The sequence below is a fragment of the Pseudomonas sp. G2-4 genome, from assembly GCF_030064125.1.
Classification (GTDB): domain Bacteria; phylum Pseudomonadota; class Gammaproteobacteria; order Pseudomonadales; family Pseudomonadaceae; genus Aquipseudomonas.
On sequence record NZ_CP125957.1, the window covers coordinates 4922175 to 4979845 of the forward strand.

General features: G+C 59.6%; 50 protein-coding genes (2 of these 50 cut by a window edge). 17 read left to right on the forward strand and 33 right to left on the reverse strand.

What is annotated here, in order from left to right:
• Together rlmD and cysM are read right to left on the reverse strand one after the other, a co-directional pair.
• Nucleotides 1–521, reverse strand: partial view of a 23S rRNA (uracil(1939)-C(5))-methyltransferase RlmD gene (gene rlmD, locus QNH97_RS21435; protein WP_283553799.1) — the start only. 850 nt of this gene lie to the left of the window's left edge; 521 of the gene's 1371 nt are visible here — the first part of the coding sequence; the start codon lies at nucleotides 519–521; its stop codon lies beyond the left edge, outside the window.
• Nucleotides 521–1423, reverse strand: a complete 903-nt coding sequence (cysM, locus tag QNH97_RS21440; RefSeq protein WP_283553800.1) for a cysteine synthase CysM — start codon at nucleotides 1421–1423, stop codon at nucleotides 521–523. Before cysM ends, rlmD begins: the two co-directional genes overlap by 1 nt.
• Nucleotides 1424–1732: 309 nt before the next feature.
• Here cysM and QNH97_RS21445 point away from each other — a divergent pair, with 309 nt between their 5' ends.
• The 4 genes from QNH97_RS21445 to QNH97_RS21460 all read left to right on the forward strand — a co-directional run bounded on the left by QNH97_RS21445 (nucleotide 1733) and on the right by QNH97_RS21460 (nucleotide 6574).
• Nucleotides 1733–4483 carry a response regulator gene (locus QNH97_RS21445; protein ID WP_283553801.1) on the forward strand — a complete coding sequence of 917 codons (2751 nt, stop codon included), beginning with the start codon at nucleotides 1733–1735 and terminating at the stop codon, nucleotides 4481–4483.
• Nucleotides 4484–4549: 66 nt separating this feature from the next.
• Nucleotides 4550–5539, forward strand: coding sequence for a 2-hydroxyacid dehydrogenase (locus tag QNH97_RS21450; RefSeq protein ID WP_283553802.1), 990 nt, complete (start codon nucleotides 4550–4552; stop codon nucleotides 5537–5539).
• Nucleotides 5540–5735: 196 nt separating this feature from the next.
• Complete coding sequence (locus tag QNH97_RS21455) at nucleotides 5736–6170, forward strand: hypothetical protein (RefSeq protein WP_283553803.1); 435 nt, start codon at nucleotides 5736–5738, stop codon at nucleotides 6168–6170.
• Nucleotides 6170–6574 carry an META domain-containing protein gene (locus QNH97_RS21460; protein WP_283553804.1) on the forward strand — a complete coding sequence of 135 codons (405 nt, stop codon included), beginning with the start codon at nucleotides 6170–6172 and terminating at the stop codon, nucleotides 6572–6574. The genes QNH97_RS21455 and QNH97_RS21460 overlap by 1 nt, the downstream gene beginning before the upstream one ends.
• A 181-nt stretch (nucleotides 6575–6755) precedes the next feature.
• On the opposite strand, the gene QNH97_RS21465 is transcribed toward QNH97_RS21460, so the two are convergent.
• Complete coding sequence (locus tag QNH97_RS21465) at nucleotides 6756–7223, reverse strand: TlpA disulfide reductase family protein (protein WP_283553805.1); 468 nt, start codon at nucleotides 7221–7223, stop codon at nucleotides 6756–6758.
• Between the two features lie 116 nt (nucleotides 7224–7339).
• Here QNH97_RS21465 and arsC point away from each other — a divergent pair, with 116 nt between their 5' ends.
• The 3 genes from arsC to QNH97_RS21480 are packed head-to-tail and all read left to right on the forward strand — an operon-like array spanning nucleotide 7340 to nucleotide 8713.
• Nucleotides 7340–7693 (forward strand): arsenate reductase (glutaredoxin), encoded by a 354-nt coding sequence (gene arsC, locus QNH97_RS21470; RefSeq protein ID WP_283553806.1) that lies wholly within the window; start codon nucleotides 7340–7342, stop codon nucleotides 7691–7693.
• Nucleotides 7690–8295, forward strand: a complete 606-nt coding sequence (gene wrbA / locus QNH97_RS21475) for an NAD(P)H:quinone oxidoreductase (RefSeq protein WP_283553807.1) — start codon at nucleotides 7690–7692, stop codon at nucleotides 8293–8295. The genes arsC and wrbA overlap by 4 nt, the downstream gene beginning before the upstream one ends.
• A complete protein-coding gene (locus tag QNH97_RS21480) occupies nucleotides 8288–8713 on the forward strand; it encodes a DUF2069 domain-containing protein (protein ID WP_283553808.1) in 426 nt (141 codons plus the stop codon). Before wrbA ends, QNH97_RS21480 begins: the two co-directional genes overlap by 8 nt.
• A gap of 89 nt (nucleotides 8714–8802) precedes the next feature.
• Here the strand turns inward: QNH97_RS21480 and QNH97_RS21485 are convergent, their stop codons facing one another.
• Together QNH97_RS21485 and ttcA are read right to left on the reverse strand one after the other, a co-directional pair.
• Nucleotides 8803–9477: a DNA-3-methyladenine glycosylase I gene (locus QNH97_RS21485; RefSeq protein ID WP_283553809.1), complete on the reverse strand. Its 675-nt coding sequence runs from the start codon at nucleotides 9475–9477 to the stop codon at nucleotides 8803–8805.
• A 67-nt stretch (nucleotides 9478–9544) separates the two neighbouring features.
• Nucleotides 9545–10369 (reverse strand): tRNA 2-thiocytidine(32) synthetase TtcA, encoded by an 825-nt coding sequence (gene ttcA / locus QNH97_RS21490; RefSeq protein WP_283553810.1) that lies wholly within the window; start codon nucleotides 10367–10369, stop codon nucleotides 9545–9547.
• 421 nt (nucleotides 10370–10790) lie between these two features.
• On the opposite strand from ttcA, the gene QNH97_RS21495 reads away from it, so the two are divergent.
• Together QNH97_RS21495 and QNH97_RS21500 are read left to right on the forward strand one after the other, a co-directional pair.
• A complete protein-coding gene (locus QNH97_RS21495) occupies nucleotides 10791–11393 on the forward strand; it encodes a Yip1 family protein (protein WP_283553811.1) in 603 nt (200 codons plus the stop codon).
• 169 nt (nucleotides 11394–11562) lie between these two features.
• Nucleotides 11563–12057: a SprT family zinc-dependent metalloprotease gene (locus QNH97_RS21500; protein ID WP_025215070.1), complete on the forward strand. Its 495-nt coding sequence runs from the start codon at nucleotides 11563–11565 to the stop codon at nucleotides 12055–12057.
• Between the two features lie 117 nt (nucleotides 12058–12174).
• Here the strand turns inward: QNH97_RS21500 and QNH97_RS21505 are convergent, their stop codons facing one another.
• Nucleotides 12175–13356 carry a CaiB/BaiF CoA transferase family protein gene (locus tag QNH97_RS21505; protein WP_283553812.1) on the reverse strand — a complete coding sequence of 394 codons (1182 nt, stop codon included), beginning with the start codon at nucleotides 13354–13356 and terminating at the stop codon, nucleotides 12175–12177.
• Between the two features lie 298 nt (nucleotides 13357–13654).
• Nucleotides 13655–15007, reverse strand: coding sequence for a dicarboxylate/amino acid:cation symporter (locus tag QNH97_RS21510; protein ID WP_283553813.1), 1353 nt, complete (start codon nucleotides 15005–15007; stop codon nucleotides 13655–13657).
• A 332-nt stretch (nucleotides 15008–15339) separates the two neighbouring features.
• On the opposite strand from QNH97_RS21510, the gene QNH97_RS21515 reads away from it, so the two are divergent.
• Nucleotides 15340–16338 (forward strand): AraC family transcriptional regulator, encoded by a 999-nt coding sequence (locus tag QNH97_RS21515; protein ID WP_283553814.1) that lies wholly within the window; start codon nucleotides 15340–15342, stop codon nucleotides 16336–16338.
• A gap of 143 nt (nucleotides 16339–16481) precedes the next feature.
• On the opposite strand, the gene QNH97_RS21520 is transcribed toward QNH97_RS21515, so the two are convergent.
• The 3 genes from QNH97_RS21520 to QNH97_RS21530 form a co-directional block, all read right to left on the reverse strand.
• Complete coding sequence (locus tag QNH97_RS21520) at nucleotides 16482–17828, reverse strand: ATP-binding protein (RefSeq protein WP_283553815.1); 1347 nt, start codon at nucleotides 17826–17828, stop codon at nucleotides 16482–16484.
• Complete coding sequence (locus QNH97_RS21525) at nucleotides 17825–18502, reverse strand: response regulator (protein WP_025215075.1); 678 nt, start codon at nucleotides 18500–18502, stop codon at nucleotides 17825–17827. The genes QNH97_RS21520 and QNH97_RS21525 overlap by 4 nt, the downstream gene beginning before the upstream one ends.
• Nucleotides 18503–18606: 104 nt before the next feature.
• Entirely contained in the window at nucleotides 18607–19206 is a 600-nt protein-coding gene (locus QNH97_RS21530) for a hypothetical protein (RefSeq protein ID WP_283553816.1), read from the reverse strand.
• A gap of 143 nt (nucleotides 19207–19349) precedes the next feature.
• On the opposite strand from QNH97_RS21530, the gene QNH97_RS21535 reads away from it, so the two are divergent.
• Nucleotides 19350–20141 carry a dienelactone hydrolase family protein gene (locus QNH97_RS21535; RefSeq protein ID WP_283553817.1) on the forward strand — a complete coding sequence of 264 codons (792 nt, stop codon included), beginning with the start codon at nucleotides 19350–19352 and terminating at the stop codon, nucleotides 20139–20141.
• Between the two features lie 224 nt (nucleotides 20142–20365).
• On the forward strand, nucleotides 20366–21091 hold the full coding sequence (locus QNH97_RS21540) for a 4'-phosphopantetheinyl transferase family protein (RefSeq protein WP_283553818.1): 726 nt from the start codon (nucleotides 20366–20368) through the stop codon (nucleotides 21089–21091).
• Nucleotides 21092–21204: 113 nt separating this feature from the next.
• Here the strand turns inward: QNH97_RS21540 and QNH97_RS21545 are convergent, their stop codons facing one another.
• Nucleotides 21205–22815 carry an ATP-binding protein gene (locus QNH97_RS21545; RefSeq protein ID WP_283553819.1) on the reverse strand — a complete coding sequence of 537 codons (1611 nt, stop codon included), beginning with the start codon at nucleotides 22813–22815 and terminating at the stop codon, nucleotides 21205–21207.
• Nucleotides 22812–23534 (reverse strand): response regulator, encoded by a 723-nt coding sequence (locus QNH97_RS21550; RefSeq protein WP_283553820.1) that lies wholly within the window; start codon nucleotides 23532–23534, stop codon nucleotides 22812–22814. Before QNH97_RS21550 ends, QNH97_RS21545 begins: the two co-directional genes overlap by 4 nt.
• 845 nt (nucleotides 23535–24379) lie before the next feature.
• Between QNH97_RS21550 and QNH97_RS21555 the strand changes: the two genes are divergently transcribed.
• Nucleotides 24380–27271, forward strand: a complete 2892-nt coding sequence (locus tag QNH97_RS21555; protein WP_283553821.1) for a ribonucleoside-diphosphate reductase subunit alpha — start codon at nucleotides 24380–24382, stop codon at nucleotides 27269–27271.
• 271 nt (nucleotides 27272–27542) lie between these two features.
• Here the strand turns inward: QNH97_RS21555 and flgE are convergent, their stop codons facing one another.
• The 6 genes from flgE to QNH97_RS21585 all read right to left on the reverse strand — a co-directional run bounded on the left by flgE (nucleotide 27543) and on the right by QNH97_RS21585 (nucleotide 32632).
• Nucleotides 27543–28841 carry a flagellar hook protein FlgE gene (flgE, locus tag QNH97_RS21560; RefSeq protein WP_283553822.1) on the reverse strand — a complete coding sequence of 433 codons (1299 nt, stop codon included), beginning with the start codon at nucleotides 28839–28841 and terminating at the stop codon, nucleotides 27543–27545.
• 31 nt (nucleotides 28842–28872) lie between these two features.
• Nucleotides 28873–29595 carry a flagellar hook assembly protein FlgD gene (gene flgD, locus QNH97_RS21565; protein ID WP_283553823.1) on the reverse strand — a complete coding sequence of 241 codons (723 nt, stop codon included), beginning with the start codon at nucleotides 29593–29595 and terminating at the stop codon, nucleotides 28873–28875.
• Between the two features lie 15 nt (nucleotides 29596–29610).
• Complete coding sequence (gene flgC, locus QNH97_RS21570; protein ID WP_283553824.1) at nucleotides 29611–30054, reverse strand: flagellar basal body rod protein FlgC; 444 nt, start codon at nucleotides 30052–30054, stop codon at nucleotides 29611–29613.
• Nucleotides 30055–30057: 3 nt separating this feature from the next.
• Nucleotides 30058–30465 carry a flagellar basal body rod protein FlgB gene (flgB, locus tag QNH97_RS21575; RefSeq protein WP_283553825.1) on the reverse strand — a complete coding sequence of 136 codons (408 nt, stop codon included), beginning with the start codon at nucleotides 30463–30465 and terminating at the stop codon, nucleotides 30058–30060.
• 359 nt (nucleotides 30466–30824) lie between these two features.
• Entirely contained in the window at nucleotides 30825–31652 is an 828-nt protein-coding gene (gene cheR, locus QNH97_RS21580) for a CheR family methyltransferase (RefSeq protein ID WP_214915348.1), read from the reverse strand.
• A 53-nt stretch (nucleotides 31653–31705) separates the two neighbouring features.
• Nucleotides 31706–32632: a chemotaxis protein CheV gene (locus tag QNH97_RS21585; RefSeq protein WP_283553826.1), complete on the reverse strand. Its 927-nt coding sequence runs from the start codon at nucleotides 32630–32632 to the stop codon at nucleotides 31706–31708.
• 78 nt (nucleotides 32633–32710) lie between these two features.
• On the opposite strand from QNH97_RS21585, the gene flgA reads away from it, so the two are divergent.
• The 4 genes from flgA (at nucleotide 32711) to QNH97_RS21605 (ending at nucleotide 35317) form a co-directional block, all read left to right on the forward strand.
• On the forward strand, nucleotides 32711–33475 hold the full coding sequence (flgA, locus tag QNH97_RS21590) for a flagellar basal body P-ring formation chaperone FlgA (RefSeq protein ID WP_283553827.1): 765 nt from the start codon (nucleotides 32711–32713) through the stop codon (nucleotides 33473–33475).
• A 173-nt stretch (nucleotides 33476–33648) separates the two neighbouring features.
• The gene (gene flgM, locus QNH97_RS21595) at nucleotides 33649–33963 is read left to right on the forward strand and encodes a flagellar biosynthesis anti-sigma factor FlgM (protein WP_283553828.1); all 315 of its coding nucleotides are present in this window, start codon (nucleotides 33649–33651) and stop codon (nucleotides 33961–33963) included.
• A gap of 47 nt (nucleotides 33964–34010) precedes the next feature.
• Entirely contained in the window at nucleotides 34011–34478 is a 468-nt protein-coding gene (locus tag QNH97_RS21600) for a flagella synthesis protein FlgN (RefSeq protein ID WP_283553829.1), read from the forward strand.
• Nucleotides 34479–34570: 92 nt separating this feature from the next.
• Nucleotides 34571–35317: a flagellar brake protein gene (locus QNH97_RS21605; protein WP_283553830.1), complete on the forward strand. Its 747-nt coding sequence runs from the start codon at nucleotides 34571–34573 to the stop codon at nucleotides 35315–35317.
• Nucleotides 35318–35381: 64 nt separating this feature from the next.
• On the opposite strand, the gene QNH97_RS21610 is transcribed toward QNH97_RS21605, so the two are convergent.
• From QNH97_RS21610 to QNH97_RS21680, 15 genes are all read right to left on the reverse strand, one after another.
• Complete coding sequence (locus QNH97_RS21610) at nucleotides 35382–36755, reverse strand: MFS transporter (protein ID WP_283553831.1); 1374 nt, start codon at nucleotides 36753–36755, stop codon at nucleotides 35382–35384.
• A gap of 68 nt (nucleotides 36756–36823) precedes the next feature.
• Entirely contained in the window at nucleotides 36824–38065 is a 1242-nt protein-coding gene (locus QNH97_RS21615; RefSeq protein ID WP_283557527.1) for a glutamine synthetase family protein, read from the reverse strand.
• Between the two features lie 343 nt (nucleotides 38066–38408).
• A complete protein-coding gene (locus QNH97_RS21620) occupies nucleotides 38409–39101 on the reverse strand; it encodes a sensor histidine kinase (protein ID WP_283553832.1) in 693 nt (230 codons plus the stop codon).
• Nucleotides 39094–40701 carry a tetratricopeptide repeat-containing response regulator gene (locus QNH97_RS21625; RefSeq protein WP_283553833.1) on the reverse strand — a complete coding sequence of 536 codons (1608 nt, stop codon included), beginning with the start codon at nucleotides 40699–40701 and terminating at the stop codon, nucleotides 39094–39096. Before QNH97_RS21625 ends, QNH97_RS21620 begins: the two co-directional genes overlap by 8 nt.
• 513 nt (nucleotides 40702–41214) lie before the next feature.
• Nucleotides 41215–41556: a DUF6124 family protein gene (locus QNH97_RS21630; protein WP_283553834.1), complete on the reverse strand. Its 342-nt coding sequence runs from the start codon at nucleotides 41554–41556 to the stop codon at nucleotides 41215–41217.
• A gap of 488 nt (nucleotides 41557–42044) precedes the next feature.
• A complete protein-coding gene (locus QNH97_RS21635; RefSeq protein ID WP_283553835.1) occupies nucleotides 42045–42665 on the reverse strand; it encodes a hypothetical protein in 621 nt (206 codons plus the stop codon).
• A gap of 51 nt (nucleotides 42666–42716) precedes the next feature.
• Nucleotides 42717–43073 (reverse strand): hypothetical protein, encoded by a 357-nt coding sequence (locus QNH97_RS21640; RefSeq protein ID WP_283553836.1) that lies wholly within the window; start codon nucleotides 43071–43073, stop codon nucleotides 42717–42719.
• 154 nt (nucleotides 43074–43227) lie between these two features.
• A complete protein-coding gene (locus QNH97_RS21645; RefSeq protein WP_283553837.1) occupies nucleotides 43228–43674 on the reverse strand; it encodes a hypothetical protein in 447 nt (148 codons plus the stop codon).
• A gap of 119 nt (nucleotides 43675–43793) precedes the next feature.
• Complete coding sequence (locus tag QNH97_RS21650; protein ID WP_283553838.1) at nucleotides 43794–44390, reverse strand: imm11 family protein; 597 nt, start codon at nucleotides 44388–44390, stop codon at nucleotides 43794–43796.
• A gap of 51 nt (nucleotides 44391–44441) precedes the next feature.
• Nucleotides 44442–45311: a hypothetical protein gene (locus QNH97_RS21655; protein WP_283553839.1), complete on the reverse strand. Its 870-nt coding sequence runs from the start codon at nucleotides 45309–45311 to the stop codon at nucleotides 44442–44444.
• A gap of 53 nt (nucleotides 45312–45364) precedes the next feature.
• A complete protein-coding gene (locus tag QNH97_RS21660) occupies nucleotides 45365–45979 on the reverse strand; it encodes a GAD-like domain-containing protein (RefSeq protein ID WP_283553840.1) in 615 nt (204 codons plus the stop codon).
• A 123-nt stretch (nucleotides 45980–46102) separates the two neighbouring features.
• Entirely contained in the window at nucleotides 46103–46432 is a 330-nt protein-coding gene (locus QNH97_RS21665) for an antitoxin YezG family protein (RefSeq protein WP_283553841.1), read from the reverse strand.
• 77 nt (nucleotides 46433–46509) lie between these two features.
• Nucleotides 46510–47895, reverse strand: coding sequence for an IS4 family transposase (locus tag QNH97_RS21670; protein WP_283553842.1), 1386 nt, complete (start codon nucleotides 47893–47895; stop codon nucleotides 46510–46512).
• A gap of 411 nt (nucleotides 47896–48306) precedes the next feature.
• Nucleotides 48307–48627, reverse strand: coding sequence for a hypothetical protein (locus tag QNH97_RS21675; protein ID WP_283553843.1), 321 nt, complete (start codon nucleotides 48625–48627; stop codon nucleotides 48307–48309).
• Between the two features lie 3 nt (nucleotides 48628–48630).
• Nucleotides 48631–57671 carry the 3' portion of a two-partner secretion domain-containing protein gene (locus tag QNH97_RS21680; protein ID WP_283553844.1) on the reverse strand. The gene runs 61 nt beyond the window's last position, so only the last 9041 of its 9102 coding nucleotides appear in the window; the start codon falls outside the window, past its right edge; the stop codon is at nucleotides 48631–48633.

Here is a 57671-nt window from a genome sequence, read left to right on the forward strand (position 1 = left end):
ACGATGTCCTGGCTGCCAACGGCGCGGAAACCCACTTCGAGTTTTTTTTCTTTCTGATCCCAGCGCACCGCCACGCGGGCGCGACGCCGATAACCGAACTCAGGCCCGCTCAATGGCGCCGCCCATTCTTGCGGCTCTACCCCGGCCACCCGCGACAACTGCTCGACAAGCATGCGCTGTTTCAGGGCGAGTTGTTCGTCATGGGGCAAATGCTGGACGCTGCAACCGCCACAACGACCGGCATGGATGCACGGTGCCGCACGGCGCAGTTCACTGGGCTGGAACACCCGCTCGGTGCGGGCCTCGACCACTTTGCCATGGGCACCCAGCACCCGCGCCTCGACCTCTTCGCCAGCCAGGGCGCCGATGACAAACCAAGTGCGCCCGTCGACAAAAGCGATGCCCCGGCCATCATTGGCCAGGCGTTCGATGGTCAAGCGCTGCTTTTTACCGGTGGGCACTTGCGGGGCCCGGCTTCCGCCGCTGGGCTGGAAGCGCAGGCCTCTCTCTTGCTTGGCCATCAGTTGGGCGCGTCGAAAATGCCGGTCGACAGGTAACGGTCGCCACGGTCGCAGATGATCGCGACGATCACCGCGTTTTCAACTTCCTTCGACAGGCGCAGCATTCCCGCCACCGCGCCGCCCGAAGACACACCGCAGAAGATGCCCTCTTCGCGAGCCAAGCGACGGGTGATGTCCTCGGCTTCGCTCTGGGCCATGTCGACGATGCGGTCCACGCGCTCGGCTTGGTAGATCTTCGGCAGATACTCCTCGGGCCAGCGACGAATGCCCGGGATGGCCGAGCCCTCCATCGGTTGCAGGCCAATGATCTGCACATTCGGATTCTGTTCTTTCAGATAGCGCGAGGTGCCCATGATGGTGCCGGTGGTGCCCATCGAGCTGACAAAATGGGTGATGGTGCCGTCGGTCTGGCGCCAGATCTCGGGGCCGGTGGTGGTGTAGTGAGCCTCGGGATTGTCACCGTTGGCGAACTGATCCAACACCTTGCCACGCCCTTCGGCCTGCATGCGCTCGGCCAGGTCCCGGGCGCCTTCCATGCCCTGCTCCTGGGTTACCAGGATCAACTCGGCGCCATAGGCAGTCATCGCCGCCTTGCGCTCGGCACTGGAGTTGTCGGGCATGATCAGGATCATCTTGTAGCCCTTGATCGCCGCGGCCATGGCCAGGGCGATGCCGGTGTTGCCGGAGGTCGCTTCGATCAACGTGTCGCCGGGCTGGATCTGCCCGCGCAATTCGCCCCGGGTAATCATCGACAGCGCCGGCCGGTCCTTGACCGAACCCGCCGGGTTATTCCCTTCGAGCTTGAGCAAAAGCGTATTGCTGGTGACGCCAGGCAGGCGCTGCAAACGGACCAGCGGAGTGTTGCCGACGCAATCGGCGATAGTGGGGTACTGCAAAGTCATGGCGTATTCGCAATCCGGACTGCGGGGGCGCCTATCATACCGGCAAACCCGGCGCTGCCATATCACGCAAAGTGTGGTGGTTATGGCTTATGGGAATAAGCAGCGCCCGTAAGGAATAAGCAGGCCCCGTGGCGAGGGAGCTTGCTCCCGCTGGGCTGCACAGCAGCCCCAAAGCCTGAGCAGGCGAAGGTGCCAGGACCGTGACATGATTTTTACAAAGATTGCCCGCCCGCAAATCGCTACACTGCGCAGGTATTGCGTGCAGGATGCGCGCAAAGCTCAATCAGACGCTGGATGCAGGAGACAAGTGTGCTCAAGAAACTGGGAATCAAAGGCCGTGTGCTGTTGCTGACCCTTTTGCCGACCAGCCTGATGGCGCTGGTCCTGGGCGGCTATTTCATCTGGATGCAGCAATCTGACCTGCACGCCCAGTTGTTGCAACGTGGCGAAATGATCGCCGAACAGCTTGCCCCGCTGGTCGCCCCGGCCATGAGCCGCCAGGACACCGAGTTGCTTGAACGTGTCGCCACGCAGTCCCTCGAACAAACGGACGTGCGTGCCGTGACCTTTCTCGCCCCCGATCGCACGTCGCTGGCCCACGCCGGCCCGACCATGCTCAACCGGGCGCCAGAGGGCAACAGTGCCCAATTGCTGCAACGCACCGGCAACGACGCCACGCGCTACCTGTTGCCGGTATTCGGCAAGCACCGCAACCTGGCCGGTGAACTGATTCCCGAAGAAGCCGACCGCCTGCTGGGCTGGGTCGAGCTGGAGTTGTCCCACAGCGGCATGTTGCTGCGCGGTTACCGCAGCCTGTTCGCCAGCCTGTTGCTGATCGCCGCTGGCCTGGGCCTGACTGCATTGCTGGCTTTGCGCATGGGCCGCACGATCAACCGGCCGCTCAGCCAGATCAAGCAAGCCGTGGCGCAACTCAAGGATGGCCACCTGGAAACCCGCCTGCCACCGCTGGGCAGCCAGGAGCTGGATGAGCTGGCCTCGGGCATCAATCGCATGGCCGGCACCTTGCAGAACGCCCAGGAAGAATTGCAGCACAGCATCGACCAGGCCACCGAAGACGTGCGCCAGAATCTGGAAACCATCGAGATCCAGAACATCGAACTGGACCTGGCGCGCAAGGAAGCACTGGAAGCGAGCCGGATCAAGTCCGAGTTCCTGGCGAACATGAGCCATGAAATCCGCACGCCGCTCAACGGCATCCTCGGCTTCACCCACTTGTTGCAGAAAAGCGAACTGACTCCGCGCCAGCTCGATTACCTGGGCACCATCGAAAAATCCGCTGACAGCCTGTTGGGGATCATCAACGAAATCCTCGACTTTTCGAAGATCGAGGCCGGCAAACTGGTGCTCGACAGCATCCCGTTCAACCTGCGCGATCTGTTGCAAGACACCCTGACCATCCTCGCTCCGGCCGCTCACGCCAAACAACTGGAACTGGTGAGCCTGGTCTACCGGGACACGCCCCTGTCCCTGGTCGGCGATCCGCTACGCCTCAAGCAGATCCTCACCAACCTGGTGAGCAACGCCATCAAGTTCACCCGCGAAGGCACCATCGTCGCCCGAGCCATGCTTGAGGACGAACACGAAGACAGCGTGCAGTTGCGCATCAGCATCCAGGACACCGGCATCGGCCTGTCCAACCAGGACGTGCGGGCGCTGTTCCAGGCGTTCAGCCAGGCCGACAACTCGCTGTCCCGGCAACCGGGCGGCACCGGTTTGGGCCTGGTGATTTCCAAGCGCCTGGTGGAGCAAATGGGCGGGGAAATCGGCGTCGACAGTACACCGGGCGAAGGCTCGGAGTTCTGGATCAGCCTGCGCCTGCCCAAGGCCCGCGACGACGCCGAGGACTTGCCCGGTCCACCGTTGCTGGGCCGGCGCGTGGCGGTGCTGGAGAACCATGAGTTGGCCCGCCAGGCCTTGCAGCACCAGCTCGAAGACTGCGGCCTGCAAGTGACGCCATTCAACACCCTGGAAAACCTGACCAACGGCGTCACTGTCGCCCACCAGACCGATCAGGCGATTGACCTGGCCGTGCTGGGCATCACCAGCAACGACATGCCGCCGGAGCGTCTTAATCAGCACATCTGGGACCTCGAGCACCTGGGCTGCAAAGTGCTGGTGCTGTGCCCCACCACCGAACAGACGCTGTACCACCTCTCGGTGCCCAACCCGCACAGCCAGCTACAAGCCAAGCCGGCCTGCACCCGCAAGTTGCGTCGCTCGCTTTCCGACTTGGTCAACCCGCGCCCCACCCGCAGCGAACCCCATGAACCGGTGGCCAGCCGCGCGCCCAAGGTCCTGTGTGTGGACGACAATCCGGCCAACTTGCTGCTGGTGCAAACCCTGCTCGAAGACATGGGCGCCAAGGTGCTGGCCGTTGAAAGCGGTTATGCGGCGGTCAAGGCCGTGCAGAAGGAAACCTTCGACCTGGTCTTGATGGACGTGCAGATGCCCGGCATGGACGGTCGCCAGAGCACCGAGGCGATCCGTCAGTGGGAAAGCGAGCGGCATTGCACGCCACTGCCGATCGTTGCCCTCACTGCCCACGCCATGGCCAACGAAAAGCGCGCCCTGCTGCAAAGTGGCATGGACGACTACCTGACCAAACCCATCAGCGAACGACAACTGGCCCAGGTGGTCCTTAAATGGACCGGCCTAGCCTTGCGCAATCAGTCGCCGGAGCGCAGCGGCGATGCCCATGGCGGCAGCGAACTGCTGGTGCTCGACCACGAAGAAGGCCTGCGCCTGGCCGCCGGCAAGGCCGATTTGGCGGCGGACATGCTGGCGATGCTGCTGGCCTCCCTGGAAGCCGACCGCGAAGCGATCCGCCAGGCCAACGAAGCCAACGATCACAACGCCCTGATCGAACGGGTCCACCGCCTGCATGGCGCCACACGCTACTGCGGTGTTCCACAATTACGCGCCGCCTGCCAGCGCAGCGAAACCCTGCTCAAGCAACAGGACCCGAAAGCCGCCGCAGCCCTGGAAGACCTGGAGCGCGCCATCAACCGCCTGGCCAGCGAGGCACGTATCAGTGCCTGATCCAGGGCAATGGCGACACGGACGATGGCGGTTAAGCTGAGTTCATTCCAGAGCCAGGAGGCCGCCATGCGCGCGATTCTTTTCAGCAGCCAGACCTACGACCGTGACAGTTTCAGCAAAGCCCCCGCGCCCGCCGGCCTTGAATTGCAGTTCCAGCCGGCCCGCCTGGACCTGGACACCGTGGCCCTGGCCGAACGGCATGAAGTGGTCTGTGCGTTCATCAACGATGACCTGAGCGCCCCAGTGCTGGAACGGCTGGCGAACGGTGGCACCCGGCTGATCGCCCTGCGCTCGGCCGGCTACAACCATGTTGACCTATCCGCCGCCAAGCGCCTGGGACTGAGCATCGTCCGAGTGCCGGCCTACTCGCCCCACGCCGTGGCCGAACATGCCGTGGCGTTGATCATGGCGCTCAATCGCTGCCTGCACCGCGCCTACAACCGCACCCGGGACGGCAATTTCAGCCTTCATGGACTGACTGGTTTTGACCTGGTGGGCAAGACCGTCGGCGTGATCGGCACCGGGCAGATCGGCGCCACGTTCGCGCGGATCATGGCCGGTTTCGGCTGCCATTTACTGGCTTACGACCCGTACCCCAACCCTCAGGTCGAAGCCTTGGGGGCTCGCTACTTGCCCCTGGCCGATCTGCTGGGGCAAGCCCAGGTCATCAGCCTGCACTGCCCGCTGAACGAACAAAGCCGCCACCTGATCAACGCCCAATCGCTGGCCACGGTGCAACGCGGCGCCATGCTGATCAATACCGGGCGTGGCGGCCTGGTGGATACACCGGCGTTGATCGACGCGTTGAAAAGCGGCCAGTTAGGCTACTTGGGATTGGACGTGTATGAAGAAGAGGCCCAGCTGTTTTTCAAGGACCGCTCCGACCTGCCCTTGCAGGACGACGTGCTAGCACGGCTGCTGACCTTCCCCAACGTGGTGATCACCGCACACCAGGCCTTCCTGACCCATGAAGCGTTGGCGGCGATTGCCATGACCACCCTGGACAACATCGCTGCCTGGGCGGCCGGCACGCCGCAGAACCTGGTGGACCGCTAAACCTGAGCCAACACACCTCCTGCGGGAGCGAGCTTGCTCGCGATAGCGGTCTGTCAGTCAACATCAATACTGCCTGATTTGCCGCCATCGCGAGCAAGCTCGCTCCCACAGGGGGGTGGAGTTTCGTCGGCAAGATTCGTGGTTGACCATACCACCCATGCCCCGTGCTAGCATGTCGCGCCTATTTGGAGGACCCATGGCCGAACACGATTTCCGCTACACCCTGATGAATCCCCAGCACACCCTGACCGAAGTCCGCGCTCTGGCGCCAGGCCGCTATCAGGTTACTGGCAATGGCGGTTCGATCCAGGCCAACGATGTGCTGCTCGTCACGCTCAAGGGCAGTAAGGATTTGTCCATGCGCCTGACCGTGGACACCGTGCGGCACCTGCTCAAGCCCATGGGCCAATGGACCGCCATGACCACCGGCCCGGTGTTTGGCGAGCTGGCGATCCATACCTGGCAGGTCAACTGCGACGGTTGCGCCAAGGAGCTGAGCTTCGAATTCGCCGTCGACGCCAAGCTCGGCGTCAAGGCCCAGAAACCGGTGGCCAACGCGCGCATCGCCGAGTTGGGCTGGACCACTGTCGGTGAAAAACATCTGTGCCCGAAATGCCAGGAAGCCGCCTGATGAAACGCCTGGCCCTGACCGCGCTGATCAGCGTCGGCCTGATGGGTTGCGCCACCGAGTCGGTGCAACTGCAACATAACCGCAGCTACATCCTGGAGTGGATCGGTGAACGGCCATTGATGGACTACAGCCACCTGACCATTACCCTCGGTGACGACGGCCGGGCGTATGGCAATGGCGGCTGCAACCACTGGTTCGCGCCCTACACCCTTGAAGGCCACCGCTTGAGCTTCGGCAAGATCGGCAGCACGCGCAAGCTTTGTGCCCCGGCGGTGATGGAGCAAGAGACGCGCTTTTTGCAGGCGTTGGAAAAGGTCGAACGCTGGGACATCTCGCCCATCGAGCAAGTGCGCTTCTGGCCGGCCCAGGGCAAACCGTTGCGGTGGTGGTTGGAGGAAGGCTGAGGCTGACGAGCCCAGTGGCAGCTGAAGCCCCCATGTGGCGAGGGAGCTTGCTCCCGCTGGGCTGCGCAGCAGCCCCAAAATGTATCTATCACCGCGGTGTCGGACAGGACGCAGGGGCCTGCTGCGCAGTCCAGCGGGAGCAAGCTCCCTCGCCACATACAAGCCCTCAGCCGCACAGGGATTATTTAAACGCCTGCAACGCCTCAAGCTTCGCCATCACCCCCGCCGCCGTCTGCTCCCCCAGCAATTGCTCACGTACCTTGCCCTGGTTATCGATGATGTAAGTCACCGGCAGTCCTTCGCTGCGAGGCAGGTCGAAGATCTCCGCCGGATCGCGGGCCAGTACCGTGAAACGAATCCCCATCTGGTCGCTGGCGCTCTTGAGTTCCTCACCCTGGACCTGATCGAAGTTGACCCCGAACACGCCGACATTGCGCCCCTTGAGCTGTTCGGCCAAGGCATTGAATTCCGGGATTTCGGTACGGCACGGCGCGCACCACTCGGCCCAGTAGTTGAGCACCAGCCAGTGCTTGTCCAGCCTTTGCGAATCGATGGCCTGGCCGTTCTGGTCCACCCCGTAGTCGTTGCCGCAGCCGGCGAGCAACAGAATGCCGATGAATGTCAGTGTCGCCGTCAATCGCCTTGCCATATGCCGATCCTTGTCTGAATGTAAACGCTGGCGCAGCCCATCGACCTCTCTCAACGTGCCGGGCGCCTCGCAGCACAGTAGAATAGCCGCCACCTTACGCAAGATGCGACCCGCTCATGACCGATCTGACGCTTTATCACAACCCGCGCTGCTCGAAATCCCGCGGTGCGCTGGAACTGTTAGAGGCCCGGGGCCTGGCGCCCACCGTGGTCCGCTACCTGGAAACCCCACTCGACGCCGCTCAGCTGGAACGCCTGTTGGGCAAGCTCGGCATCTCCGCCCGGCAGCTGCTGCGCACCGGCGAAGAGGAATACACCGAGCTGAACCTGGCCGACCAGAGCCTGAGCCAAGCCCAGTTGATCGCAGCCATTGCCGCCCACCCGAAACTCATGGAGCGGCCGATTCTCGAAGCCGGTGACAAGGCCATGATCGGCCGTCCACCGGAGAAAATCCTGGAGATTCTGCCGTGAGCACGCCATACATCCTGGTGTTGTATTACAGCCGTAGCGGCTCCACCAACGAAATGGCCCGGCAGATCGCCCGGGGCATCGAGCAGGCCGGGCTGGAAGCCAGGCTGCGTACGGTGCCGGCGATTTCCTCCGAGTGCGAAGCGGTATCACCGGACATCCCTGAACAAGGCCCGCTGTACGCCACCCTCGATGACCTGAAGAACTGCGCCGGCCTGGCCTTGGGCAGCCCGACCCGTTTCGGCAACATGGCCGCGCCGCTGAAGTACTTTCTCGACGGCACCAGCAATCTCTGGCTGACCGGCGCGTTGGTGGGCAAGCCGGCCGGGGTGTTCACTTCCACCGCGAGCCTGCACGGCGGCCAGGAAACCACGCTATTGTCGATGATGCTGCCGCTGTTGCACCACGGTATGCTGATCACCGGCCTGCCCTACAGCGAATCGGCTTTGATCGATACTGTCGGCGGCGGCACGCCGTACGGCCCGAGTCATCACGCCGGGGCCGACGGTAAAAGCGGCTTGAACGAACATGAAGTCGCGCTGTGCCGGGCCCTGGGTTCACGCCTGGCGAAAACCGCGCAACTGTTGGAGAACGGCCGTGGCTAAGAAGCCGAAAATCCTGCCTTCTACCCAATGGCTGGAACCACGCGTACGCATTGCCCGCGTCATCAGCCTGCTGTGCTTCATCGGCCTGGTGGGGTTGCTCAGCGGGTATTACCTGCTGATCGCCGACCTGCACGGCGCGCGGCCTTGGGTGATTCTGCTGATCGAGCTGGTGCCGCTATTGATACTGGCACCCGGCATGCTCTCCGGCAGCGCCCGCGGACATTCGTGGATGTGTTTCGTGGTGAACCTGTACTTCATCAAGGGCGCGTTGGCGGCCTATGACCCGAACCGACAACTGTTCGGCCTGCTGGAAATGGCCGCGAGCGTGGCGGTGTTCTGCTCGGCCTTGCTCTATGTGCGTTGGCGGTTCCAGTTGAACCGGCGGTTGGCGGGTGAGGGAGATATCTCCGTCGCCTGATAGGCCGCCTTCGCGAGCAGGCTCGCTCCCACATTTGAAATGCACTCCTCTGTGGGAGCGAGCCTGCTCGCGATGGCCGCGACGCGGTCTCAATGATTGACGGTAAAAGCCAGCATCATCGAAATCTGCGACATCGGCCTTCCCCCACTCTCTTCATGCCACTGGTTGAAAGCATTTTGCACCGTCGCCAAGTCCCGCAGGCTGGTGGGGACTTTGTCGACGATGCCTTGGGCATTGAGCGCCGCCACCACGTCATAACTGGGCACGAAGGTGTCCTTGCCCATCATCCGCAGGAAGCGTGGCGCCGACAGGCCGCCCAGTTGGTGGCCGTGTTTTTTCAGGTAGGTCCACAGACCGACAATGTCCGTCACCGGCCAGTCGGCGATCAGCGCACCGAAGCTGCCCTTTTCATGGGCCACGTCGAGAATCAGCTGGGCGTTGCGCGGCACACTCTTGAGCTTGCCCAAGTGCCGGATGATCCGTGCGTCCTGCATCAACCGCTCCAGGTGCTCGGCACTCATCAGCACGACTTTTTCCGGGTCGAACTTGAAAAACACTTCTTCGAACGCCGGCCACTTGGCATCCACCAGGCTGTGCTTGAGCCCGGCACGAAAGACCCGTAGCGCCATGGTCGAAAGGTAGCGGTCGTCGCTGATCTTGCGCAGTTGCGCCGGGGTCTTGGGGACCGGCAGGTGGGCTTCCAGTTCAGCCGCCGAACCGAAGCGGTTCAGACAATACTCGTGCAGCCACTTGTAATCGCGCATGCCCTCTCCTGGGGTCGGAAATGAAAACGGCGCTCGCGAGCGCCGTGAATAGGAGCCTTTGCCCTCGTCAGAGGTTCACCACGTTGACGAACCGTGGCGTGGCGTTTTCGTCGATGCGCAGGTTGGTGAAGTCGAACAGGTTGCGGTCCGCCAGTTGCGATGGAACGACGTTCTGCAAGCCACGGAAAATGCTCTCGGTACGGCCTGGGGTCTTGCGTTCCCACTCCTGGAGCATCTCCTTGACCACCTGGCGCTGCAGGTTCTCCTGGGAACCGCACAGGTTGCAGGGGATGATCGGGAATTGCTTGAAATCCGAATAGGCCTGGATGTCTTTCTCGCTGCAATAGGCCAGCGGACGGATCACCACGTTGCGCCCATCATCGGCCCGCAATTTCGGCGGCATGGCCTTGAGCGAACCGTTGTAGAACATGTTCAGGAAAAACGTCTCGACGATGTCGTCGCGGTGGTGACCCAGGGCCATCTTGGTCGCCCCGATCTCGTCGGCGAAGGTGTAGAGCGTGCCGCGACGCAGGCGTGAACACAGTGAGCAGGTGGTCTTGCCTTCGGGGATCAATTCCTTGACCACCGAATAGGTGTCTTTTTCGACGATGTGGTATTCCACGCCCAGCGATTCGAGGTAGGCCGGCAACACATGCTCGGGAAACCCGGGCTGCTTCTGGTCCATGTTCACCGCGACGATATCGAACTTGATCGGCGCGACCTTCTGCAAATGCATCAGCACATCGAGCAAGGTATAGCTGTCCTTGCCCCCGGACAGGCAGACCATGACCTTGTCGCCATCCTCGATCATGTTGAAATCGGCGACCGCCTCACCGGCCTGGCGGCGCAGGCGCTTTTGCAGTTTGTTCTGGTTGACCGTAAGAGTGCCCATGACGCGAAATCCGTGAGGTGTGACGAAAGGCCGGCATTTTACGCAAAAAACCTCCCGTATGGCACCGTCCCCCTGTGGCGAGGGAGCTTGCTCCCGCTGGGTTGCGCAGCAACCCCAAGATGTATCTGCCACCACAGTGCTTCAGATAAAAGGCAGGGGCCTGCTGCGCAGTCCAGCGGGAGCAAGCTCCCTCGCCACCATGAATCTCTTCGCCTGAGAATTGCGCGCACAGATCAAGCCGCGATTAGCCTGTTCCTTTACAGCGCGATTTGCTCTAAGCCCCCCATCCCCCTGGCGAGAACTCCTTTCTATACTGCGACATAAGGTCGCACACATATTCAGACCTTTACTTACTTGGCCACCTTGGCCCGTGTAGGCGCTCCGTTGGGGGGCGATGGCAATAACAAAGGAGTGACTGACTATGATCCATCATGTCGTGGGGCTCTTTACCCACCCTGATCAAGAATGGAAAGACATCCGTGGCGATCAGGAGGAAAGCATCAGCCACATGTACCTCACCCACACGCTGATCCTGGCGGCCATTCCCGCAGTATCGGCGTTTATCGGCACCACGCAGGTGGGATGGGTCATCGGCAGTCGTCCACCGGTCATGCTGACCCAGGAAAGCGCCCTGTGGATGACCATCATGTCGTACCTGGCCATGCTGGGCGGTGTGGCGGTCATGGGCGCATTCATCCACTGGATGGCCCGTACCTACGACGCTAACCCAAGCCTGGCCCGTTGCATCGCGTTCGCCACCTACACCGCAACACCGCTGTTCATCGGCGGCCTCGCGGCGCTCTACCCGCACATGTGGCTGGGGATGATCGTCGGCACGGCGGCAATCTGCTACACGGTCTACCTGCTGTATGTGGGCCTGCCAACCTTTATGAACATTCCTCAGGACGAAGGCTTTCTATTTTCCAGTTCGGTGCTCGCCGTCGGCCTGGTGGTGCTGGTGGCCATCATGGCGTTTACGGTGATTGTCTGGGGGCTGGGCGTCGGCCCGGTGTATACCAATTGACGATTGAAGCTCCATAGCGCTCCTCCATAAAAAAGCAGGATCTGCCAACACAGGCCGCCGCAAGGCGGCCTTCCTGCGTTTGGAGCAGTCGAAACGACCATTGGGCGCCTGAGCGATTCGCAACGGTCGACGCTTGCGGCATACTCGTGATTCTGGAGACCCGTAAAGCATGCTCGAGCAACTCAATACCCGCGTCGAAGAGTGTTACCAACAAGCCGAATCCTTTTTCAAACGTCCTTTCAAACGCCCGGTGGTCAGCTTCAAATTGCGTGGCCAGAAGGCCGGTGTCGCGCACCTGCATGAAAACCTGCTGCGCTTCAATCCCCAGTTGTACCGGGAAAACGCCGACGATTTTCTCAAGCAGACCGTTGCCCACGAAGTCGCACACCTGATCGCCCATCAACTGTTTGGCGAACGCATCCAGCCCCATGGCGAAGAGTGGCAGTTGATCATGCGTGGGGTGTACGAACTGCCGCCCAACCGCTGCCACACCTACGAAATCAAACGCCGTAGCGTGACCCGCTACATCTACAAATGCCCCTGTGACGGCAGCGACTTCCCGTTCTCGGCCCAGCGCCATAGCCTGGTGCGCCAGGGGCGGCGGTATTTGTGCCGTAGTTGTCGCAATACCTTGGTGTTCAGTGGGGAAACCCGGGTGGAGTAAATTTTCGTAGTATTCGGGCTGGCCCCATCGCGAGCAAGCTCGCTCCCACAGGGGTTTTGTGAACACCATAGATCCAGTGTGGGAGCGAGCTTGCTCGCGATGGCTGCCTGACAGACGCTACAAAACCACCCCGCTGCGACGCAATTCAGCTATCCGTTCAACACTAAACCCCAACTCCCCCAACACCTGATCGGAATGCGCCCCCAGCCCCGCGCCCATATGCCGAGGCTCGGGCAGCCCTTGTGAAAATTTCAACGGACAAGCCATCTGCGCCTGGCTGGAACCATCGCCCCGGGGCACTTGGGTCACCACCTGCCTGGCCTGCAGTTGTGGATGCCTGAGGGCTTCGTCCAGGCTCAGCACTGGCTCGACGCAGGCATCAATCCCGGAAAACAAGCGGCAAAGCTCAGCGAAGTCATGCTTCTCGAACTCGGCTTGCAGAGCCTCCTTGAGCGCGTGTTGCTGCTCGGGTTGGGGCGACAACCCCTGGGCCGCCAGTTCCGGTCGCCCCAACGCCCCGCACAGCGCCTGCATGAAAGCTGGTTCCAGGCTGCCCACCGACATCCAGCGCCCGTCCCGGGTGCGGTAATAGTCATAGAAGCTGCCACCGTTGAGCATCTGGTTTTCCCAACCCGGTTCCACACCGCAGGCCAGGTAACCGGCACCGGCCATGGCGTTCAGGCTGAACACACAGTCAGTCATGCTCACGTCCAGGTGCTGGCCCTGCCCGGTTTGCTGGCGGGCAATCACCGCCGCCAACAGCCCGATCACCCCGTGCAGTGAACCGCCGGCAATGTCCGCTGCCTGGATCCCCAGCGGCACCGGGCCGCTGTCGGCACGGCCGGTGTGGCTGGCCAGTCCCGCCAGGGCCAGATAATTGATGTCGTGACCGGCGCGGTCCTTGTAGGGTCCGGTCTGGCCGTAGCCGGTGATCGACACGTAGATCAGCCGGGGATTGATCGCCCTCAAGGCCTCATACCCCAAACCCAGCCGCGCCATCACACCGGGACGGAACTGTTCCAGCAGAATGTCGTAGTCTCCCAGCAATTGCTCGATCACCTCCAGCGCCGCCGGCTGTTTGAGGTCCAACGCGAGGCTGCGCTTGTTGCGATTGAGGTAGGCATGACTGGCCGAGACACCCTGGTCATGGGGCGGCAAAAACCGCAACAGGTCCGGGCGGCTCGGCGACTCGATGCGCAACACCTCAGCGCCCATGTCCGCCAGTAACAGCGAGGCAAACGGGCCTGGCAGCAGGGTCGAGAAGTCCAGAACCTTGAGCGATGCCAGTGGGCCTTGCATGGGGGATCTCCAGTGACTGATGGCTGAAAGACTAGGCAGGGGTTGGCGACGGGGCAATCACTGGATTTGTCACTTTGCATGACGATTGTGCTCAGCCCCCCGTGGCGAGGGAGCTTGCTCCCGCTGGGTTGCGCAGCAACCCCAAGATGTATCTACCACCACAGTGCTTCAGATAGAAGGCAGGGGTCTGCTGCGCAGCCCAGCGGGAGCAAGCTCCCTCGCCACAGAAGCCGCCTGGACTGAAGGATGCTTTCAATAAAAAACCCGCCGAAGCGGGTTTTTCATTGCAGCTTGAAGATTACTTCACAGCGCCTGGAGCAGAGGTCTCAGCCGCTGCAATCTGCGCCGCCGCGATCTGCTCGTCATCTTCACGAACGTCGGAGATACCACGACCACCGGAAGCCAGTTCGGTTTGCAACTGGTCTTCATCGAGCTCGTTGACCCACTTGGCAACCACGATCGTGGCCACAGCGTTGCCCACCAGGTTGGTCAGGGCGCGGGCTTCGGACATGAAGCGGTCGATACCCAGGATCAGCGCCAGACCGGCCACTGGCAAGGTACCCACGGCCGACAGGGTGGCCGCCAGGACGATGAAGCCGCTACCGGTCACGCCAGCAGCACCTTTGGACGACAGCAGCAGCACCAGCAGCAGGGTGATCTGGTGAGTCAGGTCCATCGGGGTGTCGGTGGCCTGGGCGATGAACACCGCTGCCATGGTCAGGTAGATCGAAGTACCGTCGAGGTTGAACGAATAACCAGTTGGGATCACCAGGCCTACGACAGACTTCTTGGCACCCAGGCGCTCCATCTTGATCAGCATGCGTGGCAGGGCCGATTCCGACGAGGAGGTGCCCAGCACGATCAGCAGTTCTTCACGGATGTAGCGGATCAGCTTGACGACGCTGAAACCGTGGGCGCGGCAGATGGCACCCAACACCACCAGCACGAACACCACGCAGGTGATGTAGAAGCAGATCATCAACTGGCCCAGTTGCACCAGCGAACCGACACCATAGGCGCCGATGGTGAACGCCATGGCACCGAAGGCACCGATGGGCGCCAGCTTCATGATCATGTTGATGATGATGAACATCACGTGGGCGAAGCGATCGATGAAGTCCAGCACCGGCTTGCCGTAGGCACCCAGGCGATGCAGGGCGAAACCGAAGAGCACCGAGAACATCAACACTTGCAGGATGTCGCCGTTGGCGAACGCACCGACAATGGTGTTCGGGATCACGTTGAGCACGAAGGCAATGATGCTCTGGTCTTTACTGGCGCTGATGAAGCCGGCGATCTTGCTGGTGTCCAGAGTCGATACGTCAATGTGCATGCCGGCGCCCGGTTGCACGATGTTGACCACCACCAGACCGATCAGCAGGGCGATGGTGGAGACAATTTCGAAGTAGAGCAGCGCGTAGCCACCGGTCTTGCCGACCGACTTCATGTTCTGCATGCCGCCGATACCGCTGACGACGGTACAGAAGATGATCGGGGCAATGACCATCTTGATCAGTTTGATGAACCCGTCACCGAATGGTTTGAGGGCAACACCGGTCTGCGGGTAGAAGTGGCCGAGCAAAATGCCGATGGCAATGGCTACGATCACCTGGAAATACAGGGATTTGTACAGTGGCTGACGAGTCGTCATGGCAAACCTTCCTCAAGCGTCCCGTGTGACAACATCCACCTGTTGTCTACGGCACCTCATTTTGCGAACCCTCCTGCACTGGAGGGATTTGTTTTTGTCGGCTGCACGCTGCAGACCTGCGTGCTGTATCGCAAGGCGCGTGCCATTTTCCAGAAACCTCCTACAGGCCTTAATGCAGAAGGGCTCTGGCATTACTCATGGTTAAACACGGGCATGGAAGGTGGCGGATTTCCGCCCGTGGCGAGTTTCTCGTTCCGGAATTTGGCGGATATCCGCCTTGTCGAGTCCCCGTGCCCTGCTACCATCGCCCGCTTAACGGACGGACATCTGCCATGCGCCAACGCACGATCGCCAGTCACTTCGCCCGCGCAGCCTTGGGCGGCGCACGTCGGCAAGGATTCGACTATTTTCCTCTGCTGCAACAGCTGGGCATCAGCCCTGAGCTGCTGGATGAACCGCGCGCGCGAATTGCGCCGGAACAGTTCACCCGTCTGTTACAGGCGTTGTGGCAAAACCTGGGCGACGAATACCTGGGGTTCGGCCTGGCCCCGAGCAAACCCGGGACCTTCGCGATGATGTGTCACGCACTGATCCACTGCCCGACCCTGGGCAAGGCGCTTCAACGCGGCCTGTTGTTCTACAGCCTGTTCCCCGACGCCCCAAGCCTGACCCTGGAGGCTGACGGCGAGCGGGTGCGACTGGTGCTGAACGACTCGACGCTACGGGACCCGGATCACTTCCTGAGTGAAAGCCTGCTGGTGGTCTGGCATCGCCTCGCCAGTTGGTTGATCGGCCAGCGGATCGGCCTGGAACAGGCGACCTTCGGTTACGCCAAGCCAGCCCACGGCGCCGAATACGATTTGCTGTTTCCCTGTCCGCTGGTGTTCGAAGCGCCCAGCAGCAGCCTGCTGTTTCACAGCCGCTACCTGAATATGCCGCTGCTGCAGGACGAACGAACCCTCAAGCACTTCCTCGAACGCTCCCCCGCCGACCTGCTGTCGCGACCCGACGATGGCCACAGCCTGAGCAGTCAGCTGCGCCGCCTGCTCAGCCGCGACACCGCACGCTGGCCCGACCTGGAAGCCGCGGCCGCCCACCTGCACATCAGTCCCCAGACGTTGCGCCGGCATTTGCGCGAGGAAGACACCAGCTTCCAGGAACTCAAGGATCAGCTGCGGCGGGATATCGCCATCTATCATCTGGGGCGCGCGGATTTGTCGTTGCAGCAGATTGCCGAGCAGTTGGGGTTCTCGGAGCCGTCGGCGTTTCACCGGGCGTTCAAGAAGTGGACGGGGGTGACGCCGGGGGCTTACAGGGAGTTGGAGAACTGATTTCTTGATTGGTTTTTTGTGCTGTGCTGACGGGCCTCATCGCGAGCAAGCTCGCTCCCACAGGGATTTGTGAGCGCCGAAAATCCAATGTGGGAGCGAGCTTGCTCGCGATGAGACCCGCAAACACACCGAGAACATCCCAGTCACACCACCGGAAAATGAATCCGAAACGCCGCCCCACCCAGCTCTGAATCCCCCAGGGTCAACCGCGCGCCATAGCTCTCGATGATGTCCTTGACCACCGCCAGGCCAATGCCCTGCCCTGGATGCTGGCGATCGAGCCGCTCGCCCCGCTGGAGAATCCGCGCACGTTGGTCCGGTGGCACGCCCGGCCCGTCGTCCTCAATGCACAACTCCGTGCCGCCAAGGGTCTGATGCACGCTGACGCGCACCTCCCCCAGGCAAAGCCGATAAGCATTTTCCAGCAGGTTGCCGAGCATTTCCAGCAAGGCGCCCTGTTCGATCGGCACCTGGCAGTGCTCCGGCAGATCGAAACCGACATTCACCCGTTTGTCGCGATAGACCTTGTCCAGGGTGTCACACAGGCTTTGCAGCACCGGGCGCAAGGGCACCTGATGACGCACCAGCCCGCTTTTGCGCAGGCTGGCGCGCTGCAGCTGGTAGCCGATCTGCTGGCTCATGCGTTCGATCTGGGTTTGCAGCACCCAGGCCTGTCCACGGTCCTCGTGACGCCTGGCCATGTCCTCGCTGACTCCCTGCAACACCGCCAGGGGGGTTTTCAGACTGTGGGCCAGGTCATCCAAGGAGTCGCGGTAACGGCTGCGCTGCTCACGTTCGCTGTACAGCAAGCGGTTGAGGGAACCGGTCAAACGCAACAGTTCGCGGGGATGCTCGGTACTGAGGCTTTCCCGGGTCCCGCTTTCGATTTCGTCCAACTCCTGGCTCAACCGTCGCAGCGCCCGCAGGCCCCAGGTCAGGCCGATCCACAACAGGGCCAGCAACACCGCCAAGGCGGCGCCAAAGCCCAGGTAGAGATTGTCCCGCAGGCCCTGCAGGGTCACCTCGTAGTCGCGAACCGGTTGCAGGGTGACGATGCTGAACGCCGCGCTCTGGCCGCCGAGCAACTTGATCTCGACGTCATAGACAAAAAACTCCTGGCCATTGTTTTCGCGGATACGCGCGAACTGATTGCCCTGACCGTCATAGCGCGGCGTGTAATTGATGTTCTCTTCCTGGGTGGCCTTCGACCGCCAGACCAACCGGCCTTCGCGATCATAGATGTACCCCAGCAAGCGGGCATCGGCGAGGTTGAAGCGCTCATCGGGCAACTGCGCGGGCATCTTCAGTCGGTTGTTTTCCACCCGGGCAGCGGAAATCAGCGTGGTCACGTCCGAAGCCAGGCGTTGCTCGATGGATTCCTGCAAAGCCAGGCTGAACGCGCCTTGCATGGCCGGCAACAGCGCTAGCATGAACAACACCGCCAGGGTCATGGCGGCCAGCATCAACCGCAGCCGTAGCGAACGAATCACTGGCAGCGCTCATTGAACAGGTAGCCCAGGCCCCGCACGGTGTCGATCGGTTTGAAGCCCGCCGGGGCTTCCAGTTTGCGGCGCAGGCGCCCTACCAACACTTCGATGACATTGGGATCTCGCTCGTCGTCATCGGGGTAAAGCTGCTCCATCAAGCGATCCTTGGCCACCACTTGCTGGTGATGGCGCATCAGGTATTCGAGGATGCGGTATTCGTAGGCGGTCAACGCCAGGGGCTCGTCACCCAGGGAGGCCTGCTTGCGGTTGAGATCGAGCAACAACGGACCGGCCACGATGGTCGACTGGGTGAAGCCGCTGGAGCGACGCAACAAGGCGTTCAGCCGGGCCTCCAGCTCTTCGAACTGAAACGGCTTGACCACGTAGTCATCGGCCCCGGCGGCCAAGCCTTCGACCTTGTCCTGCCAGTTGCCACGGGCGGTCAGAATCAGGATCGGAAACGTCTTGTCCTGCGAGCGCAACCGGCGGATCAGTTCCAGCCCGCTGATGCCCGGCAAACCCAGGTCGATCACCGCCAGGTCATGGTTGAATTCCCGGACCTGGTACAAGGCCTCCTCGGCATTGGCCACGGCCTGTACCACATGCCCGCTGTCGGTGAGACGGGTTTGCAGGTGATGACGCAACAACGCTTCGTCTTCGACGACCAGTAATTTCATGGAGCCTTTCTCCAGGCAATCAAACAATCCAGTGCGGCGCGCCCCAACGAAAGACGCCGGATCGTCTTGGTCCGATCCGGCTGGACGCCCTCATCCTTGGCCGCTTAGAACGTGTAGTTGGCGGACAGGTAAGTCTGGGCGCTGCTGGTCAGGTCCAACGAGCCGACCTTGGCGCCACCGGGTGGGCTCATCTCGGTGCTGGCGTTGCTGCGCAGGTAACGGTAACCCAGTTCCACCGAGGTGTTTTGCGAAATTTGTTGCAGGACACCGCCCTGCAAGCCCACCGCATAGCCGATGTCGCTGTCGCGGCTGAAGCCAGGGGAATCCTGGGTCAGCTTGGTCAGGCCCGCCGTGCCACCACCGAACAGTTTGGTGCTGCTGGTGACCGGAAGGAACACATCGTAGCTGCCCAGCAGGTTTTCCTGGCGCAACTTGATGCCGTTGTGGGTCCCTGAGACGTTGTCGTAGGTGGCGTAGTAGCGGCCCTGGTCGTTTTGCTTGCCCAGTCGCACGCCATACGTGGTGTCCTTGCCGATGATGCCGTCGGCGTTCGGGTGGTTCAGGTTATCGTTCAGGGCATCGGATTTCTTGACCTTGTCGCTGGTCTGGCCAAGGGTCAGGCTGGCGAAGTTGTCGTCGGCGTGGGCCATGGCGGTGGCGCCCAACACGGTGAATGCCAACAGCAGTTTTTTCATGGTAGTCATGATCAAGTTCCTTTGAAGCGTGGATGATGTGTGAAGTCGAAGCCACGTTAACCAGCGGTCCCTGAACACCCCTTGAACGTTCTCTGAACCTGCGCTGAATGAATCGGCTAATCTGAGCGGACCACTTTTTAAGGAGATCCGTCATGCGCAGGTTGCTTGCTGTTTTTCTTCTGGCGCTCAGCGGTGCGAGCCACGCCGCCATCCAGACCCAGGAAATCCCCTACACCACTGCCGACGGCACCAAGCTGATCGGCTACTACGCCTACGATGACGCCGTCAAAGGCCCGCGACCGGGCGTGGTGGTGGTGCATGAGTGGTGGGGGCTGAACGACTATGCCAAGCGCCGCGCCCGTGACCTCGCCGGCCTGGGCTACAGCGCCCTGGCCATCGATATGTATGGCGACGGCAAGAACACCGAGCACCCCAAGGACGCCATGGCGTTCATGCAGGCAGCGCTCAAGGACGGCAAGGCGGCCAGCGCACGTTTCCAGGCCGGGCTCGACTTGCTGAGGAAACAACCCCAGACCGACCCCGACAAAATCGCCGCCATCGGTTACTGCTTCGGCGGCAAGGTAGTGCTCGACGCGGCGCGCCAGGGTGTACCGCTGGCCGGCGTGGTGAGTTTCCACGGCGCACTGGTAACCAACACCCCGGCCACGCCCGGCAGCGTCAAGGCCAAGATTCTCGTGGAGCACGGAGCGCTGGACAGTATGGTCACCGAGGACAACGTCACTGCGTTCAAAAGTGAAATGGACAAGGCCGGTGCCGACTACAAGTTCGTCAGCCTGAAAGACGCCAAGCACGGCTTCAGCAACCCGGACGCCGACCGCCTGAGCCACGGTGAACATGGCGGGCCGGATATTGGCTACAACAAAAAAGCCGATGAAAAGTCTTGGGCGGATATGCAGAAGTTCTTCAAGAAAATCTTTGGCTGACTTTCAGCCGGAACATTCCCTGTGGCGAGGGAGCTTGCTCCCGCTGGGCTGCGCAGCAGCCCCAACAGCAGCGACGCGTTCAACCTGAGACACCGAGCTGTCAGGTTCAGGACTGCTTCGCAGCCCAGCGGGAGCAAGCTCCCTCGCCACAAAAGCCCTCTCCCGTCTATCCATGAAGCGCGCCCCACTACCCAGCCTCAAGCCAACCCGGCAAAATGCCGGGCATGAACGCACTCCCCGACCTCCCCGCCTGCTGCACGCCTCTGGATGATCGATGGCTGTTGCCCGAAGCCCTGTCCGATACAGTGCTGCTGAGCACCTGCTTTGATCCACTGCTGCTGACCGGCAATGACTTCCCCCACAGCGCTATCGAGCCCCCGGCGAGCATCCAGCGGTCGGTGGCCAAGCGTCAGGCTGAATTCCTCGCCGGGCGGATCTGCGCCCGGGCGGCACTGCGCCAGTTGGATGGCCAGACCTGCGTGCCGGCCATCGGCGAGGATCGCGCCCCGGTGTGGCCGGCCCATGTCAGCGGCTCGATCACCCACAGCACCGGCCGGGCAGCGGCCATCGTCGCCCACAAAGACCACTGGCGCGGGCTGGGCATGGACCTGGAAAACCTGCTCGACGCCGAACGCGCCGAGCGCCTGGCCGGTGAAATCCTCACGCCGCCGGAGCTGCTGCGCATGGCAACGCTTGCGCATGACGACCGGGCCTTGCTGGTCACCCTGACCTTTTCAGTGAAGGAAAGCCTGTTCAAGGCCCTGTACCCAATCGTTGGCCAACGCTTTTATTTCGAGCATGCCGAAGTGCTGGAATGGACACACGGCGGACAGGTGCGGCTGCGGCTGCTGACGGACTTGTCGGCCGAGTGGCGTCATGGCAGCGAACTGCAGGCGCAGTTTGGGGTGAAGGATGGGCAGTTATTGAGTTTGGTGGGGATCAAGGCCTGAGGCGGGCGGCGTTTGTGAGGCCTTCATCGCGAGCTCGCTCCCACATTTGGAATGCATTCCACCCTGTGGGAGCGAGCTTGCTCGCGATGGCGGCGATAAAGGCACGACACCTCTCAAGACCTATCCTGATGCCTCGGCCAACTCAAGCTGAAACAAGCCCCACCCAGGCTTTTGCTCTTGCCGACCAGCGCCCGGCCGTCATGCCAGTGGATGATCCGCCGCACGATCGATAGCCCCAAGCCATGACCGCCCGAAGCACGGGCGCGACTGTCGTCCAGGCGCAGAAAAGGCTTGAACACCCGCTCCCACGCCGCCTCCGGCACGCCGGGCCCGTCGTCTTCCACGTCCACCCGACAACGCAACTGGCCCACCTGGTAGCTGACCGTCACCCGGGAGCTGGCGTGACGCATGGCATTGCCCACCAGATTCTGCAGGGCACGGTGCAGAAATCGCGGCTCGGCCTCGACCCAGGCGCCATCACAGTCGGCGGCCGACAGGCATAGACCGCGCTCGACCGTGATTCCGGCTCGCAACGGTCCCAGCTCATCGATCACCTGATTGACCAGCGCATCCAGATCCACCCGCTGGAAATTCAACGCCGGAGAACCCTGTTCCAGCCGCGCGTAGGTCAGCATCTCGTCCACCAGCCGGTCCAGGTCCTCGATGTCATGGTCCATGCCCGCCAGGTATTTGTCCCGGGCCTGGGCTGTGGTGGCGCTGCCGAGCATTTCCAGGCCGAAACGCAGGCGCGCCACAGGGGTACGCAATTCGTGGGACACCGCCCGCACCAGCTCACGCTGGATCGCCAACAGTTGCTGCAAATGCTCGGCCATGCCGTTGAACGCGGCGGCCAGTCGCCCCACCGAGTCGGCTCCCCGGGCCGGTACCCGGGTTTCCAGGCTCCCCTGGGCGATTTGCGTAGCGGCTGATTCCAGGCCACGCAAACGCCGCTCCAACTGGCGCACCAACAGGTAGACGATCAAGCCGATCAGGCTCAGCCCCAGCGCCGCGATCAGCACCAACCATTGCGGCGGATAGGGGTTCATTTGATACAGCGGGCCGATCTCCAGCACCCACGGCGTGCCGACCATGCCGGCGAACACCCGGATCGAATCGCCGCCCTTGCCCAGCGCCATCACCGTGTCGCCCTCGGATACCCGGCGGCGCTGGTCTTCGTCCATGTCCGCCTGGACCACGGGCATCAGTTGCAGGTCAAACCCGAAGCCTTTCTCCTGCTTGAGTTGTGCCAGCCGTTCGGGCTGTTCGCCCACCGGGTAACGCACCAACTCGTCGACCAGCAGATAAATGGTCGCCCGGGCCAGTTGTTCACTGATCTGCTGGACCTCTCCCACCAGCATCAACTGTTCGCCATCGCTGACCAGCCGATAGACCTTCGCCGCATGGGGCCCGGTCTGTTCCACCAGCGCCTGGCCGCGCAGCACGCGCGTGCGTTGGCCGAGGTCCAGGTCGGTCTGGGAGAACGTCTGCAAGACCAGGGGAATGCCCAGCAGACGCTCCCACACGGCCAATGCCCGCCGACGCTCGGTGTCGTTCATCGGACGCAGGTTGTCGGCCATCAAGGAAAAGGTGCCGTGGGCCAGGCGTTCGCGATATTGGTCGCTACGGGTCTGGTTGAGCAGATGCAGGGCCAACACGCCGAGCACCGCCACCAGCACCAGGGCCGCACACATGCCGCCATAAATGCGCAGGAAGATCGAGTTCACGGCGCGGTATCTACACAAGCTTCGGGAACGAACAGGTAGCCTTTGCTGCGGATGGTCTTGATCAGCCGTGGATGGTCCGGGTCGTCGCCGATCTTGGGGCGAATGCGTGAGATGCGCACATCGATGGAGCGGTCCTGGCCGTCATAGCCGATGCCGCGCAAGGCGGTGAAGATTTCTTCCCGGGACAGGATGCGTCCGGCATTGGCCACCAGCAGCCACAGCAAGTCGAATTCGGCGCTGGTCAGCTCGATGCCGTTGCCCTGCAGCCAGGCTTCGCGCAAGGCGTTGTCCACCACCAACGGGCCGAACTCCAGGCGCCGCTGCTTTTGCGGCGCGGACGGTTCGGGCTCGCTGCGCCGCAGCAGGGCCTGGATGCGCGCCAGGAGCAAACGCGGGCGAACCGGTTTGCACACGTAATCGTCGGCGCCCAGATCCAGGCCCTGGATCTGATCGGTGTCGTCGGTGCGGGCGGTGAGCATCAGGATCGGTCCGTCGAAATGCTCGCGCACTTTGCGGCAGATGCTCAGGCCGTCTTCGCCGGGCAGCATCAGGTCGAGGATCACCAGGTCCGGCTGCTCGGCAATGATCCGCGCCGCCGCCACGGCGCCGTTGCCTTCGATGGCGACGCGCAGCCCGTTGCTTTCGAGGTATTCCCGGGTCAGCTCGGCCAGACGCTGGTCATCTTCGACGATCAATACCTGCCAGGCTTCTTGCTCCATGGGGGCCTCGTTTTGTTGTGAATATAAAGGACCGGATGGCCACAACCCTTGCAGAAGGATCACTACCCCGTGGCGAGGGAGCTTGCTCCCGCTGGGCTGCGAAGCAGCCCCTGCTTTTTGCGATTGCTGCGCAATCGAGCGGGAGCAAGCTCCCTCGCCACAACAGTGTTCACTCCAGAGATTCGAATACAGCCCCCCTCTTTTTGTCATATCAAAGGAGGATAAACATGCCCATGCACCGGCCGATTGTATAAACGTCGCCCCCATAGAAAACAAGCGGACAAATGCGTTCGGTCGGGTGGATTTTGTGTGGTAACGTCCGCGCCCGCAAAAACCACCAGGCTATTTTCAGATCGTCGAAAACGGTGAAAAAAGGTTCGCTCCAGCTAGGTCGCGGCCTACAGCGCCGTTCCATGTTTCGCACACAAATTACGCACAGGCTTATCCACAGGTAGTACGTTGCAATCATCCCCCAAAACGCATTATCTTGTAGCCCGCCGCGTAAAAAACCCTACATGTAGGGTTTTCGGCCAAAAACCAAACACAAGTTGGACAGAGAATTCAAGCGTTTTTCGTGCTTCTGTTCACCTGAAACACCGCATTTCCCCAAGCCCAGACCGCCCTAGCGGATGGCAGCTGTTTCAAGGTCGAAAACGACCAAAACGGTACGGGTGTTGCAGTCCATTGCCTGCCACCCCAGAACTTCGGATGGAAGCGGTATTAAACGCCTGCTTCCTACTGTCCCGAAGTTGTTATGCCCGGCGCCAGCCGGTTGTAGTGCTTCAGGACGGAACGGTGGGCACCGTAATGGCGCCCAAACAAACATAGAGAACGTGGAGACACCCATGCACACCGACACAACTCGCGAGAACCCGCAGGGCACCGCGCCGCTGGCCGCCGATTCGAACCCGGATCTGTCCGCCACCGCGCCGGGCCAACTGCGTGTGATCAAGCGTAACGGCACTGTCGTTCCTTACACCGATGACAAGATCACCGTCGCCATCACCAAAGCGTTTCTCGCAGTTGAAGGCGGCACCGCTGCCGCTTCGTCGCGAATCCACGACACCGTCGCCCGCCTGACCGAACAGGTCACCGCGACCTTCAAGCGTCGCATGCCATCGGGCGGCACCATCCACATCGAAGAAATCCAGGACCAGGTCGAACTGGCCCTGATGCGTGCCGGCGAGCAGAAAGTGGCCCGCGACTACGTGATCTACCGTGACTCCCGGGCCAAGGAACGCGCCATCCGCACCCCGGCCGACGCACCGGTCCAGGCTCACCCGTCGATCCGCATTGCCCGCGCCGACGGCAGCCTCGCGCCGCTGGACATGGGCCGCCTGAACACCATCGTCACCGAGGCCTGCGAAGGCCTGGAAGAAGTCGACGGCGACTTGATCCAGCGCGAAACCCTGAAGAACCTCTATGACGGCGTCGCCCTCAAGGACGTCAACACCGCGCTGGTGATGACCGCGCGGACCCTGGTGGAACGCGAGCCAAACTACTCCTTCGTGACCGCCCGCCTGCTGATGGACACCCTGCGTGCCGAAGGCCTGAGCTTCCTGGAAGTCGCCGAAAGCGCGACCCACCACGAAATGGTCGACCTGTACGCCAAGGCGTTGCCGGCCTACATCGCCAAGGGTATCGAATACGAATTGCTGAACCCGGTCCTGGCCTCCTTCGACCTGGAAAAACTCGGCAAGGCGATCAACCACGAGCGCGACCAGCAGTTCACCTACCTGGGCCTGCAAACCCTGTACGACCGTTACTTCATCCACAAGGACGGTATCCGCTTCGAACTGCCGCAGATCTTCTTCATGCGCGTGGCCATGGGCCTGGCGATCGAAGAGAAGCAACGCGAAGACCGCGCCATCGAGTTCTACAACCTGTTGTCGTCCTTCGACTACATGGCCTCGACCCCGACTCTGTTCAACGCCGGCACCCTGCGTCCACAGCTGTCGAGCTGCTACCTGACCACCGTGCCGGACGACCTGTCGGGCATCTACGGCGCGATCCACGACAACGCCATGCTGTCGAAATTCGCCGGCGGCCTGGGTAACGACTGGACACCGGTTCGCGCGCTGGGCTCGTACATCAAGGGCACCAACGGCAAATCCCAGGGCGTCGTGCCATTCCTCAAAGTGGTCAACGACACCGCGGTCGCGGTCAACCAGGGCGGCAAGCGCAAAGGCGCGGTCTGTGCGTACCTGGAAACCTGGCACATGGACATCGAAGAGTTCATCGAGCTGCGCAAGAACACCGGTGATGACCGTCGTCGCACCCACGACATGAACACCGCCAACTGGATCCCTGACCTGTTCATGAAGCGTGTCTTCGACGACGGCAAGTGGACCCTGTTCTCGCCGTCCGAAGTGCCAGACCTGCACGACCTGACCGGCAAGGCTTTCGAAGAGCGCTACGAGTACTACGAAGCCCTGACCGAGTACAACAAGATCAAGCTGTTCAAAGTCGTCCAGGCCAAAGACCTGTGGCGCAAGATGCTGTCGATGCTGTTCGAGACCGGCCACCCATGGCTGACCTTCAAGGACCCATGCAACCTGCGCAGCCCGCAGCAGCACGTGGGCGTAGTCCACAGCTCGAACCTGTGCACCGAGATCACCTTGAACACCAACAAGGACGAGATCGCCGTTTGCAACCTGGGCTCGATCAACCTGCCGAACCACATCAAGGACGGCAAGCTCGACACCGCCAAGCTGCAACGCACCGTGAACACCGCCGTGCGCATGCTCGACAACGTGATCGACATCAACTACTACTCGGTACCACAGGCGAAGAACTCCAACTTCAAGCACCGTCCGGTCGGCCTGGGCATCATGGGCTTCCAGGACGCGCTGTACCTGCAGCACATCCCGTACGGTTCCGATGCTGCGGTCGAGTTCGCCGACAAGTCCATGGAAGCGGTCAGCTACTACGCGATCCAGGCGTCCTGCGACCTGGCCGACGAGCGCGGCGCCTACGAGACGTTCCAGGGTTCGCTGTGGTCCAAAGGCGTCCTGCCGCTGGATTCGCAACAGATCCTGATCGCCCAGCGCGGCCAGAAGTACATTGACGTTGACCTGAACGAATCCCTGGACTGGGCACCGGTTCGCGCCCGTGTGCAGAAAGGCATCCGTAACTCCAACATCATGGCCATCGCACCGACCGCCACCATCGCCAACATCACGGGCGTGTCGCAGTCGATCGAACCGACCTACCAGAACCTGTATGTGAAATCGAACCTGTCGGGCGAATTCACCGTGATCAACCCGTACCTGGTTCGCGACCTCAAGGCTCGCGGCCTGTGGGACTCGGTCATGATCAACGACCTGAAGTACTACGACGGTTCGGTGCAGCAGATCGAGCGCATCCCGCAAGAACTCAAGGAGCTCTACGCCACCGCGTTCGAAGTGGACACCAAGTGGATCGTCGACGCCGCCAGCCGTCGCCAGAAGTGGATCGACCAGGCTCAGTCGCTGAACCTGTACATCGCCGGCGCCTCGGGCAAGAAGCTGGACGTGACCTACCGCATGGCCTGGTACCGTGGCCTGAAAACCACCTACTACCTCCGTGCCCTGGCCGCCACCAGCACCGAGAAGTCGACCATCAACACCGGCAAGCTGAACGCTGTTTCCAGCGGCGGCAACCACGGTGACGATTCGGTCCTGGCGGCTCCAGCGGGTCCGGCGCCAGTGCCAAAAGCCTGCGCGATTGACGAGCCGGATTGCGAAGCTTGCCAATAAGCTGAGTGGGTGGGCGTGTAAAGACGCCTGCTGAAGAAGCCCCCGATAGACCGCTGGTTTATCGGGGGTTTTCTTTTGCCTGTAATAAACGTAGCGCTTTGCTTGGCCTCATCGCGAGCAGGCTCGCTCCCACCTTTTGAGCTGCGTATACAGGATCCTGTGGGAGCGAGCTTGCTCGCGACGAGGCCGGAACAGGCACGACAAAACCTTCGCCCATGAAAAAGCCCCTCTTGCGAGGGGCTCCTTGTGCAGCGTCAAGCAACCGTCGACATCAAGCCATCTGAATGATGGTCTGCATGATGGTGCTCTGGGTGGAGATGGTCTTGGCGTTCGCCTGGTAGTTGCTCTGGGCCTTGATCAGCTCGACCAGTTCGTTGGTCAGGTTGACGTTGGACTCTTCCAGGGAGTTGGAGACGATCGAACCCAGGGTGCCGGTTTCCGGGGCATCGTAGCCCGGGATGCCCGAGGCGAAGGTTTCCTTCCAGCTGGTGCCGCCTATCGGCTGCAGGCCTTGCTCGTTGGTGAAGCTGGCGAGCGCAAGCTGGCCGATCGGCTTGGTCTGGTTGTTGCTGAAGTTGGCCAGCAAGACACCGCTGCCGTCGATGGTCAGGTTGGTGATCTGGCCGGTGGCGTAACCGTTCTGGGCGGGAATCGACCGCGCGGTGTCGGCGTTGAATTGGGTGGTATTGCCCATCGAGATCGTGATGGTTGGCGCGCTCGCGGCGCCGTTGGCGGCCCATACGCCGTTGGTTACGGTGCCTGGCACCCAGCCGGTCAGTACCAAATCGCTGCTGGTGGACGCCGGAGGGGTGGTGACCGAGGCTAACTTGCCGCTCGAATCGAAGTTCATGGTCGAAGGAATCGGCGCAGTCGCGCCTGTCGTAGTCGGCAAACTACCGTCCAGGTTACGACCATCGATCAAGGTGTAGACATTCCAGGTATTACCGGCAGTCTTGACCATGTACTGGTCCATGGAATGCTGGTTGCCCTGGGTGTCGTAGACCGGGGTGGTGAACTGCTTGGTAAAGGTGGCCGTATCAGTCGGGTTGAACGCTGCTGTGATCGCCGTCGCCGTCGAGTTCAGGTTGATCGTCGACGAAATCAGGCTGGTCGCACTCGGCGGCAGGTTGGAGGTGTCGATGCGCAGGTCGGTCAGGATCCCGTTCTGGATCTTGCCGTTGGCATCCACGCCATAGCCCTGCAGACGCGCAGTACCATCACTGTTGGTGACGTAACCTTCCTTGTCAGTCTTGAAGGTACCGGCACGGGTGTAGCTCAAGGAACCGTCGTTGCTCAGGACAAAGAAGCCGGAGCCCTGGATACCCATGTCCAGCACGTTGCCGGTGTTGTTGACGTCACCCTGGCTGAACTGCTGGGAAACGTTGGCCAGGCGTACGCCGTTACCAACGGTCTTGCTGCCCGAACCCAGCTTGGTGGCCGAGTAGACGTCTTCGAATTCCGCGCGGGACGATTTGAAACCGGTGGTCGCCACGTTGGCGATGTTGTTGCCGGTCACGTCCAGCTGTTTGTTGGCTGCATAGAGACCGCTAAGGCCGATATTGAAAGACATATTGCACTCCTTTTTGCCGGGTTAGTCGGCTCTACATACCAATAGTTTGTACTTTGGACAGGGCAATGCTGCCCAGCCCGGCGAGGTTGAGCATCAGCTCGCCCCCTGTCTGACTGATCGTCACACTGCTGACGGTGGCCGGCAGGTTGGTGATCAGCGATGTCGCCTTGCCGTCAATCGTGGTCGAGGCAGCGAATGTGTAAGTGCCCGACTCGACCGTCGTGCCCGCGTCGTTCTTGCCGTCCCAGATGAAAGCGGAATTGCCGGCGTTCTGGCTGCCCAAGTCGATGGTGCGAACGGTCTTGCCGTCCTTGTCCACGATCTTGACCGCTACGGAGGACACTGATGTCGGTACGATGACCGTGCCGTTGAGGCTCTTGGAGGTATCGACCACGGCTTTGTCGCCTGGGGCGATGACCGAGCGACCTACCAGTGACGAGGCCTGCAAGGCCTGGGACGAGTTGTAGTTGCCGGCGATACCGCTCACGGTCTCGTTGAGGGTGGTGATGCCTTCCAGGCTGCTGAACTGCGCCAGCTGGGCCACGAACTCGCCGTTATCCTGCGGCTCCAGCGGGTTCTGGTTTTTCAGCTGGGTAACGAGCAATTGCAAGAACGCATCCTTGCCCAGCTCCTTTTTTCCGCTCGCCGCCCCCGTCACCGTGGCCAGGCTGTCGGAGGTGGTGTTGGTCTTGACCGAGGAGTTGGCCAGAACCTCGTTGAGGCTCAAACCGCTGGTAGTGTTGGTAACGCTCATGTGACTCGCCCCTTATCACTGACCGAGGGTCAGGACCTTCTGCATCATGGTTTTGGCGGTGTTCATCATCTCGACGTTGGTCTGGAACGAACGACTGGCGGAAATCATGTCGGCCATTTCTTCGACGACGTTGACGTTCGGGTAGTAGACGTAGCCCTTGGCGTCAGCGGCCGGATGGTTCGGCTCGTAACGTGCGTCGAGGTTGCTCTGGTCTTCGACCACGCCGAGTACCTGTACACCCTGGCCAGCGGCGTCCTGGTCCTGGAACAACGAGTCGCTGCCACCGGTCTGCCCGCCCTGGTACATGGTGGCAAACACCGGGTGGCGGGCACGGTAGGTCTGGTCGATGCTCGACGAAACGGTCTCGGCGTTGGCGATGTTACTGGCGACGGTGTTCAGGCGAGTGGTCTGGGCACTCATGGCACTGCCGGCAATGTTGAATACGCTCGCGATCGACATGGCTTACTCTCCGCGCAGGGCCGATACCAGCCCTTTGAACTTGCTGTTGAGCAGGGTGAAGCTGGCCTGGAAGTTCACGGAGTTTTCCGCGTAGTTGGACTGTTCCAGTTGAGCGTCCACAGTGTTCTGGTCGATCGAGGGCTGCATCGGCGTGCGATACATCAGCGATTCGTCGCCACTGCCCAGGCCTTCGGCTTCGATATGACGGCTGTTGGTCATGTTCAGGGCGAAGTGGCCGTTCTTGGTCTTCTCGCTTTGCTCGGCGAGCACTTTGGAGAAGTCCAGGTCCCGAGCCTTGTAGTTCGGGGTATCGGCGTTGGCGATGTTGTTGGCCAGGACTTCGGCACGCTGGGCGCGGAAGCTCAGGGCCTGTTCGTGGATACCGAGCGCTTTATCGAAGCTGATGCTCATGTCGGAAACCTTTGGGTGACCAGAATTTACGTACGATGAACTTAGCAAGCGGCGTGCCACTTTGAAAAACCCCGTAAACCGGGGCTTTGCGGGCATCGGCAACGCGGCAATGCCAGAAAAGCGGCAATCGGCTTCCGCTGGCTGCCGCTTTTCTGCCGCTTGTGTGGGACAAATGCCACTCCACTGTGGGAGCGAGCTTGCTCGCGATGGCGGTGTGTCAGCTTGCATTGATGTTGCAGGTGCCTGCGCTATCGCGAGCAAGCTCGCTCCCACATTTGATTGGGGGAATCTGGATAAAAAGCACGCCAAAAAAAAACGGGAGCCCCTGAGGACTCCCGTTTTTTGACAACCTCTGCGAATCACTTCGCCTGATAGATGATCCCCGGACTGCACTGGACCATCTGGTAATGATCCGGCAAACCGTTCAACGCCTCGGAGGCACCAAGGAACAGGTAGCCGCCAGGCTTGAGGGTGCTGTGGATACGCAGCAGGATGTCTTTCTTCACCTCGGCGGAAAAGTAGATCAGCACGTTGCGGCAGAAGACGATGTCGAACTTGCCCAGGCTGGCATAGCTGTCCAGCAGGTTGAACGAGCGGAATTCCACACGGCTCTTGATCGGTGCCTTGACCACCCAGCGTCCCGGCCCTTTCGGATCGAAGTAACGTTGCAGACGATCAGGCGACAAGCCGCGGCCGATGGCCAGGCTGTCGTACTCGCCGGTCTTGCAGTTATTGAGCATGGTTCCGGACAGGTCGGTGGCGACGATTTGCACGCCGCCTTTCAACTGGCCGATGTTGGTCCGCTCGAACTCGTCGATGCTCATCGACAGCGAATAGGGTTCCTGCCCCGAGGAACAGGCCGCCGACCAGATCCGCAGGCGTTGACCCGGGCTAGCCTTGATGGCCGCCGGCAACACTCTGTTCTTCAACACCTCGAACGGATAGGTGTCACGAAACCACAAGGTTTCGTTGGTGGTCATGGCGTCCACCACCATCTCGCGCAGACCGCTGCGCGGCTGGGTCTGGATACGCTGCACCAGTTCGCCCAACGATTTAAGGCCCTGTTGCTCCATCAATTTATTGAGACGGCTCGACACCAGGTATTGCTTGTTTTCACCAAGCAAAATGCCACAGGCTTTTTCCAGGAAGACCCGGAACTGTTCGAAATCCAAATTACCCGTAGACAAAATACCGCCTCTTTCATTGTGTTGACTTGCCGGGCGCACAGCGCGCCCGACCTTTATTCTGCTGCCTTGATCCGGTCGACGACCCGGGAAGCCAAGTCATCGGGCCGGAACTTGGCCAGGAAATCATCGGCACCGACCTTCTTGACCATCGCCTGGTTGAAAACCCCCGACAATGAAGTGTGCAAGATGATATGCAATTTCTGCATACGCGGGTCGCTGCGGATTTCCGAGGTCAGGGTATACCCGTCCATCTCCGGCATCTCGATGTCGGAGATCATCATCAGGAACTCCTCTTCCGGCTTCTTGCCTTCATCGGCCATCGCGCGCAGGTAATCCAGCGCCTGCCGTCCATCGTTCAGTGCAACCACTTCGACGCCGATCGTCTGTAGACACCGGGTGACCTGCTTACGTGCCACCGAAGAATCATCGACGGTCAGTACCCGCAGCGAAATCGCCTTGTGCTGGGTTTCAGCATCCACCACCCCCACGGAAATCGTCTCCGTGGTCGGCGCCACTTCGGCGAGGATTTTCTCCACGTCGATGATTTCCACCAACTGGTTATCGACCCGGGTCACCGCCGTCAGGTAGTGATCGCGACCAGTGCCCTTGGGAGGTGGATGGATCTCTTCCCAGTTCATGTTGACGATCCGCTCCACCGAGCGAACCAGGAAACCCTGGGTCTTGGTGTTGTACTCGGTGATGATCACGAACGGATTGCTCTGGTCCAGCAGTCGACCGGAACCGGTCGCCATGGCCAGGTCGAGGATCGGGATAGTCGCCCCCCGGATATTCGCTACGCCGCACACGACGGGATTGGACTTGGGCATCAGGGTCAGCTTAGGACATTGCAGCACCTCGCGGACCTTGAATACGTTAATTCCATACAATTGCTGCCCATCGAGACGGAACAGCAACAGCTCCAGGCGATTCTGACCGACCAGCTGTGTACGCTGGTTTACCGAGTCCATTACTCCCGCCATGCCCTGACTCCTACCTAACGCTAATGTGTCCGACGCGCATTCATCACTAAACGGCACGGGGCTTGCTATTCAACCGGCATGAACGCACAAACGACATTTTCTCGACGCCTGAACACTCACTGCCGCCATTGGCTCGGTGCACTGTTGGCTGTCTGCCTGTTCACTTCGGGCGGTCCTGCCCTTGCGGCTGTTCCGGTTACCTTGCCTGATCTCCTTATCGGCGTCACTCAGGGCTTTCTTGAATTCACCGTAGAAGACTATCTGGCTACCAGTCAAACCGAAGGTCGCTACGAAATCGAAGTCAATCAACTCGACCCGCGCCTGCGCATGCCAATGTGCGACAAGGAATTGACTGCGTCGCTGGAGAGCCCGGCCAGGCCCCTGGGCCGAGTCACAGTGAAGGTTCGTTGCGACAGCGCCGCGCCCTGGACGGTGTTCGTGCCCGCTCAAGTGCGCCTGTTCCGCGAAATTGTCACTACCACCCGTCCGCTCAAGCGAGCCGGGATTGTCGAGCCTCAGGACGTAATGCTGCGGGAACGGGACATCAGCCAGATCACCCAGGGCTTCCTGACCTCCGTCGATCAGGCTATCGGACAGAAACTTGTCCGACCAATGGTCGCCGATCAGATCGTTACCCTGGTGCACCTGGAACAGGCCGAAGTGATCCGCAAGGGCGACCAAGTGGTCATCACCGCCCGCAGCGGGACCTTGGCCGTGCGGATGCCGGGCGAAGCCCTGTCCAAAGGCGGCATGCATGAACAGATCCGGGTAAAAAACCTCAATTCCCAACGCGTTATCAAAGCGCAGGTAATAGCCCCTGGCCAGGTGGAAGTGGCTATGTAGCGATCGGGTAGAAATGGGCAGAGAGCTGGCGCTTGACCCGGGTGTTCCCTAGACTGTGCCTTACACAAAGGCAAGCGCAGACGTGCGCACGTTCATTGAATAAATGAGCCTAAAGTTTTTTTGGGGATGGCCGAAAACATGGCAAGCGTCCAAATACCCAGAGGTTTTTTACCATGGTCATCGATTTCAATCGTCTAAACAGCTCTTCACCATTGACAGGCACTACGCGTCCCAAGGCCAGCCAGGAAACTGCCGAAGCCGACAAGTCCGTACCGGTCGAAAAGGCCAGCACTGTCAACAACGGGGAGTCGGTACACCTCAGCAATGAGGCTCAGCAGTTGCAGAAGGTCACTGACAAGCTGCGCGATCAACCTGTCGTCGACAACGCCCGCGTGGCCGAGTTGAAAGCAGCAATCGCCGATGGCAGCTATACAGTCGATAGCAACCGCGTAGCCAGCAAACTGCTCAACTTCGAAGCCCAGCGCTAGGCCAACGCCAGCGCCAGGCTTTTGGACGCTAAGACCCAAGGCCAGCCATGCACGACACTAATTTATTGCAACTGATTACCGACGACTTCGCTCCTGCGCAACAATTGCTGGAGTTGTTGCGGGCCGAATCACTGGCACTGCACGGTCGCGACATGCCCCTGCTGGAAACTATTCTGGCGCAGAAACAGGCATTGATCATTTTGCTCGATCAGCATGGCCGCAAGCGCAGCGAGATCCTCGCCAGCCTCAACCTGCCCGCCAATAACAGCGGCCTTGAACAACTGGCCAGCCAGTCATCGGTTGGCGACCAACTGTTGTCCCAGAGCCAGGTGCTTAATGACCTGCTCGCCCAGTGCCAGGCCGCCAACGCGCGCAATGGCCAGTCGATCCAGACCCAGCAGGCCGCCACAGCCAACCAGTTGCGCATCCTCAATGGCGGCGAAATCCCGACGCTGTATGACGCCCGCGGCTCGACCGCCAGGATGGTAAAGCATCGCCCGCTCAGCCAGGCATGAAACGAACAGTGCCTGCGCCCTATCAACGCGCGCCACATGCTGGCAAAATGCTGGCTATTTGTAGTCGTATTTTGCCTGGAGATTGACCCACCGTGTTCAATGACTCAAACGCGGATGATGCTCCGCAGCCACCCATGGTCCTCACCACGCCCCTGGAAATCGCCGGCAACCTGCGGATGCTGCAAGATAGCCACGACCCGCTGATCATTACCTTCCACGAACGCACCCAGCGCTTCCAGAGCTACCTGGTAAACGTCGATCGTGAGAGCAACACCATCTCCCTGGACGAAATGATCCCCCGGGACGGTGAACGCTTCCTGCTGGCGGGCGAACCGTTTCGTGTAGAAGGTTTTCATGACGGTGTACGTATCGCGTGGGAAAGCAACGGCCCCTTGACCATTGCCGAGTCCAGTGACGGTCGCTGCTACCGCGGTGCCATGCCCGATGAAGTGGTTTATCACCAACGCCGCAACGCCTTCCGTGCTGCCCTGAAACTGGCGCAACTGGTGGACGTCGAACTGGGCGGCGACAAGCTCAAGTCACCTGTAAACGGCAAGCTGCTGGATATTTCCGCCACCGGCTGCAAGTTGCGCTTTGAAGGCGACATTACGGCGCGCCTGCAATTGGGCCAAGTCTATGAGCGTTTCATCGCAGCCCTGCCCTTTGGCAACATGATTGCGCCGGTTGAACTGCGTTACCTGCACTTCGAGGAAAGGATCAACACCACCTTCGCCGGAGTGCGCTTCCACAATATCAGTGGCCTGGTGCAGCGCCAGGTCGAGCGTTTCGTCTACCAGTTGCAGCGCGAAGCCCGGCGTTTCGATAAAGACGACCTCTGATCTGCTTCGCCCCCTAAAAAACGGGCAGTCCCTTGCGGCGACTGCCCGTTTTTTTATGGCTGACTCAAGGCCTAGCCTGAGTGAAATCGGGGCTCGTCGGCTCGTCGCTTGCCTCTTCAGCGGCAGCTTCCGCCATGACCGGCTCTTCGTCGACCGGCTCTTCCGTCGGCACAGGATCGACGTGCATCTGCTCCTGCACCACTTGTTCGTCCACCCGGGGATCGAGGCACGCCACCAGAGGCGAACTGGACATGCTGTCCGGCATCGCCACGTGATGCAGCGGTGCGTCGTCGACCTGGTGCAGGTTGGTCACCGCCTTCGGCCGGATTCGCCACACCAGCACCAAGGCGAAGAAGGCAAAAAAGGCATAGAGCATCTGGCTGCCGAACATTTTCATCAGCACCCCTGCTACCAGCGGTCCGATACTGGCGCCAACCCCATAGGTCACCAGCAGCATCGCGGTCAGGGATACCCTTCGATCAGCTTCGACGTGGTCATTGGAAAACGCCACCGCCAGCGGATACAGGCAGAACTGCACCAGCGAACAGAAGAACCCCGCGACGAACAGCACCTCCAACGGCACCGTCGGCAGGATCGCCAGCGGCAGCGCACAGACCGTCAGGACCAGCGCAAAGCAGCGGATCAGCAGCGCCCGGTCATATCGATCGGACAGCCAGCCCAGGGGCCACTGAACCAGCAACCCAGCAAAGATGCAGCTACCCATGAACAGACCCACCTGCTCGGTCGACAGCCCCTGCTGAGAGGCATACAAAGGCGCCAGGCCATAGAACGAGCCGACGATCAGTCCCGAGCCCAGCACCGTACTCAATGACTGCGGCACGCGCTTGATGAAAAAGCGCGGCTCCATGGGCGCCGGATGCAGCGCCGCCGGGTGAATTCGCCGGGTCAATGTCACCGGCACCAGACACAAGGCAAAGCACAGCGCCACCAGCATCAACAGCTCCAAGCCTAGGGCCGGGTGCATGACCAGGATCAGTTGACCGAGCACCAGCCCCAGGTACGAAGCGATCATGTAGCCGCTGAATACCGCCCCGCGCTGTTTGGCATCGGCCTGCTCGTTGAGCCAGCTCTCGATGACCATGTACTGGCACATCATGCCGAGACCGACAATCATCCGCAGCACAATCCAGGCTGGCAGCCAGTTCACCAGGCCATGGCCCAGCACCGCCGCACCGACGATCCCGGCGCAGGCTGAATAGGCACGGATATGCCCGACCCGGGCAATCAACCGATGGCCGATCTTGCCGCCCAGCACCAAGCCGAAATAGTTGGCGGCCATCAGCGCACCGACCCACAAACTGTCTACGTGGTCGGCGGCCAGACGCAAGGCCAGGTAAGTACTCAAGAGGCCGGAGCCGATCAACATCATCAGCGAGGCGAAATAAAGCGCTCGAAAAGGTTTCCAGATTTGGCGCATCGGCGTTCCGAGCGGCTCCTTGAGGTAAGTAGGGCTATCGTTGACGATAGCCCGAATGCGACGGTTCGTTATGCCTGGGCCGCTAGTACACGCCGTTCCCAGGGCGTGATTTCATCAAAGAAACTGGTCAGTTCCAGGGTCTTCGAAGCGATGTAGCCTTCGATGAACTCCGCCCCGAACAGTTCCTTCGCCAAATGACTACGCTTCAGACGCTCCAGGGCAGCGTGCAAGGTACATGGCAGCGACAGATTATCTGGCACTTCGAATTCACCCTGGATCGCCGCACTCGGTTCCAGGCGATTTTCAATGCCGTGGAGCCCGGCGGCCAGGCTGGCGGCAATCGCCAGGTAGGGGTTGGCATCCGCCCCGGGTAAACGGTTCTCGACCCGACGGGCCGCCGGCGAACTGGCGGGGATGCGCAAGCCGGCCGAACGATTGTCATGGGACCAACAGGCATTGTTCGGTGACGCAAACGGATGACACAGGCGCTGGTAGGAATTCACGTTCGGCGCGAACAGCGCCGTGAAATCCGCCATGCCAGCCTGCTGCCCGCCGATGAAATGCCTGAAGGCCGCAGTCGGTTCGCCCGCGGCGTCGCTGAACACGTTGCGACCGCTGTCCAGCTCGACAACGCTCTGGTGGATATGCATCGAACTGCACGGTGTATGGGCCAAGGGCTTGGCCATGCAAACCACGGTCAGGCCATGCTTGAGCGCCACTTCCTTGAGCAGGTGCTTGAACAGGAATGTCTGGTCGGCCAACAACAGAGGGTCGCCGTGAAGCAGATTGATCTCGAACTGGCTCACGCCCATTTCATGCATGAACGTGTCGCGGGGCAAACCCAGCGCCGCCATGCATTCGTAAACCTCACTGAAAAACGGTCGCAGGCCGTTGTTGGAGCTGATGCTGAACGCCGAGTGGCCGTCCTCGCGCCGTCCATCCAGGCCTACCGGCGGTAGGAATGGCTGGGTCGGGTCCGGGTTGGGCGCGAACACGAAGAACTCCAGCTCGGTGGCCACGACCGGCGCCAGGCCAAGGGCTGCATAGCGAGCGATAACGGTCTTGAGTTGGCCGCGAGTGGAAAGTCGTGAGCTTTCGCCGGTCAGTTCATCGGCATCGCAAATCGCCAGGGCACGCGGCTGTTGGCTCCAAGGCAGGCGGTGAATCTGTTTCGGATCGGCCACCATCGCCAGGTCGCCGTCGTCACTGCCATAAAAACGCGACGGCGGATAACCGCCCATGATGCATTGCAGCAGCACCCCTCGCGCCATCTGCAACCGCCGACCTTCGAGGAAACCCTCGGCCGTCATCACCTTGCCGCGCGGCACACCATTCAAATCCGGCGTAACACATTCAATCTCATCAATGCCCGTCAGTCGCTGCGCGAGTGAACGCTGGCCATCGGTCGTCATGACGCAATCCTTGTTATGTGCGAGCCGCGAACGGCAACCCGTACAAAATAGGCTTCGGCTGTTCGGAATATCAAGCACCCCAAGACAATAAAACCTTCAGGGAAGTACATGCACCTGTGGGAGCGAGCTTGCTCGCGATAGCGTCAGGTCGGCCAATATTGAATTGACTGATGCACCGTTATCGCGAGCAAGCTCGCTCCCACAAGGTTTAGTGTTGATGGAACTTTGGCGCAGCGCAGGTTCAGGGCAGATAAAGCCGGAACACCCCACCGCCGAGCACGCCGCCATTGGCAATCTCGGTACGCCCGCATAAACCGCCACGCTGATGCAGCCCGGCAATCCGAGCTGCAAAGTACAAGCCCAGCCCCGTGCTGCCACTGCTGTGGTTGATGCCCTGCACATACTCGGCCTGACGTTCGATCATCTCAGGCGGATAACCTTCGCCGTCATCATTGATGGTCAGCACCAGTTGCCCAGCCTCATCGCTCGCACTGATCAGCAACGTTTGGCGCGCATGGCGAATCGCATTGTTGATGCTGTTATCGAGCACCGAAGCGATCAGCTCGCGGTCGAAAAAGCCCAAGGGACTGAGCGGATCGACTTCGTAGGTGGCCATGATCCCGCGGCTACGAAACACCTCCTGATGGCCAGCCAGTTGCGCCTCGATGAAGTCATCCAGCTCATGGTAGGCCGGATGCAACGGCAACTGGTTGACCCCCAGCTTGTACAACCCCAGCAATTGCACCAGCAAACCGTTGAGGTGGGCGAACTCGAACTCCATGACGCCCTGCTCCGAGCCCTGCCGCTCGGGGTCGGGCAATCGCTCGAGCCATTGCGTATGCGCCTGCATGAGCAAGGTCAGGGAGTTCTTCATGTCGTGCACGGTAGACGCGATCACCGTGGAGAAATCGAGTGCCTGTTCGCTATCATTCATCGCCAAATGCCTTGCTTCGCAGTTTCTGATAACGCGCAAAACGCGCATCGGTATCGGGCATCATGCCCACCAGTTTCAGGCAGGCGCGGCATTCCTGCAGCAGCTCCGATTCCACGCTGGTATCGGTGCCATGCAGCAGTGACTGCGCCATGTTCAGGGCAATACTGATGTTCTTCGGTTGCATCTTCAGGGCACGGCGGAACAGCTCCCGCGCTTCCGGCAAGGCGCCAGTCTTGTAGACGCGCACGCCTTCGCGATTCAGTTCGGCGGCGGCATTGCCTTGATTGAGGATGTTCGGATCATCGGTCAGCTTGGCGATGCCTTGCATCACCGTCGGGTCGTCGCCGTAGATTTCCGCGCAGTTCTTGAGCATCGATTCGCCGGCACTGGCCTGACCGAGCATTTGCAGCTGCTTGGCCACCAGCAACGCGGCTTCGGCACTCATGAACTGCTCCATGCCGTCGAGGCGCTGCATGGCTTGTTCGGTGAGCTTTTCGGCGGTTTCGGCGTCATTGAGCAGCAGGCTCGTGGCCTTCATCAGCCGCGCCCGCACCTGCAGTCCCGGATCGTTGAGGTTTTCTTTCGCCACGGCGCTGAGGGTCGTATTGATCTCCAGCCGGGTGCGGGTATCCAGGCCTTTCTCGCTACCCTTGCTGATCAGCGCATGGGCCAGCCCGAGGTTGCTTTCCGGATCCTTGAAGCGCGACTGCGCGCCCTGCCCGACCGCCTGGCGATAGGCCTTGGACGCTGTTTCGTAATCCTCGTTGGTCATCGCCAGCTTGCCCAACAGCGATTGCCGACGCACCGCCAGTGGCGACAGGCGCACGGCTTCTTCCAACACGTGCTGCGCTTGTTTCGTGTCGCCTTCGGCCACCAGTACTTCGGCCATGCCGTCGTACAACGCGGGCATCATCGGAAATACTTTCAAGGCCTTTTCAAAAACGGCCTTGGCTTGCCCCACCTGCCCGCGCTTGAACATCAATTTGCCCAGGCCGACATAGGCCCACGGCAACGGTCGATCGGCCAGGATGGTGTTGTACAGGCGCTCCAGGGCTTCGTTCTGATTCAGGTCGCGCAGCGCATCGGCCCGGTAACGCAGACACAACGGCCCGTAGCGCGGATCCTGCTTGCACAGTGCGATGCAGGCGTTGAGCACTTCCATCGGCTTGCCCCGATCGAGGGCTTGCAGGATCGGCTTGAGCAAAGTCTTGCGCTGCTCGAGTCGCTCCAGCCGCTGAGCCAGGCCGGAGCGATTGAACGGTTTGGTCAGGTACGCATCGGGTTCGTGTTCAAGGGCACTGAGCACCATCGCCTGGCTGCTTTCAGCCGTCACCATGAGAAACACACTTTCATGGCTGATCAGCTTCTCGACCATCAGGTCTTCCAGCACCTGCTGGCCGTTCTTGCGGCCATCACCCAGGTGATAATCCTGCAAAATAAAGTCATAGCGCTTCTGCGAGCACATGCGCAGCGCCACTTCACCGGTGTCAGCGGTGTCCACATCCTTGACGCCCAGCTCACGCAACATGGACCGAACGGAGCTGCGGAAATCCGAAAAATCATCGACGATCAGAAAACTTTTTTGGTGGTACGCCAGCATCGAGGATGTCCAGGCAAGTAAGAAGATAACCCAATGGCAAAACAACGAAACGCCGTGTCACAGCCCGGTGTGGCGCGCAGATGATAGCCACCAGCTACTCACGAGCAAGGGTTTTCCAAACCTCTTGCTCTGGCTGTGTCGTGGCGCACATTGCGAGCCGTTTCCGCGCGCCGAAACGCTGGAGAAACCAGGGCTCATCAGGGTATCGGCAGGAAATGGCGTTCCGTTAAGAGATTGTGCGGACAGGTTCCGGGACCTATCGGCTACCTGTCGGGCATAGAACAGTTGGACCGGGGACATGGTTAACCTGTGCCTGGTCGTGAACTTGAACAGGATGGTTGGGCGGTTCAGCTTTTAATAAAGAGCTGTCGAGCGAAGCGAGGCTGCGATCCTTTGATCTTCGCCTGAAATTCAACTTTCAGGAGAAAGACCGCAGCCTGGCTTCGCTCGACCGCTCCTACCCAAAAGCGGATTTGATCGGTCAACATTGATCAAATCCGCTTTTCTCAGCACCTATCTGGGGTCTACGACATCCAGCGCCCGGTTTGCCAACATCTGCCCCAGTTCAATCAGCTGTTGCAGCCCCAAGGCGAAATGCCATCGAGAGCCTTCCAGTTCGAACGCCAAGTCATTGGCCATGACATTGGCAGAAGCCAGGGTCTCGCTGAGGTTGGCCAGCAGGCTCTCAGCATCAATGCCCTCCACGACAGTGAATAGCTGGTCGGGGGATGGCTTCTTGTCAGGCTGGGCGGGTTTTGGGTTCAGATAGGAATCGATGACACGTTCGGCGTTGGCGTCGGCCGCGATGTCCAGATGCAGCGGGGGAACGGGTGGGTCTGGTATGAGCTTGTCCATGGAATACCCCTAACGTATGTGGGAGCCGCCACGTTCGCTGCTAAACGAATGGGTGGCAGCCATGCGCAGGTTAGCAGACCGGTACGTTAGGAAACCGGCGCACCCGAAGATGCCCTGCGCACAGCAGCCATAAAACCTCGAGCAATAAAATGCCCGCACTGAATGGCAGTTACCATGCGCCTAACGTGATTCCGAGCTGCTAAACCCGACCGCTGGATTGGCAGCGGCGAACAAAGACTAGGCACCGGAATCGGCAGGCGCAAGGGGTTGGGATTTTCTAGGAAATGTCCTGCAAGTCAATGGGAAACGTCCCAATACAAGATATTTCGTTCTATCGAAACCGTCGGGTGCGTATCCTAACCAGTGCTGGACAAGGTGGTGTTTCGCTCGTAAAAAAGAAAGAAAGGAAACATGAAAGCAAGGGGTACATCTTATTTAAGAACAGAGCAATTAAATAAATCCGTCCCTTTACCTCAATCATGCTAGCTCTAGTTAGTTACAAAGAACCCACTCTCGGTGAGAGCACACCTTCCTCCAGCCCGCCAGAATCTAAAATAGGGTTCCAAATCAATATCGAACTTAAACAACGGCCACCCAATATACCAAGCAAGATAATAATCCGCAGCCAATCCATAAAGCGCCTCAAACAGCGCATAAATTTTCTCAGTATCAGAAACCCGGCTTCCTCTGGTCGCATCCCCGACCTCATCAAAAACCCAATAATGAGGAATATCTTGCTGAAGCCAGTGATCCATATCGTGACCATTAACAAAAAGCACTCTGGCATCTTCACAAATACTGAGGATTTCGGAGTCACCGAGAACCCCACATACTCTTTCTTGCTCCTTGAGCCACTCCCGACCTAGCTGAATTAACTCATCACTTCCAACTTTAAGTCTTGGCAAGAGATACAGAGACGTTTCCACATCTCCAGAGACAAGAACGCGCTCAATTCTATCAACCAACTCTTCCGAGGACGGAAAATAACTAAATACACGTTGAATCTCCTCGGAGCCACTGTGCGCTTTCAATAATCCCGAAAAGTGAGATTTATCGAAAACTGCCCTATCTTCACAGAAGGCACACCAGTCCGACAACAAAGAATTCATGTTTAGTTCTCGCCAGTTTTTGGTGAAGGCGGCAATAAATCCTCGCAACCATTACTCTTCGTCCCAGAATTCCCCTGGTGGTGCATATTCACCGTCCCTCAAGATAGCGCACCAACCAAAACTCCTATAAAACATCTCAAGATCAATTATTTCATAAACCCCATCCCCAATGTCCTTCAGAGTAATCAGGCCAGAGGCATGATGCGTATACTGACCACCCGCCCCTGCAACAGCTCTTAACTCCAATTCTTTCCGATCCCATCCCAACACCACTCCAGACGATTCAGGAATAGTTTCCGCAAAAAAAATCTTAAACTCGCTGGCTATCTTGCATACACAGGGAATGCGCTTCTGCCGAAGCAACTCATCCGTAACCAAATTCTTGGGAAATTCAATTTTCAACTTCATTGCAAAGCACTCCGAGGCGCAACAAACTCACCTGTAGAATTTTTCTCAAAGAAGAAAACAGGAAAAGACCACGTTTTCTCTTTAAAAAACTATACAGAAACGTGGGCTGTCCCCGGCTCCCCTCGCAAAAAGGAGACAGCTTTAACAATTAACATTAAGATTCTGACAAAACCGAAGATACGGATTTAAAAATATACATCCTATCATCAACAGCTGATGATGCCTCATATATCGCTTCGGTCGCTGTCATAAGCGAATTTTCTCCACCGGCCAAGGACAGCGCCGATACAACACGCGCCTGGCTAAACAACCGAAGGACTTTTACATCTAAGTTTTGCCCATCATCCAGGCTATCTTGCAAGTCAAAATACTGTTCATCTAACTGCGCAACCAAAATATCTAGCCCAGAAGCCTGCTCAGCCGTGAGCTTATTACCAAGACATAGTTGCCTAAGGGATTCGGTAACAATAGGCACTTCTACCGGACAGGCCTGAAAAGCAAGCTCACAGGCTACTTTTACCGCACTTCGTCGCTGCTCTTCGCTGGAGATTTTTAGTTTTTCGACGAGGTTCTTCTCAACCATCTCTAAACGCATAATCATTGCTTAACCTTTGGCGGTAGAAAAGCCGAAAAGAAGCCGAAAAAGGACACCCTTTAGCCGAGCGAGTGAGCTTGCTCCCTCGCCACAAAGGATGATGTCAGGCTTCATCCCTCAAACAATCAGCAAATAACTTCACCCTCACCATTCACCCCCTCCAATAGCATCCCTCTGAGACAAGCACGCTCCAGCCGAAGCTTCACATCCTCGCTAACGATCAATGTCCCCAAGTGTTTCTTGATACGAAAAATATGTTTTCCCTGGACCTTGGCAGGATCAATGACGAGATTCAGAAAAACGCTGTATTCGCCAGCTCGATCAGGTCGTACGGGATCATTGACCTCATATTTTTTGAAAGCCGACCGTGATTCGTCTACGCAATCCAATTGGGTCTCGACAATCATCACATAGTAACGATCATGAGCTTGCTCGCCTGCAACCGCCACAGGCTCGAGCACGACATTCATATACGGTTCATCAACGTCGGGAACGCCCAACAATGCATCCCTGGCTTTTTCACTCAAGACCGGCACAGAGGCATACCCAGCCAAGGAAAAATCCAGACTCACACCTTCCTCACGAACCTCAAGGGCGTAGGTACACGGTTCCATGTACTCAGAAGGGGGGTCGATGAAGAGCCAGTTGTTGCAGTGCTTTATATCTCCCAAATACCAGCGTTCAGGAAACTGCACATCTTCCCGCCACAAGTAATACTTCATGTCAGCTCACCGCGTGTCGTTGCTTCACTGAAAAAAGGGTCACGCCTACGTCTAAAACCCGAAGAAACGCTCGTAGACCGTCGCCACCCGGACCGCAAGCTGATCAGAAATGATGACCAGGTTTTCCTGCGCAGCCGTCTCTGTGGACAACAAAGGACTCGACACCGCTGGAGCTGTCAAACCTAGTTGCTGTCGGACCTGGAAAATCGCGTGGATCTCCAAAGGCAACAAATCGAAAGGCGCATATTTGAATTCAGGGTCCCAGACCCCACCAGTGTCTTCCGCGTGGGTGAGGTGATATTGACATAGCTCTTCCAGAGCATGAGCAAGCCCTTGCTCATCTGTCCATTCGTCTATCACGTTTTGATAAATCCCCAGATCCATCGACTTGATCTCTGGAAGCGTCTCTCCTTGCGAATAGACTGAATAAAGCCAGAGCATGAAAGGTTCGAATCGACGCTGTTCAAGATAGCTGGAATCCACGGCGCCATTGATAGTCAGCATTCCGGCCAGCACATCGGCTACGGACGCGGCCAGATCTCGACGATCAGCCACTATCAATCCGGCCAGCAAGCATCCTGCAATGCTCAATTGGTTAGTCAAATTGGGGACGGTTTTGATGCCTTGAAGAAAACTCGTTTTTGAGAAAGTCTTGGCGTTGAGCATCAACGCCCAATAACGGTACATCATCGAGCGCGAGACGTCTTCCCAACCAGAAGCCTCTCCATCACTGACCGCGACTTCGCCCCGAATACCGTAATATGTCGCCAGCACCCCCAACGAGTCAGTCACATTGTTCAATCCGCTTAATGAGTCGCTGGCAAGATCCTCATCAATATAGCCAAGCTCTTGAGCCGTCAGGCCTACCGACTGGGAAAGCCAACGACGGTGCTGATCAAGCCGGACGTTGATTTCATCCATTCCGATACACTCCTTTTACACCAGTACGACGTCCTTCCGCTTACCGTGCTCACTCAGGACCGCATCTGTCGAAGGATCGTTAAGTGAACCTCTAAATTGCACTTAACCAACTGATCCAGCGAAGCCGTCCCTCCAAAAAACAATGCAGGCTCAAAGCCATAGATCTCACGCTCATCAAGCGCACCCAACTTCTCGAGCGCCCGTTCAAATAGAAACTCACCTTGCCTATCCTCCAGATCATAACGTTCCTTATCAGACATAGCGAAAAATGCCTGAAGGGCTAGATCCGGATCTTTATTAGGTGTTTTCAGCTTACTCATCAACGCGACGATAGATCCTGTCGGACACGAAACAACAATCTTCTGATTGTATTTCTCCCCCCAAGCGTAAAGTGTCCCAAACGCGCTTCTTGCAATAACGTGGTAATTATCTATCTGTGGAAATTCAGTACCCGCGAGCCACATATCGAGCAGATATTTATACTCATCCGGGTTCACTGTCCAGAAAAGGCCATTGGCATATCCACACCAACCTTCCTCTTGCCAATAGTCAAGCAATACGTCAGGCAGCACCTCACGATATTTCGCAATTTGGGAGTCAGACACCTGTCGATGAGATGTGGCCTCCCCCATCACGCTGATGAAACACTGGAAATCTTCATCCCTCAACTTGCCGGCGCTCCTCTGAGTAGTTCTGAAAAGAAAGGGACAGATCTATCTAAGAGCAATTAGATAATACCTGCCCCCTTTCCTATCAAAGCAATATCCTCGGTCCCTACCTCCACAAAAAACCTAATCATCATAATTGTAGTCAATACTAATTTTCATCCTCTCTACATCCAACGTAACTGCACACGAGGACCAAGCCTTTCCATTTTGGCACAATCCATTTTCAACATAATAGCGCCGAAGCTCAACCAACAACTCTGTCAAATCTCCCACAGCCCTGCTGTCTGGATCAAACCAGCTTGAGCGGTTTGTCTTATCGAAATAATCAAACTCATAACTTCCTCCATCGCCCTCGGCAAAAAGTCTAGCTCTAACAACTATTTTCTGAGCCTCCGAGGGACCAGCATCCAATAAAAGCTGGCCAATTTTTTGATACAGCCCCTGCTCACTCATCAGTTTCCACCTTTACAGAAAAGGGAAAGATCTATTTAAAACCAGGAGTGATCAAATAAATCTGTTCCGAATGGCACTTACTTAACATGTTTTGGGTGTCCATTTTTTCTGACATCTGCCCTTGCTGAACGACGCGGTTTGGTCAGCAAAGGGTAGGCTTGAGGTCTTCGTTTTATCGCTCGCGGCTCGATACGACCAGGCCGATTCCCGACGCGCCTCTGAGCAATCAGCATCAATAAATTCGACAGGCTTACCTCGTCATCGGGGCTGCCATATTGTCGTAGCGCCAGCCATAGTTGAAGGCTGTGTTTGAAGCTCAGTTCGCGAGGCAAGCAGTCCGCTAACAGAGCCGATTGCGCCATGAGCATTCGGATCAGATTGTGCGCCAACAGATAGACCCATAACTCCTTGACTGCCATGCCTGGGGTTTTGCAGCTCAACTTTCCAAATCCTAGCGTAGCTTTGAGATTTCGCAGATCCAGTTCGACATGCCATCGACCCTTGTACAGCGATTTGAGGGCTGTTTTGGGTGTCTGCTTTGGGCAATGCAACGTGGTTACCAAAGTCTTGCCACCCGCCTTCAACTCTCGCACGGTCAGTCTTTCAGGCGCCTGTTCGTAATCGGTTTGACTCATCCACGGCGGTCTTCTTACAGGCTTTTTCAATTCGATCAGGTGATCTTCCGAACCGAGACTCTGACCTAGGCGAAAGTCCGTACTGCGCCGTCGAGCACCGTATTGTTCGAACACGCCATCGATACCTCTTCGTTGCAACTCGCACAGCAAGAAGTATGTAGCGTAGTAAGCGTCGCCCAATAAAATATCGCCTGTTTTCAGCGTGTCGAGCATTGATCTGAGCAGCGTTTGCTCATCGCCTCCCTTGCCTCGGAAACGCCCAAGGGCAGCATCTAAAACGGCGCCGCTGGAGAGGCAAACGATGCCCACCACGCGACACAACGGAAAACCAAGACCGACTTTTTGGCCGCGAGATTGCGGATAGGCGCCCTGATTGGCAGCAGTGTCGGGCATGCTGACCGTCGTACCGTCCACCAGGCGTACAGGCCGTCCCATCCAGCGCCACGACGAGGGTGCGTTATCACTTATTGAAGCACCGGTGTGCCTGACCAGCGTGGAAACCATTTCCACAGGCAGGCGTTTTCTGGCTTTGCAGTAAGCGCCCGTGCGAGTGCTGTTGGGCCTCATGCCGCCACATGATCGTTTAATCGACAAGTCGTTGACGGCGTTCTGGCAGGAACGGTCGGCGCTCATTGCCTGAGCAAGAAACATAGACAACGTTTCAGTCGGCGGAAACAGGCGTTCCCGATGTTCTGGCAGTGCAGACTCGACGCGTTGCAAGAGCTCGGGAGACGTGAGGAGATTAAAAAACGCATAGGCATCACAGTCCGAAGCGTGTCGATGAAAACGTTGCAGTTGATGCTGAAGAATTTCACGTCTACGATCCATTTGGGGCTGTGTCCTTGGTTTGTCGGGGTGTGTTCGCAACTATCACCGTAGACCAAGACCAGCCCTTCTTCATTTTTTGCTTTCAGCTCAAGTGGTTAGCGGTTAAGTAAGTGCCATTCAAATCCGTCCCCTTTTCCCTCCCATGTTGGATCTCTTCCATCGGCACTCCCCATTTTTTGAAGTCAGGAGTTCGACACACCATACACCACTCATGCAATCCTCCTGGTTGCCTTATCCTTGCTTCTATCGCGTCACGGGCTGCCTTGTTTTGCCACAAAACGTCCAACTCTGCCGAAGATAATCCATCGAACCAACGATTGAATTCCCCTCCTCGGACGCTCGGAACCTTGCCATCAGGCAGTAACTGCTCCAAAGCACGAACGGGCTTATCTACTGTTGCTTTTGCTCCAACTAATTCGCCCTAAACGGATCAAACAAAACATTTTTTCTTAAAGACTTCGCTTTAAGTATAAATTTCACCATTAATTTTACCAGCTCAAAAATTGGCGGATTTAAGCTGGCGGCAGCTAACAACTCACCCACAAGTGAGTCAATCTGCGAATCAGAAAACATGTCGTAGTCATCAAAGCTTAAGTTAGAAAGAATTGGAAACTGCTCGACATCCAGCTTAAAGAAAAAATTTGCTACATCTAAAGGAATTCCAACCTTATCAAGACACCCATCCTGCCCAACGGATGCTAAATCTTTATCCCACATAACTAAGTAATACATGCTTTAGAAAGTCCTTCCAGGAAATGTGTTCACCAAATTGCCTTTTGAGTCAGTAATCACGGTCATGAAATTAGTAGACTGCCCTCCTGCTTTAGCATCAACACCTATAGGCCGGCCCATATCAACTGTTCGAATAAAATTACCAGACGTTGGTGATTGGTACGCAGGTGTCTTGACGACCTGTGGAGTTTGCAGAACAACCTTCAATTCATCCTTGGAAATCGTAAATGCCGATTTATTCTCACCCCAAGCGCCACCATGCTTTTTCCACGCGTACTCAAGTCCACTACCTGTGGCGTTAGCAGAGCCCGTTCGGACATTTACTCGCGAGGCAACAACTCCTTTCGCAGCACTGAGGGTGTTATTAGCTTCTGCTGCTGGCACGCCCCCTTTTGCACCAACACGGTACTCCCCAGGATTCTCGACAACCTTCCCATTAAAAGTGGTCGTCCCAGAGCCATACCCCCCCTCAAGCTTTCCGCTATACGCCCCCTCTACACTGGTCCAGTTCATCGGCTTACCAGCCGACGCTTCAGCTTTGGCAATTTTGGCCATATCGGCCATCTTTTCAAGCCCTTCCGCCCCCACCTTGATCCCGGCTTTCGCCAAGGTCAAGCCGCCCTTGGCCGCCGTCCCCACGCCCGTGGCGATGGTGCCGACTTGCCAGACCAGTTCGCCAATATCCTGGCCCAGTTGCACGGCACGGTCGTCGCCGCCGTGTTCCAGGGCGTCTTGAATGCGCACGATTTTGGCGTTGGCGTCATTGACCAGGGCGTCGCCCAGTTTCTGGCGCGCCTCGGGATCGTCGATCAAGGCTTTGATACCTTTGATCCCTTCAACCGGATTGAGGAGGAACTGCGCCAAGCCTTCGACATCGCTCCAACCCGCCTGCGCCAAGCCTTTGCCAATGCCGAATCGGGTCAGTACTTCTTGTTTTTGGTAAATGTACGCCCACTTGGCAACCACCTTAGTTTTGCCCAGCAGGTCAGCCTCGCTGTACTCCTTCTCCGCCTGAACCAATTGCTGAGTCGCCAGCCAGTTGTTGTCCACCGCAGCGCCAGCCGCGCTGTTGGCGGTGGCCGGGTCCAGCGAAGAGCTGGTGGTGGCCAGCCCAGTGACGATGCTGACAATCAGGTTGCGCTTGGCTTCGCGCTGGGCTTCGCTTTCATCGGGGCTGGCTTCGGAGAACAGGCCGGTGAGCAGACTCGACGCCGCCGCGCCTGCCGCCCCACTGCCACAGCTCTGGCTGCTGGCGGCGGCACCCGCGCAGGCGACGATGCCGTGCAGCGCGGCGTGCAGTGGCGAGCCTTCGGTGAGTTTGCCGTCCGCCACCAGGTCGCCGATGTAGCCGGCGCCCTGCTGTTGCACGTAATTGACCACCAGCCCTTGGACGAACGCACCGTTGCCGCCACTGATATTGCCGCTGGCCGCGCCCACCAGGGCGGTGGTGATCTGCCGGTAGGTACCACCCGCGCCCCACTTGTCGGCGATGCCGCTGGCTTCGGCATTGAGGCGCTGAGCACTGCCGAGCAGCGCCAGGCGTTCGGTGTCGGTGAGCTGGGCGTTGGGGTCCAGGGCCGCTGCCTGAGCCTCCTTGGCCTGTTTGCGCTTGTCGTCGACTTCCTTGGCCTTGTTGGCGAGCAAGGTGCTGGCTTCGTTGGCGAACGCCCCGACGATCTCGAAACCGGCACGGATTTCGTCTTCGTCGAAGATCGGCTTGAGCGTGTTGGTGGTGTCGCGGTCACTGGAGACATCGCGGTTGAGGCTGGCGACGGTTTGCTCGCCATTCTTGCCGGTGCGCTTCTGTTGCTCGGCGTCGTTGCTGATGACGATGGTGCCGCCGCTGATGCCGCTGCGGGTGACGCTGCTGGCGTCGTCGCTGGCACTGATGGCAATCGGCATGGTGGCGCTGAGGTCGTTATCGTTCTTCGGCAGGTCGGTGCCAGGGGTTTTCGTGCCGCCGCTGGTGGCGTTGCCCTGCTGGTCCTTGCCGACTTCGCGATAGCCACCCCCGACGCTGACGGTGCTGGCGTCGTACTCGGCCTTGTTCTTGATGTCGCGGCTGGTGAGGCTGGCGGTGACCAGGCGATTCTTGCCGTCCTGCACCGCCTTGTCGCTGCTGGCGATGACGCCGCCAACCAAGTCGGTGTTGCCACCCACGCGAATGTCAAAGCCACCGTCCCCGGCCTTGATACCCGATTGCTCGGTCACGCTGGCGTAGTTGGAATCGATATCCGTGGCACCGAAGCTGCCGCTGGCGCCGCTGACCGTACTCATGCCGTAGCAGAACGGCGGAATGCACAGGCTGATGCCAACGCCCAGGCTCTTCTCATCGACCACGTAGGTGTTGGTGTCTTGCAGGCTTTCGATGTTCAGGTCGCCGCCGATATCGGCCAAGACTTGTTTGCCGCTGGCCACCGCGCCTTTGAGGTTGGTGTCGCCGCCGGAGGCCAGCAGCAGCTGGTTGCCCGCCTGGACGTGGGTATTGGTGTGGGTGAGTCCATCGCCATCCGCCTGGCCGCGACTGCCGGATGCCCCCAGGTCTAGAGTGAAACCGTTGCGGGTGCCGCCCAGGGAAAAGCCGATGCCGATGCTCGCGCTGCTGCCTTTGCTGTCGGTGTCCTGCTTGTCGGTATTGCGAGCAGCGAGCAGATTGATGTCACCGTCCGCCAGCAAGCTGGCGTTGCGTCCGGCCTTGATATCGCTGCCTTGCACGGTGATGTTGCTGGCGGCCCCCGCGCCCGTGGCGCGCAGGCGGATGTCATCGCCGGCGGTCATGGTCGAGCCGGCCGCGCTGTCGCTGGTGTAGGTGGTGGTGCTTTCGTTTTTCTTGGTCCCCAGCGACAGGCTGATGTTGATCCCGCCCGCCGAACCCGGGTCCATCGCCACGGCGGTCGCCGCGTTGTTGGCTGCCAGCACGGCGGTGGCGGCGGCCAGGGCCTTCATGCGCCCGTCGTCGGTTTTCTCCGACGCCTGTTTCATTTGCTGGGACGTCTGGATCGCGCTGATCACCGGGTTGGTCACGGTGAGGGTGAACCCGGTCTGTTTGAACAGGGTTTCACGCTCGCGCTCGCGGGTGTTGCGCGCCTCGACGACGTCGATGGTCTGCGCCGTGACGTCGATGCTGCCTTGCGGGGCCGACACCTGGCTGCCCACCTGGCGGTAGCCCTTGCCCGCTTCGATCAGCACATCGCCGGTGGTCGAACCAACGGTGCTCGCCACTGCCGTGTGCTCGGTGGTGAGGTCCTTGACGCTCTGTTGCTGGGTCCCCAGGGTGACGGCGATGCCACCGCCGCTGAACAGGCCGCTTTTCTTCACGGACTTGTCGTGACGCTCGCTGCTGCTGGCAGTGCCCGCTTCGATGTTGACGTTGTTGTCCGCCACCAGAACAGTCTGGGTGGTGGACACCACGTTGCTGCCCCTCAGGTTGATATCGCGACCGGCCTGCACATAGGTCTGCTCGCCGCTCAGAGTGGAACCTTCGGCGGAGGTCTGGCTGATCGTGTCGCGAGTGGTGGTGGTCTTGCTGGAGAACATCCCGTTGCTGCCTTTGACCTTGTGCGCTTCATCGGCGAACTGGTAGTTCTGGCCGGCGGTCAGGTTGACGTCGCGCTTGGCGTCGGCGAATACCGCGCCTTGCTCGCTGGTGACATGGGCGGCGCGGGCGTTGAGGTCCTGGCCCGCGCTCAAGCGCACGTCGCCCTGCCCTTGGACCTGGGAGCCGACTTCGGTCTGGCTGGCGTCCTTGCGCCAGTTGCTGCTGTTCCAGGTCAGCGCTTGCTCGTGCGCTTCGCCGACGGTGGCCAGGTTGATGTTCTTGCCCGCCTCCAGCAACGTACTGCCGCCCTTGCCGGCATTGACCACCTGGGCCCCGGTGAGGTTGAGGTCGTTGCCGGCGCTCACGCCCATCGTGCCCTGGGCGCCGCTGACGAACAGCCCGGCGACCCGCGACAGGTTGGTGCGGGTGCCTTGATCACTGCTGCTGTCCCGGGTGCTGGAGACGACGTTGATGTCTTGCCCGGCCTTGAGCGACAGGCTGTCCACGGCGCCGATCAGGCCGCCGAGGTTGTTGAGGTTCTCCCGCGCGGTGAGCGAGGCCTTGTCGGCCTGGATCCGGCCGCCGAGGTTTTCGATGTTCTGCGCCGTGATCGCCATGACGCTGCGCCCGGCCAGGCTGCCGCTGTTGATCAGGTCGCCGGCAATGTTCAGGTTCAGTTGTTGCCCGGCGATCAGGGCGCCGGAGCCATTGAGGTCGCCTTCCTGAACCCGTACGTACACTTGCGGCACCAGCACGTTGCGGGTTTCACCGTTGGCGAGGGTGACCTGCTTTTGCACCAGCCAGACGATGTCGCTGGTCAACTGGGCCATCTGCTCGGAGGTCAGGGCCACGCCAGGCACCAATTGCCATTGACTGGCGATGGTAACGGCGTTGTCGATCAGCGCGCGGTACTGCATTTCGTCATTGGCGTAGCCATCGAGAAAGCGGCGACCGGTGAGTTGCGCGACCTGTTCACGAATCAGCTTCTGCTCGTAGAACCCGTCACCCAGGCGTTGCTGGGTCAGTGCCGGGTCGACTTGCAAGCGTTGCAGCATGTAGTCCGAAGACAACCAGGTGCGGTAGCTGGCAAAGCGCGGGTCGGTTTCGATCAGGTAGCCGTTGGTGTTCTGAGGCGTGGTGCTGAACAGGCTGTTGTTCGGCAATTCAAGGGACGGCCCACCGCTGCGAATCTGCTCGGCGACGCCTTTGGTGTTCAGTGTGGTTTGCGCGGCCACCTGAACGATGGGCGCCACTTGATGGGTTCTGCCGACCGGGGCGCTGACCGCCCCCGTGCGAGTGATTTGATCACTGACACTCTGAGTGGCGCGAGCGCTGATCTGGGTGCCGGTACCGTTGCCGGCGGCATTCTGGACAAACACGGTGGGTTGCAGGGAGATGTCCTGAATCAAAGGTGCAGGCGTGTAGGCCGTGACGGCTGTTCCTTGACGATCGCGCCCTTTGCGCTGGATACGATAGAAGTGGCTGGCGGTGCCGCTGTCTGTGGTGGTGCGCTGGCCGGTCAGCTCGGTGTTGGTCAGACTGGCAATGTCGGCCTGCAACAACCCTCCGGCTATGATGCGGCTCTTGTCGTTGAGGACATCACCGGCGCTGATCTGCATCGTGCCGCCGGAAAGAATCTGCGCCGGTGCCGAGGTGGCAATCTGGGTTTCCTGCACCACGCGGGTGTAGTCGTAACGGTTCCAGTTGTCTTGCTGGCCCTCAGGAGTGGTCAGATAAAGGACCTCGTCGTTGTGCAGGGAAATCTGGTCGCCCTGATAGCGGTTCGACGAACCGGTGAGCTGAAACTCCTGCAAGGCAGTGCGGCTGACTTCCACCTGTTGGGTGCTGAAGTGCTCGTTGGTGTTGCGCACGCTCTGCACGTTCAGCGACAGGTCGCCGAGGGCCTCGATGGTCGCACTGGCGTTGGTCAGCAACTGGGCGCGATTCTGGGCTTTGTCGTTGGCGTCCAGCGCTCCGCCGATGGCCAGGTTGCCGGCGCTGAAGATCAGCGCCTGTTCACGGTTGTCCAGGGTACCGGCGCCGATATCCAGCGACTCCCGGGCGGCGATGGTCGCGGCAGTGCCGTTTTCATCACGGTTGGTCAGCGCCGAGGTGGCAATCGCCAGTCGGTCACCGTAAAGGCGTCCGGTGCCCAGATTGCTGAGCGAGAGAGACTGAATACGCACTTGCTGACCATCGATCAGACCTCGGTTGGCCAGGCTGTCATTGACCGTCAGGCGAACCTGGCCGGCGCTGATTTCTGCGCTGGCGGCGTTGTCCAGTGTCTGCGAGCGCACCCGCAGGAGATTGCCTGCCAACAGTTTTCCGCTGTTGTTGAAAGCCCCCTCGGTGCTCAGGTCAACCGTGTTGTTGGCCTGAATCTGCCCGCTCAGCGCCAGGCCGCCTTGCAGCCTGAAAGTCAGGTCGCCCAGACTCAGGGCCCGACCGGAACCGCTGTAATAGGCCGCGTTGAGGGATAACAGACTGCCAGCAAGCAAGGTACCGTCGAGGTTCTGCACCGACTGGCGACGCTGCGCCGGGTCGCGGTCAGTGATGGTCAGGCCGGCCCCTGACGAGATCAGTCCGCCTTGGTTGTCCAGCGTCTGGCTGACCCCAATGGACAGGCCTTCGTCGGCGCGTACAGCACCGGCCTGGTTGCCGAAGGTGTCAACTGCCAGGCTGATGGCACGACCTTCAAGACCCTGATTGACGCCCTGGGTGGCACTGTTGTCGAGCACGCTGGCACTCACATCCAGTGTTCCCGCGCTGCGGAGCAAGCCGCCCTGATTGTTGAGCGCATCACCCAGTATCAGGTCGACATCGCCGAGACCTTGTAGCTGGCCGCCACGGTTATCCAGCCGGGCGCCTTCAACGCTTACGGTTTTCTCACCAATGATCTGGCCGCCGCTGCCGTTGCCCAGCTCGGTGGTCTTTAGAACCAGAGCGCCCTTGGCCCCAAGGAAGCCGCTACTGTTGTTGAAGTTGGCACTGTGGATCTGCACGTCAGCCTGCCCGCTGATGCCTTGGGTGGTGCCCGATTGAATGTTGTTCAGCGCCTGACTGCCGGTGTCGATGAACAGCTTGCCTTTGGCCTGGATCAAGCCCGCCGCGTTGCGCAGTTCACCACTGCGCAGGTCGAGTGTCGCACCGGCATTGAGCGTGCCCTGGCTGTTGTCCATCAGCAGGCCGTGGCTGTTCAGGTCCAGGGCCCGGCCACTGATCACGCCACTCTGGTTATTCAGGCCCTGGGCCGACAGCTCGATATCGCCCAGCGCTTCAAGGCGCCCGCCGCTGTTATTCAGCGCATCCGCCGAGACGCTGACCAGCAGCCCGGACTGCACCGAACCCAGCACACCGTTGGTGTTGTTCAACTGCCCAGCGATGATCTCCATGCGCTGGGTAGCAGCGAGCGTGCCGCCGATATTGTTCAACTGGTCGAACGTCGCATGCAGCTCACCGCCGGCACTCACCGTGCCTTGGGTGTTATCCAGCACCTCGCCGCTGACCTTTGTCGTACCGCTGCCGGCCAGCGTCCCTCCGCCGTTATTGACCTCTTTGTCGGCCGTGACGGTCAACGCACCGTTATCGGTGGCGAGGACTTTGCCGCCCTGGTTGTTCAACGTACCGACCTTCAGGACCACCGCCCCGGGATTGCTGACTTGCCCGGCCTGATTGTCGAAGCGTTCACGGGCAGTGACCTGCAACGGTTGCGCACCGGTCTGGAGAATGCGTCCACGCTGGTTGGACAGGATCGTGGTGTCGAGCGTGATCTGTTGGCCTTGGGTCAGGCCGTCATCGATCACCACGTCGCTGGCCTTGACGCTCAACGTGCCATTGCTCGCCAGGGTGCCTTTGCTGCCGGCCAACTGGTTGGCCTGGATGTCCAGGGTGCCTTTACCCGCGTGTTCGACCTTGCCTTTGCTGTTGTCGAGGCGACTGGCGCCAAGCTTCAGGTTGTCGGCGTTGGAGGCGATGCGCCCGCCGCTGTTGTCGAGTGTGGCGCTGGCTTTGATCGACGAGTCTGCGGTGCCGGTCTGCACCAGTTCACCGCCGACATTGGAAAGATCGCGGGCACTCAATTGCAGGTTGCCGGCGGTGACCTTGGCCGCATCGGTACGCAAGGTCTTGGCCGCCGTGGCGGCCAGCACCTGGGTCGCATCGAGTTGACTGCCACTGAGGTTGGCGTCGCCGGTGCTGGCCGTCACGGTGACGTTGTGCCCCTGGGTCTGGCTGCTGCTCAGGTCCAGCTCATCGGCCTCGACGCTGACATCGCCATCGGCGAGGTTCTGGCCCTGCGCCGTGACCGCCGTGGCCCGCAGCGCGAGGTTGCCACTGTTGCCCAACTTGCCGTCCGCACCGACACCCGCCGCCAGGCTCGAGGCCGTGGTGCTGCGAATGGTTTTGGCGGTCAGTGTCGTGTGGCTCTGGCTGGCAACGGTGCCGCTGTTGTCGATATCACCGACGCTGTCGAGCCTCAGGTCGCCCTTGGCGTAGAGCGTGCCGCTGTTTTCAACGCTGGCAGCATTGATTCGGGTCGCCGTAGCGCTGCTGATAGCGCCCTGATTTTGCAGTTTGCCGTCAGCGCCGATCACCACCTCCCCGGCCATCGCGCCAATCTGCCCAGCATTGCGCACACCGACGCCGGACTCCGTGCCCACCAGCATGATCTTCCCGGCGTACATACCGCCCAGCTTGGCAACGTCGATGGCAACGGTGGGTTTTTCTCCCTCGGTGCCGGGTAGCGGCGTGGCCTGGGTGTTGTCGGCATTGACCTGATTACGTCCGGCGGTGACCTTCAAGTCGTTGGCCCATACCCCGGCGTTGACCTGCACTGAGCGGGCAATCAGATCCGTGTAGTCGGCCTCACGGGCATCCAAGCCTTTGCCTTCGATGTTGATAGCACCACCCTGCACGGTGTAGCCGGTGATGCGACCGTTCTCCAACTGCGCCCGGCCGGTGCTGAGGGTGGCACGGTCAGCGTTGATGAAGCCGCAACCGTTGCAGGTGATGCCGGACGGGTTGGCGATCACCACTTCGGCGCGTTGACCGGCGACTTCGACATAACCGCGTAATTGACTGGGATTGCTGGCATTGACCTCGTTGAGGATGACCCGCGCGCTGCCATTGCCCAACATCGGGTTGCCTTCGATCCAGCCGCCCAGTTTCGTCTGGCTATTGGCGGTACCGTTGTTGAGGATCACGCCACGGCTATCGACATCGAACTGGTTGTAGGTGTTACGCGAGACACCACCGGCGCTCGGGGCCCGGATATTCACCTGTGGAGTACCGTTGGCACTTTCGATCACCATCGGTCGCTGGCCGGCCGGGGCGCCAGGGTCGGCGACAATGGTGCCCGCCCAAGCCGGTGTCACGCTCAGGGACACCAGCCCAATCGCCGTCATCAATGCAAAGCGCAAGGCCCCGAGCGTAGCCGTACAAGCCGGTGCCCCCGTCGTCGGGCCGGAGCCGGTCCCCGGCGCCTTGACCTGGCTGGTGACGTTCTCGG

Bases quoted from the DNA above. Each gene is read 5' to 3' on its own strand.
- cysM (WP_283553800.1), bottom strand. From the start codon at position 1,423: ATGACTTTGCAGTACCCCACTATCGCCGATTGCGTCGGCAACACTCCG.
- QNH97_RS21450 (WP_283553802.1), top strand. From the start codon at position 4,550: ATGCGCGCGATTCTTTTCAGCAGCCAGACCTACGACCGTGACAGTTTC.
- QNH97_RS21455 (WP_283553803.1), top strand. From the start codon at position 5,736: ATGGCCGAACACGATTTCCGCTACACCCTGATGAATCCCCAGCACACC.
- QNH97_RS21460 (WP_283553804.1), top strand. From the start codon at position 6,170: ATGAAACGCCTGGCCCTGACCGCGCTGATCAGCGTCGGCCTGATGGGT.
- QNH97_RS21465 (WP_283553805.1), bottom strand. From the start codon at position 7,223: ATGGCAAGGCGATTGACGGCGACACTGACATTCATCGGCATTCTGTTG.
- arsC (WP_283553806.1), top strand. From the start codon at position 7,340: ATGACCGATCTGACGCTTTATCACAACCCGCGCTGCTCGAAATCCCGC.
- QNH97_RS21485 (WP_283553809.1), bottom strand. From the start codon at position 9,477: ATGCGCGATTACAAGTGGCTGCACGAGTATTGTCTGAACCGCTTCGGT.
- ttcA (WP_283553810.1), bottom strand. From the start codon at position 10,369: ATGGGCACTCTTACGGTCAACCAGAACAAACTGCAAAAGCGCCTGCGC.
- QNH97_RS21495 (WP_283553811.1), top strand. From the start codon at position 10,791: ATGATCCATCATGTCGTGGGGCTCTTTACCCACCCTGATCAAGAATGG.
- QNH97_RS21500 (WP_025215070.1), top strand. From the start codon at position 11,563: ATGCTCGAGCAACTCAATACCCGCGTCGAAGAGTGTTACCAACAAGCC.
- QNH97_RS21505 (WP_283553812.1), bottom strand. From the start codon at position 13,356: ATGCAAGGCCCACTGGCATCGCTCAAGGTTCTGGACTTCTCGACCCTG.
- QNH97_RS21510 (WP_283553813.1), bottom strand. From the start codon at position 15,007: ATGACGACTCGTCAGCCACTGTACAAATCCCTGTATTTCCAGGTGATC.
- QNH97_RS21515 (WP_283553814.1), top strand. From the start codon at position 15,340: ATGCGCCAACGCACGATCGCCAGTCACTTCGCCCGCGCAGCCTTGGGC.
- QNH97_RS21525 (WP_025215075.1), bottom strand. From the start codon at position 18,502: ATGAAATTACTGGTCGTCGAAGACGAAGCGTTGTTGCGTCATCACCTG.
- QNH97_RS21530 (WP_283553816.1), bottom strand. From the start codon at position 19,206: ATGACTACCATGAAAAAACTGCTGTTGGCATTCACCGTGTTGGGCGCC.
- QNH97_RS21535 (WP_283553817.1), top strand. From the start codon at position 19,350: ATGCGCAGGTTGCTTGCTGTTTTTCTTCTGGCGCTCAGCGGTGCGAGC.
- QNH97_RS21540 (WP_283553818.1), top strand. From the start codon at position 20,366: ATGAACGCACTCCCCGACCTCCCCGCCTGCTGCACGCCTCTGGATGAT.
- QNH97_RS21550 (WP_283553820.1), bottom strand. From the start codon at position 23,534: ATGGAGCAAGAAGCCTGGCAGGTATTGATCGTCGAAGATGACCAGCGT.
- QNH97_RS21555 (WP_283553821.1), top strand. From the start codon at position 24,380: ATGCACACCGACACAACTCGCGAGAACCCGCAGGGCACCGCGCCGCTG.
- flgE (WP_283553822.1), bottom strand. From the start codon at position 28,841: ATGTCTTTCAATATCGGCCTTAGCGGTCTCTATGCAGCCAACAAACAG.
- flgD (WP_283553823.1), bottom strand. From the start codon at position 29,595: ATGAGCGTTACCAACACTACCAGCGGTTTGAGCCTCAACGAGGTTCTG.
- flgC (WP_283553824.1), bottom strand. From the start codon at position 30,054: ATGTCGATCGCGAGCGTATTCAACATTGCCGGCAGTGCCATGAGTGCC.
- flgB (WP_283553825.1), bottom strand. From the start codon at position 30,465: ATGAGCATCAGCTTCGATAAAGCGCTCGGTATCCACGAACAGGCCCTG.
- QNH97_RS21585 (WP_283553826.1), bottom strand. From the start codon at position 32,632: ATGGCGGGAGTAATGGACTCGGTAAACCAGCGTACACAGCTGGTCGGT.
- flgA (WP_283553827.1), top strand. From the start codon at position 32,711: ATGAACGCACAAACGACATTTTCTCGACGCCTGAACACTCACTGCCGC.
- flgM (WP_283553828.1), top strand. From the start codon at position 33,649: ATGGTCATCGATTTCAATCGTCTAAACAGCTCTTCACCATTGACAGGC.
- QNH97_RS21600 (WP_283553829.1), top strand. From the start codon at position 34,011: ATGCACGACACTAATTTATTGCAACTGATTACCGACGACTTCGCTCCT.
- QNH97_RS21610 (WP_283553831.1), bottom strand. From the start codon at position 36,755: ATGCGCCAAATCTGGAAACCTTTTCGAGCGCTTTATTTCGCCTCGCTG.
- QNH97_RS21615 (WP_283557527.1), bottom strand. From the start codon at position 38,065: ATGACGGCCGAGGGTTTCCTCGAAGGTCGGCGGTTGCAGATGGCGCGA.
- QNH97_RS21620 (WP_283553832.1), bottom strand. From the start codon at position 39,101: ATGAATGATAGCGAACAGGCACTCGATTTCTCCACGGTGATCGCGTCT.
- QNH97_RS21625 (WP_283553833.1), bottom strand. From the start codon at position 40,701: ATGCTGGCGTACCACCAAAAAAGTTTTCTGATCGTCGATGATTTTTCG.
- QNH97_RS21630 (WP_283553834.1), bottom strand. From the start codon at position 41,556: ATGGACAAGCTCATACCAGACCCACCCGTTCCCCCGCTGCATCTGGAC.
- QNH97_RS21635 (WP_283553835.1), bottom strand. From the start codon at position 42,665: ATGAATTCTTTGTTGTCGGACTGGTGTGCCTTCTGTGAAGATAGGGCA.
- QNH97_RS21640 (WP_283553836.1), bottom strand. From the start codon at position 43,073: ATGAAGTTGAAAATTGAATTTCCCAAGAATTTGGTTACGGATGAGTTG.
- QNH97_RS21645 (WP_283553837.1), bottom strand. From the start codon at position 43,674: ATGATTATGCGTTTAGAGATGGTTGAGAAGAACCTCGTCGAAAAACTA.
- QNH97_RS21650 (WP_283553838.1), bottom strand. From the start codon at position 44,390: ATGAAGTATTACTTGTGGCGGGAAGATGTGCAGTTTCCTGAACGCTGG.
- QNH97_RS21655 (WP_283553839.1), bottom strand. From the start codon at position 45,311: ATGGATGAAATCAACGTCCGGCTTGATCAGCACCGTCGTTGGCTTTCC.
- QNH97_RS21665 (WP_283553841.1), bottom strand. From the start codon at position 46,432: ATGAGTGAGCAGGGGCTGTATCAAAAAATTGGCCAGCTTTTATTGGAT.
- QNH97_RS21670 (WP_283553842.1), bottom strand. From the start codon at position 47,895: ATGGATCGTAGACGTGAAATTCTTCAGCATCAACTGCAACGTTTTCAT.
- QNH97_RS21675 (WP_283553843.1), bottom strand. From the start codon at position 48,627: ATGTATTACTTAGTTATGTGGGATAAAGATTTAGCATCCGTTGGGCAG.